The 57,671-nt window shown below is 37.9% G+C and carries 55 protein-coding genes (2 of these 55 running past the window's edge); 30 read left to right on the top strand and 25 right to left on the bottom strand.

Annotated elements, in window-relative coordinates:
• Window positions 1–854, bottom strand: partial view of an NfeD family protein gene (locus JL102_RS08730; protein ID WP_202244004.1) — the 5' portion only. It extends 532 nt beyond the left edge of the window; the window shows 854 of its 1,386 coding nt (coding positions 1–854); its start codon is at window positions 852–854; its stop codon lies beyond the left edge, outside the window.
• Window positions 855–906: 52 nt separating this feature from the next.
• On the opposite strand from JL102_RS08730, the gene JL102_RS08725 reads away from it, so the two are divergent.
• From JL102_RS08725 to JL102_RS08715, 3 genes are read left to right on the top strand one after another with little or no spacing between them, the layout of a single operon-like run.
• Window positions 907–1,662 (top strand): DUF4905 domain-containing protein, encoded by a 756-nt coding sequence (locus JL102_RS08725; protein WP_202244003.1) that lies wholly within the window; start codon window positions 907–909, stop codon window positions 1,660–1,662.
• 50 nt (window positions 1,663–1,712) lie between these two features.
• The gene (locus tag JL102_RS08720) at window positions 1,713–2,876 is read left to right on the top strand and encodes a LysM peptidoglycan-binding domain-containing protein (protein WP_202244002.1); all 1,164 of its coding nucleotides are present in this window, start codon (window positions 1,713–1,715) and stop codon (window positions 2,874–2,876) included.
• Between the two features lie 3 nt (window positions 2,877–2,879).
• The gene (locus JL102_RS08715; RefSeq protein WP_202244001.1) at window positions 2,880–3,662 is read left to right on the top strand and encodes a TIGR02757 family protein; all 783 of its coding nucleotides are present in this window, start codon (window positions 2,880–2,882) and stop codon (window positions 3,660–3,662) included.
• Between the two features lie 4 nt (window positions 3,663–3,666).
• Here JL102_RS08715 and pyrE read toward each other — a convergent pair whose 3' ends face one another.
• The gene (gene pyrE, locus JL102_RS08710) at window positions 3,667–4,302 is read right to left on the bottom strand and encodes an orotate phosphoribosyltransferase (RefSeq protein WP_237390521.1); all 636 of its coding nucleotides are present in this window, start codon (window positions 4,300–4,302) and stop codon (window positions 3,667–3,669) included.
• Between the two features lie 102 nt (window positions 4,303–4,404).
• On the opposite strand from pyrE, the gene JL102_RS08705 reads away from it, so the two are divergent.
• Window positions 4,405–5,097: an NUDIX hydrolase gene (locus JL102_RS08705; RefSeq protein WP_202244000.1), complete on the top strand. Its 693-nt coding sequence runs from the start codon at window positions 4,405–4,407 to the stop codon at window positions 5,095–5,097.
• A gap of 14 nt (window positions 5,098–5,111) precedes the next feature.
• On the opposite strand, the gene coaD is transcribed toward JL102_RS08705, so the two are convergent.
• The 4 genes from coaD to JL102_RS08685 form a co-directional block, all read right to left on the bottom strand.
• Window positions 5,112–5,573 (bottom strand): pantetheine-phosphate adenylyltransferase, encoded by a 462-nt coding sequence (gene coaD / locus JL102_RS08700; RefSeq protein ID WP_202243999.1) that lies wholly within the window; start codon window positions 5,571–5,573, stop codon window positions 5,112–5,114.
• Between the two features lie 15 nt (window positions 5,574–5,588).
• Complete coding sequence (locus tag JL102_RS08695; protein WP_202243998.1) at window positions 5,589–6,476, bottom strand: DUF3822 family protein; 888 nt, start codon at window positions 6,474–6,476, stop codon at window positions 5,589–5,591.
• A 4-nt stretch (window positions 6,477–6,480) separates the two neighbouring features.
• Complete coding sequence (locus JL102_RS08690) at window positions 6,481–7,290, bottom strand: hypothetical protein (protein WP_202243997.1); 810 nt, start codon at window positions 7,288–7,290, stop codon at window positions 6,481–6,483.
• An 83-nt stretch (window positions 7,291–7,373) separates the two neighbouring features.
• Window positions 7,374–7,853 carry an NUDIX domain-containing protein gene (locus JL102_RS08685; protein ID WP_202243996.1) on the bottom strand — a complete coding sequence of 160 codons (480 nt, stop codon included), beginning with the start codon at window positions 7,851–7,853 and terminating at the stop codon, window positions 7,374–7,376.
• Between the two features lie 87 nt (window positions 7,854–7,940).
• On the opposite strand from JL102_RS08685, the gene JL102_RS08680 reads away from it, so the two are divergent.
• The 3 genes from JL102_RS08680 (at window position 7,941) to JL102_RS08670 (ending at window position 10,265) form a co-directional block, all read left to right on the top strand.
• Window positions 7,941–8,378, top strand: a complete 438-nt coding sequence (locus tag JL102_RS08680) for a PaaI family thioesterase (RefSeq protein ID WP_202243995.1) — start codon at window positions 7,941–7,943, stop codon at window positions 8,376–8,378.
• An 8-nt stretch (window positions 8,379–8,386) separates the two neighbouring features.
• The gene (locus JL102_RS08675; protein WP_202243994.1) at window positions 8,387–9,790 is read left to right on the top strand and encodes an ATP-dependent DNA helicase; all 1,404 of its coding nucleotides are present in this window, start codon (window positions 8,387–8,389) and stop codon (window positions 9,788–9,790) included.
• A 70-nt stretch (window positions 9,791–9,860) separates the two neighbouring features.
• Window positions 9,861–10,265, top strand: a complete 405-nt coding sequence (locus tag JL102_RS08670) for a DUF1573 domain-containing protein (protein WP_202243993.1) — start codon at window positions 9,861–9,863, stop codon at window positions 10,263–10,265.
• 35 nt (window positions 10,266–10,300) lie between these two features.
• Here JL102_RS08670 and JL102_RS08665 read toward each other — a convergent pair whose 3' ends face one another.
• Both JL102_RS08665 and JL102_RS08660 read right to left on the bottom strand, forming a co-directional pair.
• Window positions 10,301–10,696: a DUF423 domain-containing protein gene (locus JL102_RS08665; RefSeq protein WP_202243992.1), complete on the bottom strand. Its 396-nt coding sequence runs from the start codon at window positions 10,694–10,696 to the stop codon at window positions 10,301–10,303.
• Window positions 10,686–11,363 (bottom strand): YggS family pyridoxal phosphate-dependent enzyme, encoded by a 678-nt coding sequence (locus JL102_RS08660; protein WP_202244182.1) that lies wholly within the window; start codon window positions 11,361–11,363, stop codon window positions 10,686–10,688. Before JL102_RS08660 ends, JL102_RS08665 begins: the two co-directional genes overlap by 11 nt.
• Before the next feature lie 65 nt (window positions 11,364–11,428).
• Between JL102_RS08660 and JL102_RS08655 the strand changes: the two genes are divergently transcribed.
• Window positions 11,429–12,979: a GH3 family domain-containing protein gene (locus JL102_RS08655; protein ID WP_202243991.1), complete on the top strand. Its 1,551-nt coding sequence runs from the start codon at window positions 11,429–11,431 to the stop codon at window positions 12,977–12,979.
• Window positions 12,979–13,587 carry a LysE family translocator gene (locus JL102_RS08650; protein ID WP_202243990.1) on the top strand — a complete coding sequence of 203 codons (609 nt, stop codon included), beginning with the start codon at window positions 12,979–12,981 and terminating at the stop codon, window positions 13,585–13,587. The genes JL102_RS08655 and JL102_RS08650 overlap by 1 nt, the downstream gene beginning before the upstream one ends.
• Here the strand turns inward: JL102_RS08650 and JL102_RS08645 are convergent.
• Genes JL102_RS08645 through JL102_RS08635 form a run of 3 tightly spaced genes read right to left on the bottom strand, consistent with a single transcriptional unit; the run spans window position 13,584 to window position 16,405 of the window.
• The gene (locus JL102_RS08645; RefSeq protein WP_237390519.1) at window positions 13,584–14,636 is read right to left on the bottom strand and encodes a vWA domain-containing protein; all 1,053 of its coding nucleotides are present in this window, start codon (window positions 14,634–14,636) and stop codon (window positions 13,584–13,586) included. The genes JL102_RS08650 and JL102_RS08645 overlap by 4 nt on opposite strands.
• Entirely contained in the window at window positions 14,626–15,534 is a 909-nt protein-coding gene (locus JL102_RS08640) for a hypothetical protein (protein ID WP_202243989.1), read from the bottom strand. The genes JL102_RS08645 and JL102_RS08640 overlap by 11 nt, the downstream gene beginning before the upstream one ends.
• Window positions 15,527–16,405, bottom strand: a complete 879-nt coding sequence (locus JL102_RS08635) for a DUF58 domain-containing protein (RefSeq protein WP_202243988.1) — start codon at window positions 16,403–16,405, stop codon at window positions 15,527–15,529. The genes JL102_RS08640 and JL102_RS08635 overlap by 8 nt, the downstream gene beginning before the upstream one ends.
• A gap of 153 nt (window positions 16,406–16,558) precedes the next feature.
• On the opposite strand from JL102_RS08635, the gene JL102_RS08630 reads away from it, so the two are divergent.
• Together JL102_RS08630 and JL102_RS08625 are read left to right on the top strand one after the other, a co-directional pair.
• Entirely contained in the window at window positions 16,559–16,978 is a 420-nt protein-coding gene (locus tag JL102_RS08630) for a DUF4296 domain-containing protein (RefSeq protein ID WP_202243987.1), read from the top strand.
• Window positions 16,979–16,980: 2 nt separating this feature from the next.
• Window positions 16,981–19,365: an endonuclease MutS2 gene (locus JL102_RS08625; protein ID WP_202243986.1), complete on the top strand. Its 2,385-nt coding sequence runs from the start codon at window positions 16,981–16,983 to the stop codon at window positions 19,363–19,365.
• Between the two features lie 49 nt (window positions 19,366–19,414).
• Here the strand turns inward: JL102_RS08625 and JL102_RS08620 are convergent, their stop codons facing one another.
• The 6 genes from JL102_RS08620 to JL102_RS08595 all read right to left on the bottom strand — a co-directional run bounded on the left by JL102_RS08620 (window position 19,415) and on the right by JL102_RS08595 (window position 25,156).
• Complete coding sequence (locus tag JL102_RS08620; RefSeq protein ID WP_202243985.1) at window positions 19,415–19,840, bottom strand: hypothetical protein; 426 nt, start codon at window positions 19,838–19,840, stop codon at window positions 19,415–19,417.
• Window positions 19,841–19,954: 114 nt separating this feature from the next.
• Window positions 19,955–20,581, bottom strand: a complete 627-nt coding sequence (locus tag JL102_RS08615) for an ABC transporter ATP-binding protein (RefSeq protein WP_202243984.1) — start codon at window positions 20,579–20,581, stop codon at window positions 19,955–19,957.
• A gap of 4 nt (window positions 20,582–20,585) precedes the next feature.
• The gene (gene lpxA / locus JL102_RS08610) at window positions 20,586–21,365 is read right to left on the bottom strand and encodes an acyl-ACP--UDP-N-acetylglucosamine O-acyltransferase (RefSeq protein WP_202243983.1); all 780 of its coding nucleotides are present in this window, start codon (window positions 21,363–21,365) and stop codon (window positions 20,586–20,588) included.
• Between the two features lie 82 nt (window positions 21,366–21,447).
• On the bottom strand, window positions 21,448–22,842 hold the full coding sequence (locus JL102_RS08605; protein WP_202243982.1) for a bifunctional UDP-3-O-[3-hydroxymyristoyl] N-acetylglucosamine deacetylase/3-hydroxyacyl-ACP dehydratase: 1,395 nt from the start codon (window positions 22,840–22,842) through the stop codon (window positions 21,448–21,450).
• Entirely contained in the window at window positions 22,842–23,897 is a 1,056-nt protein-coding gene (gene lpxD, locus JL102_RS08600) for a UDP-3-O-(3-hydroxymyristoyl)glucosamine N-acyltransferase (protein WP_202243981.1), read from the bottom strand. Before lpxD ends, JL102_RS08605 begins: the two co-directional genes overlap by 1 nt.
• 29 nt (window positions 23,898–23,926) lie before the next feature.
• Window positions 23,927–25,156 carry an HD domain-containing protein gene (locus tag JL102_RS08595; protein WP_202243980.1) on the bottom strand — a complete coding sequence of 410 codons (1,230 nt, stop codon included), beginning with the start codon at window positions 25,154–25,156 and terminating at the stop codon, window positions 23,927–23,929.
• Window positions 25,157–25,221: 65 nt separating this feature from the next.
• Between JL102_RS08595 and porX the strand changes: the two genes are divergently transcribed.
• From porX to JL102_RS08580, 3 genes are read left to right on the top strand one after another with little or no spacing between them, the layout of a single operon-like run.
• Window positions 25,222–26,787 (top strand): T9SS response regulator signal transducer PorX, encoded by a 1,566-nt coding sequence (gene porX, locus JL102_RS08590; RefSeq protein WP_202243979.1) that lies wholly within the window; start codon window positions 25,222–25,224, stop codon window positions 26,785–26,787.
• Window positions 26,777–27,223, top strand: a complete 447-nt coding sequence (tsaE, locus tag JL102_RS08585; RefSeq protein WP_202243978.1) for a tRNA (adenosine(37)-N6)-threonylcarbamoyltransferase complex ATPase subunit type 1 TsaE — start codon at window positions 26,777–26,779, stop codon at window positions 27,221–27,223. The genes porX and tsaE overlap by 11 nt, the downstream gene beginning before the upstream one ends.
• Window positions 27,216–28,442, top strand: coding sequence for an alanine dehydrogenase (locus JL102_RS08580; protein ID WP_202243977.1), 1,227 nt, complete (start codon window positions 27,216–27,218; stop codon window positions 28,440–28,442). Before tsaE ends, JL102_RS08580 begins: the two co-directional genes overlap by 8 nt.
• A 61-nt stretch (window positions 28,443–28,503) precedes the next feature.
• On the opposite strand, the gene JL102_RS08575 is transcribed toward JL102_RS08580, so the two are convergent.
• Entirely contained in the window at window positions 28,504–31,125 is a 2,622-nt protein-coding gene (locus JL102_RS08575; RefSeq protein ID WP_202243976.1) for a valine--tRNA ligase, read from the bottom strand.
• Window positions 31,126–31,311: 186 nt separating this feature from the next.
• Between JL102_RS08575 and fahA the strand changes: the two genes are divergently transcribed.
• Window positions 31,312–32,586: a fumarylacetoacetase gene (fahA, locus tag JL102_RS08570; protein WP_202243975.1), complete on the top strand. Its 1,275-nt coding sequence runs from the start codon at window positions 31,312–31,314 to the stop codon at window positions 32,584–32,586.
• A gap of 9 nt (window positions 32,587–32,595) precedes the next feature.
• A complete protein-coding gene (locus JL102_RS08565) occupies window positions 32,596–33,459 on the top strand; it encodes a flavin reductase family protein (RefSeq protein ID WP_202243974.1) in 864 nt (287 codons plus the stop codon).
• Here JL102_RS08565 and JL102_RS23990 read toward each other — a convergent pair.
• Window positions 33,454–34,275, bottom strand: coding sequence for a universal stress protein (locus JL102_RS23990; RefSeq protein WP_202243973.1), 822 nt, complete (start codon window positions 34,273–34,275; stop codon window positions 33,454–33,456). The two genes, JL102_RS08565 and JL102_RS23990, sit on opposite strands and share 6 nt — an antisense overlap.
• Window positions 34,276–34,472: 197 nt before the next feature.
• Here JL102_RS23990 and JL102_RS08555 point away from each other — a divergent pair, with 197 nt between their 5' ends.
• The 6 genes from JL102_RS08555 to JL102_RS08530 are packed head-to-tail and all read left to right on the top strand — an operon-like array spanning window position 34,473 to window position 41,373.
• On the top strand, window positions 34,473–34,979 hold the full coding sequence (locus JL102_RS08555; RefSeq protein WP_202243972.1) for a DUF2911 domain-containing protein: 507 nt from the start codon (window positions 34,473–34,475) through the stop codon (window positions 34,977–34,979).
• A gap of 53 nt (window positions 34,980–35,032) precedes the next feature.
• Window positions 35,033–35,488 (top strand): ATP-dependent zinc protease family protein, encoded by a 456-nt coding sequence (locus JL102_RS08550; RefSeq protein WP_202243971.1) that lies wholly within the window; start codon window positions 35,033–35,035, stop codon window positions 35,486–35,488.
• A 43-nt stretch (window positions 35,489–35,531) separates the two neighbouring features.
• The gene (rimK, locus tag JL102_RS08545; RefSeq protein ID WP_202243970.1) at window positions 35,532–36,443 is read left to right on the top strand and encodes a 30S ribosomal protein S6--L-glutamate ligase; all 912 of its coding nucleotides are present in this window, start codon (window positions 35,532–35,534) and stop codon (window positions 36,441–36,443) included.
• Window positions 36,436–37,377, top strand: a complete 942-nt coding sequence (locus tag JL102_RS08540) for a succinylglutamate desuccinylase/aspartoacylase family protein (RefSeq protein ID WP_202243969.1) — start codon at window positions 36,436–36,438, stop codon at window positions 37,375–37,377. The genes rimK and JL102_RS08540 overlap by 8 nt, the downstream gene beginning before the upstream one ends.
• Before the next feature lie 22 nt (window positions 37,378–37,399).
• Complete coding sequence (locus JL102_RS08535) at window positions 37,400–40,402, top strand: ATP-binding protein (RefSeq protein WP_202243968.1); 3,003 nt, start codon at window positions 37,400–37,402, stop codon at window positions 40,400–40,402.
• Window positions 40,402–41,373, top strand: coding sequence for a mechanosensitive ion channel family protein (locus JL102_RS08530; RefSeq protein WP_317191626.1), 972 nt, complete (start codon window positions 40,402–40,404; stop codon window positions 41,371–41,373). The genes JL102_RS08535 and JL102_RS08530 overlap by 1 nt, the downstream gene beginning before the upstream one ends.
• Here JL102_RS08530 and JL102_RS08525 read toward each other — a convergent pair.
• Window positions 41,365–43,119: a L,D-transpeptidase family protein gene (locus tag JL102_RS08525; RefSeq protein WP_202243967.1), complete on the bottom strand. Its 1,755-nt coding sequence runs from the start codon at window positions 43,117–43,119 to the stop codon at window positions 41,365–41,367. The genes JL102_RS08530 and JL102_RS08525 overlap by 9 nt on opposite strands.
• Before the next feature lie 221 nt (window positions 43,120–43,340).
• Here JL102_RS08525 and JL102_RS08520 point away from each other — a divergent pair, with 221 nt between their 5' ends.
• The gene (locus JL102_RS08520; RefSeq protein ID WP_202243966.1) at window positions 43,341–44,081 is read left to right on the top strand and encodes a murein L,D-transpeptidase catalytic domain family protein; all 741 of its coding nucleotides are present in this window, start codon (window positions 43,341–43,343) and stop codon (window positions 44,079–44,081) included.
• A 4-nt stretch (window positions 44,082–44,085) separates the two neighbouring features.
• Here the strand turns inward: JL102_RS08520 and JL102_RS08515 are convergent, their stop codons facing one another.
• From JL102_RS08515 to JL102_RS08505, 3 genes are all read right to left on the bottom strand, one after another.
• Window positions 44,086–45,678, bottom strand: a complete 1,593-nt coding sequence (locus JL102_RS08515; RefSeq protein WP_202243965.1) for a L,D-transpeptidase family protein — start codon at window positions 45,676–45,678, stop codon at window positions 44,086–44,088.
• Window positions 45,675–46,796, bottom strand: a complete 1,122-nt coding sequence (gene corA, locus JL102_RS08510; protein ID WP_202243964.1) for a magnesium/cobalt transporter CorA — start codon at window positions 46,794–46,796, stop codon at window positions 45,675–45,677. The genes JL102_RS08515 and corA overlap by 4 nt, the downstream gene beginning before the upstream one ends.
• A 72-nt stretch (window positions 46,797–46,868) precedes the next feature.
• Window positions 46,869–47,756, bottom strand: a complete 888-nt coding sequence (locus tag JL102_RS08505; protein ID WP_202243963.1) for an alpha/beta hydrolase family protein — start codon at window positions 47,754–47,756, stop codon at window positions 46,869–46,871.
• 54 nt (window positions 47,757–47,810) lie between these two features.
• Between JL102_RS08505 and JL102_RS08500 the strand changes: the two genes are divergently transcribed.
• Entirely contained in the window at window positions 47,811–48,785 is a 975-nt protein-coding gene (locus JL102_RS08500) for a polyprenyl synthetase family protein (RefSeq protein ID WP_202243962.1), read from the top strand.
• Between the two features lie 71 nt (window positions 48,786–48,856).
• Complete coding sequence (locus JL102_RS08495; protein WP_202243961.1) at window positions 48,857–50,227, top strand: FAD-containing oxidoreductase; 1,371 nt, start codon at window positions 48,857–48,859, stop codon at window positions 50,225–50,227.
• A 10-nt stretch (window positions 50,228–50,237) separates the two neighbouring features.
• On the opposite strand, the gene JL102_RS08490 is transcribed toward JL102_RS08495, so the two are convergent.
• Window positions 50,238–51,662, bottom strand: coding sequence for a thioredoxin-like domain-containing protein (locus JL102_RS08490; protein WP_202243960.1), 1,425 nt, complete (start codon window positions 51,660–51,662; stop codon window positions 50,238–50,240).
• Window positions 51,663–51,835: 173 nt separating this feature from the next.
• Here JL102_RS08490 and gldA point away from each other — a divergent pair, with 173 nt between their 5' ends.
• The 5 genes from gldA (at window position 51,836) to dnaN (ending at window position 57,335) form a co-directional block, all read left to right on the top strand.
• Window positions 51,836–52,762, top strand: coding sequence for a gliding motility-associated ABC transporter ATP-binding subunit GldA (gene gldA / locus JL102_RS08485; RefSeq protein ID WP_202243959.1), 927 nt, complete (start codon window positions 51,836–51,838; stop codon window positions 52,760–52,762).
• Window positions 52,759–53,487, top strand: a complete 729-nt coding sequence (gene gldF / locus JL102_RS08480) for a gliding motility-associated ABC transporter permease subunit GldF (RefSeq protein ID WP_202243958.1) — start codon at window positions 52,759–52,761, stop codon at window positions 53,485–53,487. The genes gldA and gldF overlap by 4 nt, the downstream gene beginning before the upstream one ends.
• Window positions 53,481–55,169 (top strand): gliding motility-associated ABC transporter substrate-binding protein GldG, encoded by a 1,689-nt coding sequence (gldG, locus tag JL102_RS08475; protein WP_202243957.1) that lies wholly within the window; start codon window positions 53,481–53,483, stop codon window positions 55,167–55,169. Before gldF ends, gldG begins: the two co-directional genes overlap by 7 nt.
• 7 nt (window positions 55,170–55,176) lie before the next feature.
• Entirely contained in the window at window positions 55,177–56,130 is a 954-nt protein-coding gene (locus tag JL102_RS08470) for a DUF4340 domain-containing protein (RefSeq protein WP_202243956.1), read from the top strand.
• Between the two features lie 80 nt (window positions 56,131–56,210).
• Entirely contained in the window at window positions 56,211–57,335 is a 1,125-nt protein-coding gene (gene dnaN / locus JL102_RS08465) for a DNA polymerase III subunit beta (RefSeq protein WP_202243955.1), read from the top strand.
• A 74-nt stretch (window positions 57,336–57,409) separates the two neighbouring features.
• On the opposite strand, the gene JL102_RS08460 is transcribed toward dnaN, so the two are convergent.
• On the bottom strand, window positions 57,410–57,671 hold the end of the coding sequence (locus JL102_RS08460; RefSeq protein ID WP_202243954.1) for an XRE family transcriptional regulator. 503 nt of this gene lie beyond the right edge of the window; the window shows 262 of its 765 coding nt (coding positions 504–765); the start codon falls outside the window, past its right edge; its stop codon occupies window positions 57,410–57,412.

Here is a 57,671-nt window from a genome sequence, read left to right as displayed (position 1 = left end):
TAAGGCACAAAATATAGAATAGAAGCAAGTATGGCTGCCGCAATAGGAAAGCCTACTCCCGGAGTTTGTAGTTCAAACCAAATGCCTCCTATAATTACGAGAATAAGGATTCCGCTGATAAAAGGATTTAAGAAAATGGCTATAACCTTCTCTGTAGTTCCAAGCTCATATTCGTCTATGGTGTAGTTTGTAACCCCATTTTTTTCTAAAATTTCATTTATGCTATTCACTTTACCTTCACAGAAACCATATTTTATAGCTTCTGTAGTGGAAAATGTGATTACCTGGCCGGCTTTTGACACGCTATCTACTTCCAGAGATTGATCTACCATGGCTTCAGCTATTTGTGGGTTTCTGCCATTTTCTTCTGCAATAGAACGCATAGTACTGCGCATGTAGGATTGATACTTGTCAGGGGCAGCAGCACCGTCTGAAGTAACTACTGTCGCAGCCCCAATATTAGCTCCTGGGGCCATGTAAATGCTGTCGCAACTAATAGAAATCAGGGCGCCAGCCGAAGCTGCATCTTTATTGATAAAAACCCATACTGGTTTTTTAAAATTCATGATATTTTCAACTATATCTTTGGCGTCTGTTACAGCCCCACCGTAGGTATCCATATCTACAATCACATAGTCAGCCTCAGTTTCGGTAGCATGCTCCAAGGCTAGCTCCACGTACCTGTTCATACGTGGGTCAATTTCTGCTCTTATTTTCATTACCATCACTTTTGAGGGTTCTGCTTCTTGGGCTGATGAAAGTAGCGGAGCTGTAGTTAGTGCTATGAAAGCAGCCAGTATATATATCTTTTTTAATATCACTTTTTTAGACTTATTAATGCCGTAGTTTTGCATAAAATAACAAATAAATCAGCATGTGAGAAAGCTCAATCTTAATTTTTCATATTTGTTTAAAGGTAAAGTTTGGAATATCATTTCATCCTCTGAGCAGTCTTTGCTAATAGAGGTGCGTTATCCTGATCAGTTTTTGGTAGAATATAGCTTGTTAGATATAAATAGAGGTGACTTTATATTTGAAGGGTTGAGTTTTGAAGAAAATTGGTGGATAAGTGCAGCACACATTTACAATGATAATGCTTTGTTTTATACCTACGGAGGCAAGGATAATCCAGATTATAAGGATTTTTTTTCATATTCTGTTAGTGCAGAAAAGGTGATTTGGACTAAGGAAGATGTAAGGTTACTTAAGGCGGTCGATGAAGTCCTGCTCTTCGAAATGAAAGGGAAGGAAGAACAACTTGCGCTTAGTCTGGTTTCTGGTAATGAAGTGAGTCAAATAGTTGAGGATGAGTATCGAAATAAATCAATAATTCAACCGTTTTACTATCAGCAAAACTCGGAGCATTTTGAAACTGTACACAAATTCATTAGGAAAAAGTGGCAAATAGAAGCTGAGAAAGGAGTTCACTATTTTGAGAATGAAAATTTTGTGATAATTTCTTATTATTATGCTGAAAATAAGGGGTTAACGAATAATTTGGTGGTTATGGATAGGCGAGGAAATCCTCTTATGCAAGAGGTTATTGGTAAAGATCTGCCAGGGATAGCAGATGACACTTTCTTCATTCATGATGACAACCTTATCTTTGTAAAAGAAAGTTCGGAGCTTTTTATATATCAATTATTGATGACTAACGTATAATATATTAGGTCTCAAATTGTTATTTACCTATTTAAAAGAATTAGATATAAATGAAGTTTATTTTATTAGTTGCGCTTATCGGTTATAGTTTTATTTCTAGTGCGGAAGTTCTATATCTTAAAGATTCTGTGGGGGTGGAAAAATCGAATGGCAAGACCTTAATTCTTCATAAAGTGGAGAATAGCGAAACATTATATTCTCTATCCAGAAGGTATAATGTTTCCATCTATAATATTATTAAACAAAACCCTCCTGTAGAGTTTGGGCTGGAAGTAGGGCAGATAGTGAAGATCCCTTATGAAAAGACTCAACCTAAGCCCGTGGCATCAAAACCCAAAGGAAATACTACTGCACCCGCAGCTACCACTAAAACCGAATCTCCGGTATTGGTCAACAATGACCCTGGCAAGAAGACAGGTCAGATTATACATGTGGTGAAGCCTAAAGAAACGGTTTACTCAATTTCCCGACAATATGGAGTGAGTATAGCCGACCTGAAGAGCTGGAATAACTTAGAGGGTAATATATTAGACATTGGCCAGGAGTTAATTATAAAACAAGCGGCACCTAATGAGGAGAGGGAGAGGTTGGTTACTCAACCTTCATCAAAGGAAGTAGAAGAAAATATTCACGTGGTACAGGCAGGAGAAACACTTTATTCCTTGTCTAGGCAGTACGATGTGTCGTTGCAAGACCTTTCAGACTGGAATGATCTTAAAGATAATACTATAAGTGTTGGTCAGCGATTAATTGTAGGTAAGATATCTGCCCGTGCTGTTACGCAAGATGTGGTAGAGCAATCACCAAACTTAGTTATAGCAGATCAGGTAGTAGTAGATGAGCCTGTAACCACAACCACCAATGAATTTCCTTCTGGGAACCGTAAAAAGGACAGCACAGACGTTAACACCTCTACATCGGAGAGAGATCATATATTTAAAAAGGAAGTCTTGGAGTCAGGCAATGCTCAGCTGATAGAAGGCTCTGAAAATACCCGGAAATATCTGGCCCTGCACAGAACAGCCAAGATAGGTACCATTATGAAGGTAAGGAATGAAATGAACGGACAGGAGGTTTTCGTGAGGGTAATGGGTAAATTACCTGATACCGGAGTGAATGAACATGTTCTCATTAAAATTTCTAAGTCAGCGTATGATCGACTGGGAGCTATAGATCCTAAATTTAGAGTTTCTGTTTCATACATTCCTCAATAAGTTTTGAATATAGCCGACAGTGAAAAACTCAAGCAGTTTTTAGATGTGAAAGTGCAGGAGTATAATGAGACTGGTTTTATTGCTAATGACCCAGTTTCTATTCCTCACTTATATACAAAAAGGCAAGATATTGAAATTGCGGGCTTCATAGCAGCAGTGCTTGCTTGGGGGCAGCGTGTTACTATCATCAATAAATGTAAGGAGCTATTTTCTTTAATGGATAATGCTCCCTATGACTTTATTGTCAATCATGAGGAGAATGACCTGAAAAGGTTTCTTTCTTTTAAACACCGTACTTTTAATGCCACTGACACTTTGTATTTCATAGAGTATTTTAAAAACTTCTATGAAAGCCATCAGTCGTTAGAAGAAGCCTTTTTAATAGGTATGAAACGCAATAGCGACAATGTGGAAGTTGGGTTAAAGAATTTCCATCATCAGTTTTTTAGCCTCCCAGATGCACCGCAACGTACCAAAAAGCATATAGCTACGCCAGAACGAAAGTCGGCCTGCAAGCGAATAAATATGTTTTTACGCTGGATGGTAAGGAAGGATGATAAAGGGGTTGACTTTGGTTTCTGGGAGAATATTAAACCCAGCCAACTCATTTGTCCTTGCGATTTACATGTAGACAGGGTAGCTAGGAAACTGGGCCTTATTACCAGAAAACAAACTGATTGGCAAACCGCAGTAGAACTAACGGCTCACCTGAAAACGTTTGATGCTGAAGACCCGGTTAAATATGATTTTGCCCTGTTCGGGCTAGGGGTAGAAGAAAAATTTTAAGCTATTATTGCTTCCAGCTACCAGGGTTGTTTCTCCATTCTTTCAGAGATTCGATCTGATCATCGCTTACATACCCCCTTTTTAAGGCCTCTTCTATTAGTAAACCATAATTGCTTAAGCATACTAAGGAGACATCAGCGTTTTCGAAGTTCTCGTCGGCTACATCAAACCCGTAGGTGAATATGGCGGCCATACCCAACACTTCCATTTTGGCCTCTCTAAGAGCTTCTACGGCCTTCAGGGAGCTGCCTCCTGTAGATACCAGGTCTTCTATTACTACTACTTTTTGCTCTTCAGTAATTTTACCTTCTATCATATTTTCCATTCCATGGCCTTTAGGCTTAGATCTTACGTAGATGAAAGGTACTCCTAACTCCTCAGCGACTAAGGCTCCTTGCGGGATTCCTGCTGTGGCTACGCCTGCAATGGCTTCTACGCTAGGGTAGTTCTTTTTTATGGTGCTCGCTAGGGCCTGTTTAATTAAGGTTCTTGTTTCTGGATATGACAAAGAAAGACGGTTATCACAGTAAATGGGTGATTTCCATCCGGAACTCCAAGTGAAAGGATTATCAAGGTTGAGTTTAATGGCTTCTATATCCAAAAGCTTGGCTGCTATAGTGTATCCTATATCTGTAGACATGATAAAAACTTTTGCTTGCGAAAATATGGATTAAAAAACTGAAATTCTATTGGCGTGCTGGCAAATATTTTTTTCATTTGTGATCAGACTAACTATTCTTGGATGAACCTATTCATCAATGACATTCCTGTTCAGCTTGTGAGGTCCTCAGAAAGACCAAATAAGAGTGAATTTAATAATATTATAAATGCAGAAATAGAGCCTATTACTCAGGCTAAGTTATTGCATAGAGTGTGGATAAAACATGCTAAGCGTGAGGATCTGGATCAGCTTTTTGATTTATTAGATACTACCGTGCCGCAAGGGCTTATTTCTATCACACTGACTATAGACGATTATGATGATATGAAGAAATTTCTTAAAAAGAAATTTAAAGTCATCAAAGCGGCTGGTGGGCTGGTGAGAAAGAAAGATAAGATCCTCATGATTTATCGCCTCAAAAAATGGGACTTGCCTAAAGGTAAGCTCGATAAAAATGAAGGTAACCGAGAGGCAGCCGTAAGGGAGGTGGAAGAAGAGTGCAATGTAAAAGTACAGTTGAACGAAAAGATTTGTACTACATGGCATACTTATACCATGAAGAAGCGCCGGATACTGAAGAAAACTTCATGGTATACCATGGATATAGTTAAAGACTCTAAGATGAAGCCTCAGACCGAGGAAGATATAGAAGAGGTGAGGTGGATGACTCGTAAAGAGGTTTTTCATGCCTTACAAGATTCTTACAAATCTATAGGCTTTGTGTTTGACTGCTACTTTAAGAAGGAGAAAGAAGCTGAAGAAGCCAAGCTTTAACTTTCTTTATTGTTTTATTTGGGGAGTTCGTAGGGTATAAAATCATCAACATTTCCTCCATACCTGTGAACTTCCCTAATAATGGAGCTACTAATAGCTGCTAACTCTGGAGAAGTGATTAAGAATACAGATTCCAGGTTTTCATAAAGGTATTTGTTTACCTGAGCAATGCTATTTTCATATTCAAAATCAGTGGTATTTCTTAGCCCTCTAAGAAGGTAATTAGCATTGTGCTTGCGAGCCAAGTCTGCGGTGAGTTCGTTATAAACAACCACTTTTATGTTATCATAGTTGCTGAATGTCTGCTCTATCAGCGCTACCATAACATCAATATCAAAGTATCTGTTGGTCTTTTTGCTATTATGGCCTACTGCTATAATGATCTCGTCAAAAAGTGTTAAACCACGTAATACTATGTCCTCATGCCCTCTCGTAAAAGGATCAAAGGAGCCAGGAAAAATAGCTGTTTTTTTCATGAGGAAAATAAATGATTAGTCACACAAATGGATGCTATACAGATCAAAATAATGATGATCTTGTAATTCATCAAAGAGGTAACCGAAGTTTAGGTACGAAGGTCTATCTCCAAAGGAAATATTCTTAATGAACTTATAAAATTCCTGATAGTGAGGAGATTGTTTTCCTATATAGCCCCAAAGTACTACATCGCTCTTCTGTTGGTTTTTTTGTAAACCTTTCATTACCAGCATGATGTACTTGATGTAGTCGTTAAATTGCTTTATAGTAAACTGATTATAATACTCTAGCTTATTGTTTTTCAAGGTGAGAATATGCAGCTTGAAACGGTCTATATATAAATAAAGAGTATTTTTCTTATTAGATTGTTCGAAGTTGGTTATTCCTTCTATTAATGCGCTTGATTGGTGAATAAACCCAACATCTGCGTTGGGGTATAAACCTTTAGCCCAATTATAGAGGTTCCTGTTCACTGCGAAAATACAGATTGCATCTGATTTTATGTGCTTGTAGTATAGCACCTCTTCAATGTCAGTATTTACTTTGCTGTTTAACCTTAGGTAGTCTATGGCAGCTTCTTTAACAAAGAGAGAGGAAGGTACAAGGGAAAATTTACTGTTCTTTAGGCTTATTCTTACATTTTTCCAAAAACCAGCCATGAGTAGGTGGTGTTCTTCGAAAAGAGCCTGTAGTATATCTAAGAACTGTGAATGGGTCTTTACGCTTGCGAGAACATAATCTTCAAGCAATAGCGTACGGTTACTGGTAGAATCTACTACAGCCACCTGTAAGTCTCTGATTCCTATTTGAACCATAAGATTGTAAAGATGAAGTTTGTCTACATCAAACTTTTCATCTTTTATTTTCTTTATGAGCTTATAGCTGGCTGTAGTTGTGTCCAAAATTTTATTCCCAGTTTCCTGAAGTTGTTACATCTGTTCTGCTACCAAATCTTAGAGGACGTCTGTTTTTGCTATCAGCATCTTCTGTTCTGGTTTCGTCGAATGGTTTTGGGTTTTTTACCTCAATTACATTCACTGAAGTTCCACTTTTGTCTAATTGGGCAGCGTATATTTCAAATTTTACGTCCTCATATCCAGGTACGTAAGCTAATTTACTAAGGTCAGTGTTAGGGTTGAACCTGGTTTCTTTAAGACTCATTAGGAGATCTCCTTTGCTTAGCTCTTGTCCTGGCTTCACATCTTCAATCCTAACTACCTCACCATTGTCCCTGAATTTATGAGTAGAATTTTTACCCTCTTGTTTCAGAACGTAGGCACTGCTGTTTTTTGTTACCTGATCACCTAGCTTAGCAACAAATTTAACAAAAATACCATGGTTAGCTGCGGTTACGTTATGAGTTTCGTAAAAGATTCTCTCTTTGGCAGGTATCATACCCAAGGTGTCATAGGTTACTACTGTGCTATCTGCACCGTAGGCTAGAGTGAAAATTTCTTCTTTTCTTTCAATTATAGGGAACTGGCCATTTTTAATGAAATCAGCTAATTTATCCCAGTCACTAGTATATTTTCCGTTTACTTCCTGATATGCCGTTTCAGCTTCCCTGATAAGTTGTAGTTTATAAATAACAGCTGCTTCTTGGCTAGCTATTCTTTCTTTTGCGTCAATTTCAGTTTTGATGTCCCTAGTTAAGTAGACAGCTAAACTAACACTGCAAATGAATAATATTAAAGAAACAATTTTGGTGACATTCATTTTCTAGGTTTTTTTTGGTGCAATAATAAAACTTTTGGATTGCAATACATAATATATTAAACCGCTATTTTATGCAATTATGATCAAAATTTAAAATAGCCGTGCATATTTAATAGCGATTTTTTGTCGGTCACTCCATGAAGTGTATTATGTATTGTTTTTGGATCCATAATTTTTAATTCTGAAAAAGTCACAAATTTTATAGCTTTCATCACCTGATTTTCTTTACTCAGCTCAGGATCAGAGCCTAAGCATAATGTTCCGGAAGTAATTTCTACTAAGAAAAACAATTCCACAGCATGCAAAGGCGGTGTAATGACTTCATTGGCGAATAGAAATTCTTTGATTGCCACTTTTAGGCCTGTTTCCTCTTCAAATTCGCGTTTTAGAGCTTCTTCTGCACTTTCTCCAAACTCTACACCACCACCAGGAGGAGTCCACAGGATTCCTTTAGCGCCTACACCTTTATGTTTAACAAGCAAGAGCTCATCCTGTTTAAAGCATAGGCCACAAACTCTTAATCTTATTTTGTTGCCAAATGATTGTTCAACGATGTTTTTCATTTTTAATTGTTGAGGTTTGTTCCCTGCATTGTTATATAAGCAAACTCACTTTAGCAGATTTTATATTTGATTGTTAAACTACTAAATATGATTAAAACTTATAATCCTAACTACAAAAGTCGCGTAGAGAAGTTTTTGGAGCGTCAGTTTTTTATGAAACATATTCATTTTTCTCTATCAGAAATAGGGGAAGGGAGCACTGAAGGTTGGCTGCCGCTAGAGGAGGTACACCTACAGCAAAAGGGAGTGGTACACGGAGGTGTGATTGCCACGCTCGCAGATAGTACCATGGGGTTTGCAGCCTACACACTTTTAGCAGATGATCAGCATGTGGTGACCGGTGAGTTGAAGGTTTCCTATCTTAATCCCGGTATAGGAGATAGGCTGTGGGTGAAGGGCTGGGTTTTAAAACAAGGTAAAAAAGTGAATTTTTGTGAATCGGAAGTGTATGCTTATAATGGTGAGGAACGAAAGTTGATCGCTAAAGCCAGCGCCACTATGATTACTATCTTTCCAGAGAAATAGAATTTTATATGCCAAAACCATCTCAGATATTAAAAAATAAATTTCCTTTTGAACCTACTCCAGGACAGTTACGACTGTTTGATAAGGTGGACCACTTTTTGGAAGAAAAGCAAGAGAAGTCTGTTTTGATTATTAAAGGGTATGCTGGGACAGGTAAAACCACTGTGGTAAGTACTTTAACTCAGGTCTTGCCACTCTTCAATTCTAAGTTTGTGCTCATGGCACCTACCGGAAGGGCGGCTAAAGTAATGTCTCAATATGCGCACAAAGTAGCTTTTACCATTCATAAAAGAATATATAAACAGGTAGGTAATGAGACGGAAGGCCCTTCTTTTAAGAGGCAGAAGAACTACTCTAAAAACACCGTGTTTATCGTAGATGAGGCTTCTATGATTAATGAAGATAGAAGTTATGGCAGTAGAGGGCTTTTGAGTGATCTGTTTGATTTTGTTTTTTCAGAGGAGAGTAATAAACTCGTGTTAATAGGAGATGATGCACAGCTACCACCAGTTGGTCAGCTTATTAGTCCGGCCCTTGATAAGGATTACCTCCAGGCCTCCTATGCAGCTTCGGTGCATGATGCTATGCTTACAGAGGTGATGCGGCAGGAGGGAGATTCAGGTATTTTGATGAATGCAACAGGGTTGAGGAATTTGCTTTCTGCCGAAAAACCACAGATCCAGTTTAGTACTAAGGGGTATCAGGATATATTTAAAATGACCGGCGAAAAGATGGAAGATGGTCTAAGGTATGCATATGATAATTTTGGGATGGAAAACACCATTATCATTTGTAGGTCAAACAAGCTGGCCAATAATTACAATCAGTACATTAGAAACAGAATTCATTTTTATGAGTCAGAGCTAGAGGTAGGTGAAATGTTAATGATAGTAAAGAATAACTATTTATTTACTCCAGATGATGTTCCGGGTAGTTTCTTGGCTAACGGAGACTTTGTGGAGGTAATGAAAATTGTTTCTTTTGAGGAAATGTATGGATATCGCTATGCAACGCTTCATTTGCGTATGGTAGATTATCCTACAGAAAATACCTTTGAGGCAAAGGTGATTTTGGATACGCTTCATTCTGAGACTCCTTCTCTTACTTCAGAACAAAATAGGGAATTGTATGAAGCGGTAAACAAAGACTATGAGGATTTGGCTTCTGTAAGAGAGAGGCGAGAAGCAATAAAAAAAGATCCATATATGAATGCCTTGCAAGTGAAATTTGCTTATGCACTTACTTGTCATAAATCTCAGGGAGGACAATGGAATGCTGTTTTTGTAGATCAGGGATATCTTAAAGAAGATGGTATAGATGCGGAGTATGTGAGGTGGTTGTATACTGCAGTAACTCGGGCTACAGATCAGCTATTTTTAGTGAATTTTAATAAAAAAATGTTTGTTAGTTAATATAATTTACGGCAGGATTGTTGTTCTTTATTCTTAAATTTGAATTATAATCAATAAAAACGATCTTAATATGAAAACCTTTGTAGCATTTATTTTTGGTATTTTCGTGATAGGCAGTGCTTTAGCACAGGAAGGCACTGAATCCAAGAATGGCCCAGTGATGACATTTGAGGAAGTGAAGCATGAATTTGGAGATATTCATCAAGGAGATAAGGTGGAATACACCTTCAATTTTGAGAATACAGGTACTGAGCCTTTAGTGATAAGCAATGTTCAGGTTACTTGCGGTTGCACAGCTTCAGATTGGCCAAGAGATCCTATAGCACCAGGCCAGGCATCTAAAATGACTATCAAATTTAATAGTGCAGGAAAAATGGGCGCTCAGAATAAAGTAATAACTATTGTGAGTAATGCAGTGAATGAAAACAACAGACTAGTTATTACAGCTAATGTACTTCCTAAAGAGAGTAACTAATAGCTGATAAATAATATTAAAGAAAAGGCTGCTTCTTATGAGACAGCCTTTTTTATTTTCATTATTCCTAATAAAAAGAGTATCCAACCTAATATCAGAAGCACTCCTCCAAATGGCGTGATTGCTCCTAATATGGGTGTATTTGTAATGCACAAGATGTATAGGGATCCACTGAAAATAATAGTACCTATAAAAATGCTGTAGGCGGCATAGCTTAATAGCTTAATATCCCATTTGGTATGAATGATACCAACAGCTAATAGAGCCATTGTATGATAAAACTGGTATTTAACGCCTATTTCAAAAGTATCTAATCGGCCATTTTCCATTAATAGAGGCTTGAGGCCGTGAGAGCCAAAGGCGCCTATCATTACAGATAATGCACCTAGAGCGCAGGCCGTAACCAGTATATTCTTACTTTTACTTGTCATAATTTCTTGCTCCAAAAATGGCACTACCTACTCTAATAAGAGTACTTCCTTCTTCTACTGCTAACGAATAATCCCCACTCATACCCATAGATAGCTCTTGCATCTCTATATTTTCAGGTAATGCTAAGCTGGCTGTTTTATCAAACAAATTTTTAAGATATTGGAATTCTTTCCTTATCTGATCTTTATTATCAGTAAAAGTAGCCATTCCCATGAGGCCTACAATCTTAATGTTTTCAAAAGCTTTTGTTTCTTCAGAATTGATGATTTCTGATAACTCTTCTTCAGAAAGGCCAAATTTGGTTTCTTCTTTTGCGATATGTATTTGCAACAGGCAAGAGATTACTCGTTCGCTTTTCGCACCCTGCTTGTTAATTTCTTTTAGCAACTTAAAGGTGTCTACAGAGTGAATGAGGCTCACAAAAGGAGCGATGTACTTCACTTTGTTGCGCTGTAAATGACCTATCATATGCCATTCTATGTCTTTAGGCAGTGCTTCATATTTATCTGTGAGCTCTTGAACCTTATTTTCTCCGAAAATCCTAACCCCTTCATTATAAGCTTCTTGCAGTAATTCTGTGGGTTTAGTTTTACTTACGGCAACTAATCTACACGATTTGTCCGACAAATAATTTTGAAATTCTTTAATATTGTTTTTTATATCCATCATATAATTTTAAATATCTATACAAAAATTATATGGACAAAGTAAGAAATTTTAACTGAGAGCTTATGCCTATTTTAGGTACTTTATTAAAGAAAGGAATTCGAATCAGAGAGAGTCTTGATCAGGAATATTCGAATCCTTACGATTTACAGAAACAAGAACTCAAGAAGTTGTTAATCACAGCTAGTCAGACCAAGTTTGGTAAGCACTATAACTTCGATAGAATATTAGAGTCATATAAGGAATTAGATACAAAGGCCTTTTTTAAACTTTTTAAAGGGCTGATCCCCATTCATAATTACAATAAAATGTATGAAGACTGGTGGAAAATGGCTCAAGATGGAAATTCTGATGTATGTTGGCCTGGCAATGTCAAATACTTTGCTTTGAGTTCGGGCACATCAGAGGCTTCTTCTAAATATATCCCTATCACTAGAGATATGAAAAAAGCGATACAGAAGACAAGTATCAGACAAATCTTATCTCTTTCTAAGTATGATCTTCCTTCTGAAATTTTTCAAGGAGGCATCTTAATGCTGGGAGGTAGCACACATCTTAATAATAGAGGTAGCTACTTCGAAGGTGATTTGAGTGGTATTCAGGCAGCCCAACTGCCTTTTTGGTTTCAGCATTTTTATAAGCCTGGTAAGCGTATTGCCCAAAAGCGAGATTGGGATGAAAAGCTCAATGAAATAGCTAAGAAGGCTAAAGACTGGAATATTAGTATCATTGTGGGTGTGCCGGCGTGGATACAAATACTCATGGAGAAAATACTGGAATATAACCAGCTGAACAATATTCATGAAATATGGCCTAATCTATCGGTTTATGTGCATGGTGGCGTTTCTTTTGATCCTTATAGAAAAGGATTTAGAAGGCTCTTAGGTAGAGATATTCATTACATAGAGACTTATCTTGCTTCGGAAGGCTTTATTGCTTTTCAGGGTAAGCCAGATACTCGTAACATGAAAATGGTGCTTAATAACGGCTCATTCTATGAGTTTGTGCCTTTTGAAGAGCAGAATTTTGATGAGGATGGTGAAATATTACCTACAGCACAGACTTGTATGATAGATGAGGTAGAAGAGGGTAAGGAGTATGCTTTATTACTTTCATCATGTGCGGGAGCTTGGAGATACATGATTGGTGATGTAGTTAAAATAGTTTCTAAAGAGGAAGCAGAAATAGTAATTACAGGTAGAACTAAGCACTTTCTTAGTTTATGTGGTGAGCATATGTCTGTAGATAATATGAATAAAGCTATTGAAATGCTGGCTGATGATTTGAACATTACTATACCTGAATTTACGGTAGCAGGTATTCCTCATGGTACCTTGTTCGCTCATCACTGGTATATAGGCACTGATGATACTGTGAAAATAAGTGCTGATGAGGTGAGAGATAAGCTCGATGGATACTTGAAAGAGTTGAATGATGATTATAAAGTGGAAAGAAGTGCTGCTCTTAGAGACGTGTTTGTAGATGTACTTCCGGTAAGTACCTTTTACAGGTGGATGGAATCAAAAGGAAAAGTGGGAGGGCAAAACAAGTTCCCTCGTGTTATTAAAAGTCATCAGTATGATGATTGGAAAGAGTTTATCAAGGCAGATTTGTAATGTATATTGTAAATGGAGCCTTGTTTGGCCTTGTACTAATGGTACTGGTAGGTCCGGTGTTTTTCACTCTGATACAGACCAGCTTAGAAAAAGGTTTTAACAAGGCAATTTTAGTGGCGATAGGTATTTTTTTTAGTGATGCCATGTTTATCGGGTTAGCTTATTTAGGGGTATCACAGTTTGTAAATAAGTCGGGTTATAATGTTTGGATAGGATATGCCGGTGGTATAATACTCTCCATTTTTGGAGTCTATTATTTGTTGAAATTTAAAAAACCGATGAATATGTCGGCTAAGTCGGTTTCAGTAAAAGGCACCTTCAGGTTTATATTCAAAGGTTTTCTAATTAATGGAATAAGCCCTTTTGTGCTATTGTTTTGGGTAGGAGCCATGAGCTTGGCCACGGTAAGGTATGATTACCATGGTCCTCAGTTGTTCGGCTTTTTTATTACCATTATGATTATAGCACTCTCTAGCGACATTTTGAAAGCATATTTAGCTGGTAAATTAAGGCGCTTATTTACTCCTAAACTATTTAAAATATTGAATTTGGTAGTAGGCTTGGCCATGATTGGGTTTGGCATACATATGTTTATATTCAGTATTTAATCTTGGAGCACATTAGAGATAAAAGTAGATTTTAGTAAAAGCCAAAGTAGAAAGAAGCAAATAGCCCATATAAGGTAATTTCTGTAAAAATCAGTGGTATCCTTATATCTAGATTCTTTTATTTCGGCTTTTTCATATTTGTCTATCAGGTCAAACACCTGCTGTAGAGCTTCATTATCTGATACTCTGTAAAACTGCCCTTCGCCTATTTTGGCTATTTCGCGCAAGGTGGTTTCATCCATGGTGTTTTCTATCATTCTAGGTCTTCCAAAGAAGTCTTTGCCGAAAGGCACTTTCCCTTCTTTACCTATAGCAATAGAGTATATCTTAATGTCATAAGCTGCTGCAAGCTTTGCTGCAGTAAGGGGGTCTATGTTTCCTGCAGTATTGTCACCATCACTCAGGAGTATCACTACTTTAGATTTAGAGTCAGACTCACGCATGCGGTTAGTGGCTACGGCCAGTGCACTACCAATGGCAGTACCTCTGTTTTCAATCATATCAAAGTTGATATCCTCAATGTAGGACTTAAGCAAATCGTAGTCAGTAGTAAGTGGCGACAAGGAGTAAGCATCTCCAGAAAATATTACCATACCTATTCTGTCCTGAAAGCGACCATCAATAAAATCCTCCGCCACATTTTTAGCGGCTTCCAATCTATTGGGTTTAAAGTCTTCTATTTGCATGGATTGAGAGATGTCCACCACCAGCATAATGTCAATACCTTCAGTCCATTGCTCCACTTTTTCATTAGTCTTCTGAGGCCTGGCCAGAGCTAATATTATTAAAGCGATAAAGGCTATAAAAAGTATATCAGGTATAAACCTGACCAGGTTAGTGAGGTCTGACTTTATTTGACTCTTAGTGAGCGCTACAGGCAGCTTCTGGTTGAGGTAATGCCTTATTACCCATCTGAGAATGATAAAAATAGGAATAGCGAGTAAGGCATATAAAACCAGAGGGTTTTCCCAGGTGAAGTTTTTAAAAGTAGTAGAAGAAAACCACTCTAACGAATACCATGGCATTTCCAGATTCACATTACTTGTCATTTTTCACCTCCTCTACTTTAGCTGTGTATCTTTGGTTAGCATATTTTTTCAGACTTGTATATGCCTGCATAAGTTCAGCACTTGCTTTCGGGTTATAAATAGCCATATCTAACTGTGCCAGAGAGCTTTCTATGCCCTTAGGCTGATATCTTTTAATAATTTCTTTAGTAGTTAGTTTGGTGTAGGGTTGTTTTTCTAATTGCTCTAGGTACCTTTTCCAGGTTACCAGTGCCTTTTCTGCTTGCTTGCTTACTGACACAGACTGATCAGTAACAATATTATCATATTGACTTACGAAATTTTCATACGCTGTTGTAAGTCTCTTTATTTTGAAGTATGTCTTTATTTTTCCTCCAAATGCAATAAATGAAACTATTGCCACTACCATAAATATTCCTAACCCTATTAACAGGTAGGGATAGTTAAAGGCAAAATCTACAGGCTTATAGGTAGTGTTCTCTTTCAGCGGGAGAGCTTCTACTCCTACTGAGTCGGGTACTTCTTTTACTAATTGCTGAAGTATCACAGAGTCTGTATTGGAATAGATCGGTGTGCTGTCATTCCTATGCAAAGCAAATACAGGTAGCTTTAGCGTTTGTATGCTGTCTATCTCAAAGGAGGAGAGGTAGTATACTGCGCTATCATAGCTTACCAAGCTATCAGACTGGGTAGGGAAATAAAGCTTATGATCTATCTCGTAAGGAGAAAAATCATACAAAGAATCAGGAAAAACCACGTCAATGGATCTGGGGTGTTTCACTGATAGGGAGAAGCCTATGGGAGATCCAATCTTTATGGTATCTTCAAGAAATTGCCCTTTTGGGGTGATATCTTGTGCCTTTGTGGCTTGGCTTACAAAAAATAAAACTAATGTCAGACTTAAAATTCCTTTAAACACTCTTTACGGTTTTATTTCTTATTCTAAATAATTTAAGAAGTTTAGGAACATAATCTTCTTCAGTATCTACAGATATGAAATTAATTTGATGCTTTTTAGCAAAAATAGATAGCTCCTCTTCATTGTCAGCGTAATTCTGCTTTATTCTGGATCTAAAATTACCAAAAGAGGTGTTTACCCAAATAGTTTTGCGGCTTTCTTTCTCAAAAACAGGTACAATACCCAATTTGGGTAGTCGGGTTTCTCTTTTGTCTGTAACCCTGATCATCACTACATCATGCTTTTTAGCTAAACCTTTAAGGTTATGTTGATAACCTTCATCTATAAAATCTGAGATAAAAATCACAACACTTCTTTTTTTAACTGCATTGAGCGTCCATAATATAGCTTTGCTCAGATCAGTAAGGTATGAAGTAGGCTTTAGGTGGCTTAGGCTACTGATTATTTCGTAAGCCTGTTTGGGACCTTTAGCAGGTCTTACATACTTTTCTTTCTGGTCAGAAAAGCAGATTAGGCCTACTTGGCTGGCTTGCTTTATGGCTGCCAGAGAAAGTACTCCGCAGAGCTCTTTGCTAATATCTACTTTTTGTTTTCCCGGGCTACCTATTTCCTGAGACCCGCTCACATCAAGTATGAAAAAGACAGTCTGTTCTTTTTCTTCCTTAAAGGTTTTTACAAAGGTACCATGCCCCTTAGCGCTTACATTCCAGTCAATAGTTCTGATGTCATCACCATACTGATAGGTTCTTACATCATCATATTCTAACCCTGATCCTTTAAATATAGAATGAAAATCACCTTGCATCTGGCTATTAATAGCCTTTCTAATTTGGATTTCGTACTTTCGTAGTTTTTTTATAAGGTGTTTCATTGGCCTAATTTTCGCTGTAAAACTGTTACAAATTTCACTAATATCTGCAATTTGCAAAAGCGTGAATTATTTAGCAGGGAAAAATATTGTATTAATGGATTTTTGCGGAGTTAAGATCACTTTTGCACACTACGCAAAATCAAAACTATTGACATGAAAACGAAAATTTTTATTATATGTTATCTTTTTTTGGTGGGTTGTTCATCTAGTGATGATGTGCCGGAGGGAATTCTTCATAAAGATGAGATGATATCAATTATGTTAGATATGTATCTTGCTGAGGGTAAGGTGAATAACCTGAGAATTACCAGAGACTCTTCTCTCGCCATTTTTAATGCTTATGAAAAAGCGCTTTATGACAAACATAAGGTGTCGGATAGTGTATACCGAGAAAGCTTAACATATTACTATGATCATCCTATACAGCTAGAGATGGTGTATGAGTCTGTGCTGGATAGTCTTAACCTTAAGCAGGAACGACTCAAGCAGAAGAAAGAAGAGGGGGATAAGCCTAAAGAGAAAGAAGGTGAAGCCGTTGAAAAGGATGAAGAAAAAGATAAAAACAAGGAGTAAAGATGCTATATCCTAAGGAAATAGAGCAAAAAATAGGATTTGATAAAATAAGAGATTTCTTAAAAGAGAGATGCCTTTCTGATTTAGGAATTTCAATAGTAAATAAAATTGGGTATTCTACTGAGATAGATCAGGTGGAGAAATTATTATTTCAGACGTCAGAGTTTCTAAGTATTTTGACATCTGATGAGCCTTTTCCTACCAATTATTTTTATGATGTATCTTCATCGTTAAAGGGAATAAGAGCCGAGGGTACATTTTTAACCGAAGATGAGTTTTTAAGAGTGAATAATTCTCTTAAGACCATTGTGGCGTGTATTAGATTCTTCAGAAAAAGAGAGGAATCGTACCCGTATTTATCATCTATGAATGGGCTGGTGAAATTTGATGAGTCTATTATAGATGCCATTAGTCAAAAGATTGATGATGGTGGATTTGTGAAAGATTCAGCTAGTGAAGGCCTTGCTGAGGTGAGAAGAAGTTTGAAAGGTAAACATGCTCAGGTAAGAAGGGCCCTTGATTCTATATATAAGAATGCAGTAAAGGATGGTTATGTGCCGGAAGGGGCTTCACTCACTGTAAGAGATGGCCGAATGGTTATACCTATTACAGCGGAGTATAAGCGCAGAATAAAGGGTTTTGTACATGATGAATCCGCTACTGGCCAAACTGTGTATCTGGAGCCCTCAGAAGTGTTGGAAGGTAATAATGAGATCCGAGAGCTTGAAAATGCAGAGAAAAGAGAAGTGATAAAGGTACTCACTCGGCTTACAGATAGGCTGAGGGTTGATCTTCAAAATATTAAACGAGGGTATCACTATCTATCATTAATAGATTTTATTAGGGCAAAGGCTAAATTGGCTTATGATATGCAGGCAGTACGTCCTGAAATTATTAACAAGCCATTTTTTGATTGGAGAGAGGCACGGCATCCTATTTTGCTCATGGCCTATCAGGCTAGTGGCAGAAAGGTAGAGCCTTTAAGTATTGTTATTAGTGAAGATCAGCATTTTATTGTTATTAGTGGGCCTAATGCCGGAGGTAAATCCGTCTGTCTTAAAACGGTGGCGCTTACGCAGTATATGTTGCAGTGTGGTCTTTTGGTGCCTGTGCGAGAAGATTCCAAAGCGGGAATTTATCAGGATATATTTATTGATATAGGTGATGAACAGTCTATTGAGAATGACCTGAGTACTTACAGTTCCCACCTTTCCAATATGAAGTACTTTCTTCAGCATGCTGACGATACTTCACTTTGCTTAATAGATGAATTTGGAACTGGTACTGATCCTCATTATGGAGGAGCTATTGCTGAGGGTATACTTGATGAACTGGTAGGTAAAAGGGCCAAGGGCGTAATTACCACTCACTATAGTAACATTAAGCACTATGCCGAAAATAAGGAGACAGTGGTGAATGGTGCTATGAAATATGATTTAGAAAACCTTGAGCCTTTGTATCAACTAGAAATAGGTAAGCCTGGTAGTTCTTTTTCTCTTGAAATAGCCCGAAAAATTGGCTTAGCCAATACGGTTACTAAGTATGCACGAGAGGTGATCGGCAGAAAAGGGGTGGATGTGGATGATCTTATTTTGAAGCTGGAAAAGCAAACTCAAGAGATACAAAGAAGGGAGCAGGAAGCTTTTGATTTAGATAAAGAAGTGAAAAGCTTAAAGAGGAAATACGATAAGCTTTATCAAGAGCTGGAAGATAATAAGAGAGATATCATCAATAAGGCTAAAAGAGATGCGGCTTCATTACTAGCTACTACTAATAAGGAGATAGAAAAGACTATTCGTCATATTAAGGAGAACAAGGCAGAGAAGAAAGAAACCATTAAAATGAGAAATCGCCTGGCTAACTTAAAGGAGCAGGTAGATGTAAAGCCAACGGTGTCTAAACCCAAAATAGAGGTGGTGCCAGGCGAAATAGGAGTAGGAGATACTGTAAGGTTTATAGATAATCAAGTAACTGGCGAGGTGATTGATGTAAGGGGCAAGGACGTAGAGGTGAAGGTAGGTGACCTTAAGACGGTAGTGAAAAAGAAGCGATTGGAGAAAATTTCTAAAACCAAAGCTCGTGAAATTACCCGTAGCTATGGTAAGCCAGGTTCAGGTATGAATCTCAATCAAAAAGTAGCAGACTTTACCGGCACTCTTGATGTAAGAGGTAAGAGGGGAGAAGAAGTGTTGGGTATGGTAGATAAGTTTATAGATGATGCCATGATAGCCAATAGCTCAGAAGTGAAAATCCTCCATGGCAAAGGCAACGGCATATTAAAAGATTTGATCAGGAATCACTTGAAGGGCTCTAATATAATCGAAAGCATTCAAGATGAACACGTAGAGCGTGGTGGAGCTGGAATAAGTATAGTGATCTTAAAATAAAAAAAGAGACCGAATAGGTCTCTTTTTTTATTTTCATTATAATATAATATTATCTACTAAATTCAAATACCCAGCTTCCTTCCACTTCTTCTGTTCTGGCATTATTGAAACCTTCACCTGTGTAAGAAAAGCTTAGGATTAATTTATTGTTAGTAACAGTGTAAGTCATGGGTTGAGCTCCCAAGCTAATACTAGATGTTACAGGAGAACCAAAGCTCCATGAGTCGCTATTTTTGAATGGTAATAAATCAGGACCACCACTTGTAGTATAAGTATCATCAGTGAATGTTATGGTGAAGCCGCTGTAGTCTGTTCTTGCTTCTCCGTCTGTTACACTAGTAACAGTCCAAGTGCCCTTCAAAAGCGCTGTTTGAGTATCTTCTTCAGAAGGACCTCCATCATCGCTTCCACATCCTATTATAGTTAAAAGTACAAAAAGGAGTCCTGTTGATAGTAAATAAGATAATTTTTTCATTTAAACTTCGATGTTTATTATTTTACTGGGGTGAAATATAGTAATAATTATTCTTTAATACATTAAAATATTAGGAAAGTGACCGCTAAACCTTAAAAAGGTATAACAAAGTTCTTATGGTTTGAAATTGGTAAGCGATATTTCGTAAGGACAAAAAGCCTTATATTCTTCTGGTTGGTTACTCGCTATGATCACTGATCTATTAGTAGCTATTACCTTTTTCATTTCTTCCTGGTACCAATCAGATCCTTGAGCATCAAGGTTTGAAGTAGGTTCATCCAGCAATATGTAGTCACTTTTTGTGTAGAATGCCAGTGCTAGTTTTAGCCTTTGCTTCATTCCAGAAGAGAAATTCTGAACATATTTATTAGCAGATTTTTCAAGTAGTGCCACTTCCATTATCTCTTGTGGTGTTATTCCTTTTTGGATATCTCTGAATTTGAAATGGAAGTCAAGATGTTCTATAAGAGTAAAGCCTTCTATAAGCTCCATATAAGGAGTAGCTACAGTAAAGTAAGAAAAGGCTTTTTCGGCATCGATAATTTTACCCTCATTCTGGTAAGTTATTTTACCTTCTGAAGGCAGATGGTAGCCGCTTAAGATGGTGAGAAGAGTAGACTTACCACTGCCATTATGGCCAGTAAGTGCGTACCCTTTTCCATGCTCAAAAGTATAATTGAAGTCTTTAAATATCCATTCGTTGATATAACGTTTGCCCAGCTTTTCAACGGATATTTGCATACAATTAGTAACTATAGCCTTTCATTACCCCACGGTCAGAGTTTCTGATGAAGTTAATGATTTCATCTCTTTCTTTTGATGGAGGTAGCTCTAGCTCTACCAAGTCTAAAGCTTTTGAATTATTAAGGCCTTTCAAGAATACATATCTGTATATTTCCTGAATCTCATTAATTTTTTCTGAAGTAAACTCTCTTCTTCTCAGTCCTATAGAGTTGATACCGCAGTAGGTTAGAGGTTCGCGAGCTGCTTTAGTGTACGGAGGAACATCTTTTCTTACCAAAGAGCCTCCACCTATATAAGCGTGTGATCCTATTCTTGTAAACTGCTGTACTGCGCAAGAGCCGCCGAAGATAACATAGTCATCAATAATCACATGACCTGCTAGCTGAGTAGAGTTACCTAGTATGCACTGGTCGCCGATAATGCAATCATGCCCAATATGCACATAAGCCATTATAAGGCAGTTTGCACCTACTTCTGTTTTATATTTATCTATAGTTCCTCTATTTATGGTAGCACACTCTCTTATGGTAGTGTTGTCTCCAATAATAGTTACAGTATCTTCTCCGGCAAATTTCAAATCCTGAGGGATAGCAGAAATTACAGCTCCGGGATATATTTTAACGTTCTTTCCTATCCTCGCCCCTTCAAAAATAGTAACGTTAGGGCCTATCCATGAACCCTCTTCAATTACTACATTTTTATGTATGGTAGAAAAAGGTTCAATTACTACGTTTCGGGCTATTTTAGCCTGAGGATCTATATACGATAAAGGTTGGTTCATATACTAAAAATCATTTAACCATGGTTTTTCAACCTGTTGAGTTATATGAAAAGCAATTATTAAATACCTATAAAGGTATTATTTAACTGTCCTTTCTTACTATACTGGCAGTCATTGTGCCTTCACACACAAGGGTGTTTCCTACGTATGCCCTTCCAGACATTTTAGCTATTCCTCTTTTTATAGGGGCCAGTAGGTCACATTTAATTACCAGTGTATCTCCCGGTAATACCATCTTTCTGAAACGGAAATTTTCTATTCCTAAGAAGTAAGTCCAGTAATTTTCTGGATCCGGAACAGTATTGAGAACTAAAATACCACCTATCTGAGCCATAGCTTCTACTTGAAGAACTCCTGGCATAACCGGGTTTCCTGGGAAGTGACCTAAGAAATAATTTTCGTTAGTGGTGATGTTTTTTACTCCAGATACACTCTCGTCATCCAAATGAATAATCTTATCGATTAATAAAAATGGGAACCTGTGAGGTAAGATATTAGTGATTTGATTAATATCTAATACTGGAGGTAAGTTCGGATTATATTTTGGGACATTGTTTTTGCTTGAGCTTTGCATGGCTTTCTTAAGCTTTTTAGCAAAGGCTACGTTAGCAGCATGTCCTGGTCGGGCAGCAAGTATTTGAGCTTTAATAGGTCTTCCTGCTAATGCCAAGTCACCCATTATATCAAGCAATTTGTGTCTGGCAGGCTCATTTTTGTATCTAAGCTCTACGTTGTTTAAAATGCCTTCTTTTTTCACCTCTACCTTGGGCTTGTTGAATAGGCTGGCAATACTTTCCAGTTCTTCGTCTTTAACCACGCGGTCTACTACAACAATGGCATTGTTTAAATCACCCCCTTTAATAAGGTTGTGTTTATGCAACATTTCCAGCTCATGAAGAAAACAGAATGTTCTACAAGAAGCAATTTCTTTTTCAAACTGGTTAATGTTGGTTAGAGAAGCATGTTGGCTACCTAGTACAGGAGAGTTGTAATCTATCATTACAGTTACTCTGTAGTCATCTAGCGGTAATGCTGCTATTTCCACATCTCTTGAAGCATCTCTGTAGAATAAACTGTCTTGCACTTCATAGAAATCTCTTAAGGCATTTTGCTCTTCTGTTCCAGCTTCGTTAAGTATATCTACAAATTGCTTAGAGCTACCATCCATAATAGGAGGCTCAGGGCCATCTAACTGAATGAGTACATTATCAATTTCCAGACCTACAAGTGCGGCTAGGGTGTGTTCCACAGTGTTAACTCTGGCACCACTTTGCTCTATGGTAGTTCCGCGAGATAAATCTACTACATTATCCACATCGGCATCTACTATAGGAGAACCTTCAAGGTCTACTCTTTGAAACTTTATTCCATGACCTGGCTTAGCGGGAAGGAAAGTCATGTTGGCCTGTACACCGGTATGTAAGCCAACGCCAGATAATGTTACTGATTTCTTAATTGTTTGCTGCTTGATATTCATTACTTTTCTTGAAATGTCGGCAAATTTAGTACTTTTTCTTCAAGTTGCTTTAATCTGACATTTAAATCCGGTAGATTTTTGAAAATAGCGTAGGTTTTGTAATAGTCTTTGTAATTAAAAGCGGGGCTTCCCATCAGCTGAGCGCCTTCTTCTTTAATATTTTTTCCTAAGCCTGCTTGTGCTCCAATAGAGGTTTTATTAGCTAATGTAATATGTCCTGCTATTCCTACCTGTCCTGCTATTACACAGTTTTCTCCTAATTTAGTAGATCCACTAACTCCTGTTTGAGCTGCAATTACTGTATTATTACCTATTTCTACGTTGTGAGCAATTTGGATAAGGTTATCTAATTTTACTCCATCACCTATTTTAGTAGCATCTCCATAGAAAGTAGCGCAATCAATTACTGTGTTAGCTCCAATGTCTACATTGTTGCCTATGATCACATTACCCATCTGAGGGATGGTCTTATAAGTACCATCTTTTTGAGGAGCAAAGCCAAATCCATCGCTGCCTATGACAGTACCGGAATGTATAACGCAGTTAGAACCTACCTGAGTGTTAGCATATAGCTTAGCTCCTGCATTAATAATAGAATTGTCTCCAATTACTACATTATCACCTAAGTAAGCATTAGGGTAAATTTTTACATTGTTACCTATTTTTACGTTATTTCCAATGTAGGAAAAGGCACCTCTATATATATCATCTCCTACAGTACTATTTTCGCCTATAAAAGAAGGTTGTTCTATGCCAGTTTTTTGAAAACTGATGAACTTATGATATTCTTCTAAAAGGACGGTAAAGCAACTGTATGGATCGTCTACCAGAATGAGGGTAGATTTAATTTCTTTTTTTGGTTCAAAACCTTTCTTTAAGATTACTGCACTAGCGTTTGTAGAGTAGAGAAAGTGTTCGTATTTAGGATTAGAAATAAAAGATATTTCTCCTTCTTTAGCATTTTCAATTTTGGCCAGCATGCTTATTTCCACACTGCCATCTCCTACCACTTCGCCCTCTAAAAGTGACGCAATCTGATCGACCGTAAACTTCATTTAAATGAGATAGAATGGTTAATTTCTTTTTACAAAGATACATTTTTAGGGCAGCATAGATAGTATTTTTTGACAATTTTACTCATTGCCTTAATATTAGGTAGATCAGCTGCCTCTGCTATATCTATAACCTTACCTTTTTTTGTTAAAATATTAATGGTTTGTCCTCCGGCTATGTATGCTTTATTGGTTACTTCACCATGCGCAAAGAAGTATCTGCTGTCTGTTCTAAGTACATTATATTCCTCTGCTATATGGGTTCGAAGTGATTTTAGTTCTTCTTTACTCAAAGGATCATTAGTAAGTTTTATTTTAAAAAGTTTTCTGCCTAATAGAAATTGACTTAGAGTGCTAAGTATTTTGTCATCATGATTTTGCCATACCTTTATAGCTCCCCAGATGTCATAATCATCAAGCTGACCGAAGGTAGTTAGAAGGTTTTCATTATTCTGAAAATCTTCTAGTGTATATTCATTAAGAAGAAAGTGCTTGAGAGCTGGTGTAGCAAATACTTCCTGATCACTCATGGCCAGGTCTTTAGCTCTTATAATCATGTTAATGAGCATTTTTTCAGCACTCACCGAGGCTTTATGCAGGTATACCTGCCAGTACATCAGTCTTCTGGCATTAAGGAAGTTTTCTATACTATAAATCCCCTTTTCTTCTACCACTATCTGGTCATCTACCACGGTGAGCATGCTTATTATGCGCTCCAGACCAATGGCTCCTTCAGAAACGCCGGTAAAAAAGCTGTCTCGCTTTAAATAATCCAATCTATCCATGTCTAGTTGGCTGCTCACTAGCTGATGCAGAAACTTTCTATGGTAAGTGTTTTGAAAAATTTTAATGGCTAGTGATAGTTTATTATCAAAGACCTCGTTTAAATATTTCATAAATAAAAATGAAATACTCTCATGCTGAATTCCTGATAACAAGCTAAATTCTAAGGCATGAGAAAACGGCCCATGACCCATATCGTGTAGTAGGATGGCTATTAGGGCAGCTTCGTGTTCTTCATCTGATATTTGAACGCCCTTACTTTTAAGGGTTTCTAATGTGCGAGACATAAGATGCATGGCTCCTATGGCATGATGAAACCTGGTATGAAGTGCACCTGGGTATACCAGGCCGGTAAGTCCTAATTGCTTAATCCTTCTTAATCTTTGAAAAACAGGATGTTCTATAATATCGAACACCAATTCACATTGTATGTTAATAAATCCGTAAACAGGATCATTGAAAATTTTCTTTTTATTCAATCTAATCTGATTTTATTGCGTTACGATTGTATAAGAAGTTTTTAATTAGAGTAAAAAACCAATATATGCAAAGATATAATATTTTGTGGGCTGATGACGAGATCGATTTATTAAAGCCACACATACTTTTTTTAGAGAATAAAGGGTACGATATTACACCTGTAAACAGTGGGGCTGATGCCATTGAAAAATGTGAGGAAAGCCACTATGATGTAGTGTTTCTGGATGAGAATATGCCCGGAATGACTGGGCTGGAAACATTGACCCAAATAAAAAGTATGCGTCCTAACTTGCCTGTGGTTATGATAACCAAAAGCGAAGAGGAATTGATTATGGAAGAGGCAATTGGGGCTAAAATAGCTGACTATCTCATTAAACCATTAAACCCAAGCCAAATACTTATATCGGTTAAAAGAATTTTAGATAATAAAAGGTTAATCACAGAAAAGACCAACCTGACCTACCAGCAAGAGTTTAGGAATATAAGTATGGCTTTTGGTGATGATCTTAACCATGCAGAGTGGGCTGAGATATATAAAAAACTTATTTATTGGGAGTTAGAAATAGATAAGACTGAAAATAAAAGCATGGCAGAAGTGCTTTTTGCTCAAAAGGATGAAGCCAATAATCAGTTTACCCGTTTTATTAAGGAAGAATACGAGTCATGGCTTAATGATCCTGAATCGGATAAACCACTTCTCTCTCATTTATTGATGAAAAAGAAGGTTTTTCCTCAGTTAGAAGATGGTAAACCCTTATTCTTTTTGGTTATAGATAACCTAAGGTATGATCAATGGAAGGTTATAGAGCCTGCTATTCATGAGCATTTCACTATTGAGGAAGAAGATACTTACTATTCTATTTTACCTACTACTACTGCTTATTCCAGGAATGCTATTTTTTCGGGAATGTTGCCGGCAGAAATGGCTCAGAAACATAAGGATCTTTGGGTCGGTGAAGATGTAGAGGAAGGGAAGAATAATTATGAAGATCAGTTTTTAGAAAGACAGCTGAGGAGAAATAATCTGGATATTAAATTTAGCTACCATAAAATAAAGCAGATCAGTGAAGGAAAGCAGCTGGTAGATAATATCAGAAACTTGATGAATAATCAGCTGAACGTGATTGTTTATAATTTTGTAGATATGCTCTCTCATGCTCGTACTGACATGGCTATGATCAGAGAACTGGCACCTGATGAATCTGCCTATAGATCTATCACGAAATCATGGATAGAACATTCTCCTCTTATAGAAGCAATTAAAAATATTGCTGAAGCCGGTGGCAGACTTATGATTACTACCGACCATGGTACCATTAGAGTAAAAAGGCCTTTTAAAATAGTGGGTGATCGTAATACAAATACTAATTTAAGGTATAAACAGGGTAAAAATTTAGGCTATGATAGTGGTGATAAAATAATGGAAGCCTTTAAGCCTGAGCAACTTCACTTGCCGAAAATTAATGTTTCCTCTACATATGTGTTTGCAACGGAGGATCAGTTTTTTGCATACCCCAACAATTATAATTATTATGTGAATTACTATAGAGATACCTTTCAGCATGGTGGAGTATCGATGGAGGAAATGATTATTCCAATTATTTCACTAAATTCGAAGTATGGTTCATAAGATCTCGCCAGAACTAAGCATAACTTACTCAAGTCTGGCAGAAATAGAAGTAGTGGCAAAGCAGATAATCGACTTTTCCGGAGAGGATAAGGTTTGGATTTTTGATGGAGAAATGGGAGCAGGCAAAACCACTATAATAAAGGCTATTTGTAATCAGCTGGGTGTTGAAGATGTGGTAAATAGCCCTACTTATGCTATAGTTAATGAATATAATAATGGTGAAGGTGAGAGCCTTTATCATTTTGATTTTTATCGTTTGGATGATCAGGAAGAGGCTATGGAAATAGGAGCCACAGAATATTTTTACTCTGGAGATTACTGCTTTATAGAATGGCCTTCTAAAGTAAGAGATCTCTTACCTGATAAGTTGTTAAAAATAGATATAAGCATTACTGAAGATAATAGCAGGTTAATTGAAGTAACCAGGTATGAGTAAGAAAGAACATATGGGTTTTGCTGAGCTGGTAAAGGAGTCTAGCTTATCCCCCGAGGAAAAATTAATGCCCGTAAAGAAAAACATGCATTCCTTTTTTTTAGGTCTGCCTAATGAGATATCTCTACAGGAAAGGCGCATAACCTTAACTCCTGATTCGGTAGCTCTTTTGGTTAACAATGGTCATGAGATATGGGTGGAGACCAAGGCCGGATTAGGCTCTAAGTTTTCTGATAAGGACTATAGCGATGCCGGAGCTAAAATAGTTTATTCTGCCGAAGAGGTTTACAAGGCAGAGGCTATTCTTAAAATAGAACCCCCCACACTGGAAGAGATAGAGTTGATGAAACCCCGGCAGGTACTTATTTCAGCTATTCAGATGGGGAGCCAGTCAGTTGAATATATAAAAGCTCTTAATGCGAAACAGATTACCGCGATAGCTTTTGAGTTTATAGAAGATAAGGTGGGCGGTATGCCTATTATAAGAGCTATGAGTGAGATAGCAGGAAATACTGTTATGTCAATAGCCGCGGAATACCTCAGTAGCAGCAGTGGTGGAAAAGGCGTAATTATGGGTGGGGTTACCGGAGTACCTCCTACAAAGGTAGTAATACTAGGAGCGGGTACCGTAGCTGAATATGCTGCCCGTGCTACCATAGGCTTGGGAGCTGATGTTGAAATATTTGATAATCATATATATAAGCTAAGAAGAATAAAGCAGGCCTTAGGCAGGCAGGTATATACTTCAACCATAGATTCAGCTACACTTTCTCGTAGCTTAAGACAGGCTGATGTAGTGATAGGAGCATTGAGGCCTGAAAAAGGAAGAAATAGATATGTGGTAACTGAAGAAATGGTGGCTGAAATGAAGGCTGATTCAGTGATTATAGATTTGTCTATAGATCAAGGAGGATGTTTTGAGACGTCAGAACAAACCAGCTTGAAGAACCCTATATTCAAGAAATATGATGTTATCCATTATTGTGTTCCAAATATTGCATCCAGAGTGGCTTTTACGGCTACTACGGCATTAAGTAATATTTTTACTCCTACTATTTTGAGGGCTGCAGAAGAGGGGGGAATGGAAGATATGATTTTTGCTCATAAATGGTTTATGAGAGGAGTCTACACTTATAAAGGAGCTCTGACTAATGAGCATATCGCTCGTAAATTTCATATGAAACATAAAGATCTGGGGTTGCTTATGGCAGCCAGATTTTAAATTATAAAAAAAGCCTGATTCAATTGAATCAGGCTTTTTTGTGTCTATTGCTAGTATTTTTCTAACCGAGATTAGCCAAACTCTCTTCCAAAACTTTAATCTTGGCTTCAGCATCGGCTTTTTTCTTCTGCTCCATAGCTACTACTTGTTCTGGGGCATTGTTAACAAATCTTTCATTGCTGAGCTTTTTATCTACAGATTTTAAGAAGCCTTTGGTATATTCCAGTTCTTTCTGAAGCTCTTCTTTCTCTTTTTCTACATCTATAGATCCTGATACTGGTATAAAGAATTCATCGGCCTTTACTACAAAAGTTAGAGCCCCTTCTACACTATCAGTTACTTGTGCTACACTGCTAACATTAGCCAGTTTTTGAATGATGAACTGGTAATTTTCAAACTTAGCAAAGTCTCCAGATTTTATTTTAAGCTCCAGCGCTTCTTTTGGCGATATTTGCTTAGTGTTTCTAATGTTTCTGACGTTAGTAACTACTTCAAAAGCTAAAGCCGCATCACTTAACAGTTGCTCATCAATAGCTTCTGCTTTTGGCCAATCTGCTACAATAAGGCAATCCTTTTCATCTCTTTCTCTTAACTCATGCCATAGCTCTTCAGAAAGGAATGGCATAAACGGATGAATCAGTTTCATCAATTGCTCATTAAAGATGATGGTTTGCTCTAAAGTTTTAGCGTCTATAGGTTGACCAAACTCAGGTTTAATCATTTCCAAGTACCAAGCACAGTAGTCATCCCAAATCAGTTTATAGATGCTCATTAGTGCATCAGAAATACGGAATTTTGTGAAATGGTCTTCCACCTCAGCTAGTGTTTGGTTAAATCTTGATTTAAACCAGGCAATAGCAGTGGCATTATGACTTCCATCTAAGTTTTTATCTACTTCCCAGCCCTGAACCAAACGGAAGGCATTCCATATTTTATTAGAGAAATTTCTACCTTGTTCACAAAGCTTTTCATCAAACAATAAGTCGTTTCCGGCTGGTGAGCTGAAAAGCATTCCAGTTCTCACACCGTCCGCACCATATTGTTTTATCAGGTCAAGCGGGTCAGGTGAGTTGCCTAATGATTTAGACATTTTCCTTCTTTGCTTATCTCTAACTATACCAGTGAGGTATACGTTTTTGAAAGGCTTTTCTCCTCTATATTCATATCCTGCTATGATCATTCTGGCTACCCAGAAGAACAAGATCTCAGGCGCTGTTACCAGATCATTAGTAGGATAGTAATATTTAATATCTTCGTTATCAGGATTCTTTAATCCATCAAAAACAGACATAGGCCATAGCCATGAAGAAAACCAGGTGTCTAGCACGTCTTCATCTTGCGTGAGCTGATCTATAGTTATGCTGCTGTCTTTTTCTTGTGCTTTTGCTAGTGCTTCCTCTTTAGTTTTGGCTACTACATAACTTCCATTAGGTAAGTAGAAAGCCGGAATTTGATGCCCCCACCATAGCTGTCTTGAAATACACCAGTCATGAACGTTCTCCATCCAGTGCCTGTAAGTGTTTTTGAACTTAGGCGGTATCAGCTGGATCTCATCATTCATCACATTTTCTAAAGCAGGCTTAGTGATATCTTCCATTTTTAAGAACCACTGAGTAGAGAGCTTAGGCTCAATAACTGCATCAGTTCTTTCAGAAAAACCTACGCTATTGGTATAGTCTTCTATTTTATTGAGCTGACCAATGGCATCAAGTTCTTTTGCTATTTTCTTTCTTACCACAAAGCGATCTTCGCCAACGAACATCTGAGCGGCTTCATTGAGTGTGCCATCATCATTAAGTATGTCGATAGACTCTAAATTATGCTTTAGGCCCAACTCATAGTCATTAATATCATGAGCTGGCGTTACCTTTAAGCATCCTGTACCAAACTCAACTGATACATATTCGTCTTCAATAATCGGAATAGATCTATTTATTAAAGGAACTAATGCTCTTTTTCCTTTCAAATGAGCATATCTTTCATCATTAGGGTTTATACAGATGGCAGAGTCTCCTAAAATGGTCTCAGGTCTGGTGGTAGCGATAGTTACAAAAGTATCTTCGCCTTCAATTTTATAGTTTACATAGTACAGTTTTGATTGTACTTCCTTGTGTATTACCTCGTCATCGGATAGCGCTGTTTTTCCTTGCGGGTCCCAGTTTACCATGCGAACACCTCTGTATATAAGGCCTTTGTTATGAAGGTCAATAAATACGTCTATTACGGACTCAGAAAGAGATTCCTCCATGGTGAATCTGGTTCTATCCCAGTCGCAAGAAGCTCCCAGTTTTTTAAGTTGCTCCAGAATGATGCCCCCATATTTCTCAGTCCATTCCCAGGCATGCTTAAGAAACTCTTCACGCGTAAGGTCCTTTTTATTGATGCCTTTTTCTTTCAACATGGCTACCACCTTCGCTTCGGTGGCTATAGAAGCGTGGTCCGTACCAGGTACCCAGCATGCTTCTTTGCCTTCCATTCTGGCCTTTCTTATCAAAACATCCTGAATGGTATTGTTTAGCATGTGCCCCATGTGCAATACACCTGTGACGTTAGGAGGAGGTATTACTATGGTGTAAGGCTCCTTGTCAGGGTTGGGCTCTGAGTGGAAAAAACCATGGTCCATCCAATACTGGTACCATTTTTCTTCTACTGCCGATGGATCATACTTTGTTGAAAGCGACATTCTAAATTCTAGATTTTTGGTTAAGAACGCAAAAATAGGAAAATGCCTCGCATTTTTTAACATAAAATGAAAGGTTAAACATACAGTGACTTTTCAGGTTAGTTCAGTGGTTTTGTAAATACATTTTTGAAGCACTATATTGTTTCCTTTATTGAAAAAACGCTTCTGATTACAAACGCTAATGAAATGAAAATAAAAGCTAATAATCCTTCTTTGAAGAGTTGGGTAGCTGTTTCTCCCGAATCTGATTTTCCGATTCAAAACTTGCCGTTTGGTATTTTTAAAACGGATTACCTTACGGAAGGTGCGGGCGTGGCTATTGGAGAATATATACTAGATCTTACCTATCTGCATGAAAATGGTTTTTTAGATGGGCTGGGGTTGCCGGCAGGGATTTTTAATCAGCTATACCTAAACAGTTTTATTGGATTAGGAAAAAAGCTGACAAGAAGAGTTAGAAACAGAATTTCGGAATTACTTAATATAAATAATGAAGAACTTCGAGATAATAAACCTGCCAGAGAGTTGGCGCTGATTCCTATGAAGGAAGCCGTGATGTTGATGCCTGTAAATATTCCCAACTATACGGATTTTTATAGCAATGAGAATCATGCGGCTAATGTGGGGGCTATGTTTAGGGATAAAGATAATGCACTTATGCCTAATTGGAAGCATTTGCCGGTGGGCTATCATGGTCGAGCTTCTTCTATAGTACCATCTGGAGCAAATATTCACAGGCCAAAAGGTCAGTTGATGCCTCAGGGAGCAGAGAAACCCATCTTTGGAGCTTCTAAAAGACTGGATTTTGAGCTGGAAATGGCTTTTATCACCTGTAAGGAAAATGGGATGGGAAATCCCGTAAGCACAGTAGAGGCTGATGAGTATATATTTGGCTTTGTATTATTTAATGACTGGTCGGCCCGTGATATTCAATTTTGGGAGTATGTGCCATTAGGTCCTTTTTTGGCTAAAAGTTTTGCCTCTTCCATATCTCCTTGGATAGTAACTGCTGATGCTTTGGAGCCGTATAGAACCAAAGGACCAGAACAAGAGCCCGCAGTACTTCCTTATTTGCAGTATGAAGGGCATAAAAATTATGATATAGATCTTGAAGTTCATCTTCAGCCAGAGGGCAGTGAAGAAAACCTTATTTGTTCTACTAATTTTAAATACATGTATTGGAACGTAAACCAGCAGCTTGCCCACCAAACGATCAATGGCTGTAATTTAAAGATTGGAGATATGTACGCCTCAGGCACTATCAGTGGACCTGATCCGGGGAGCTATGGTTCTATGTTGGAGCTTTCTTGGAAAGGTACAAAGCCAGTAAAGTTGACCAATGGTGCCGAAAGAAAGTTCTTAGAAGATGGAGATACTATTATAATGAAAGGCCGCTGCCAAAAGAATGGTGTTCGGCTAGGGTTTGGAGCGCTGAGAAATACAATTTTACCAAGTAAATAACATTGAATTATGATCATAGATCCGAATAAAGAAGAATTAAGTAAGTTACATGCGGCATTAGTAGGGGCAGTAGCTCCAAGACCAATTGCTTTTGCCAGCACAGTGGATAAGAAGGGGAATGTGAACTTAAGCCCTTTTAGCTACTTTAATATATTCAGTGTAAACCCTCCTATATTAATTTTTGCTCCGGCCAGAAGAGGTAGAGATAATACTACTAAAGATACACATGAAAATTTGCTAGAGGTGCCAGAGGTGGTTATCAGTACTGTAAACTACCCTATAGTAGAGCAGATGTCACTGTCTAGTACAGAATATGATAAAGGGGTGAATGAATTTATAAAATCAGGTCTTACCCCTGTGCCTTCAGAAAAAGTGAAGCCTCCCCGGGTGGCAGAGTCACCAGTGGCATTTGAGTGTAAAGTAAATAAAGTAGAGCCCATGGGAGATCAGGGCGGCGCTGGTATTCTGGTAATCTGCGAAGTATTACTGGTGCATATTGATGATGCTATTTTAGATAAAAATCAGGTGATAGATCCTTATAAGCTAGACGCCGTGGCTCGGATGGGTGCCAACTGGTATGCGAGGGCTCAGGGTGATGCTATTTTTGAAATACCTAAACCCCTGCGTAAGTTAGGTATAGGCGTAGATCAAATTCCTGAATCAATAAGAAATAGTGATGTGCTTACAGGTAATAATTTGGGCAGGCTGGGTAATGTGGAAGAGCTGCCAACAGCTGATGAGGTGCAGAGCTATGCTAAAGAACAAAAACTAAAAGGTGAAAAGGTAGAGCTACACCAGCAAGCTAAGCAGCACCTCGAAAATGGTGAGGTACTGGAAGCTTGGAAAATACTCTTATTTGCTGATAGTTTATAAAACTATTACAGGCATAGAAGCATGAGATACGATTTTTTTTGCTACACTACTATGAAAAAGTGAGGCAAAGAAATTTCGATCTTTATGCACTACAAATAGAACATCAATATCATTTGTAGTTGAAAAATCCAGCAAGGCATCATCTATGTCTCCCTGTAGCCAGTGAACGGGAGTGTTTAATTCTATAGACTCAGCAAAAGTATTTATAGATTCTGTCTTTTTATCGGCCACATAAATGACTGATACCTCAGCTGAAAACAGTGTACTTACCTCTTTTAGAAAAGTTATCTTCTCAGCAGCAGGTGTATTATCCGGATCTACTGCTATGGCTATGTTCTTAGGGGGCTCATAGCTTTTCACTGTATGAGGCACTACCCAAAGCGGAGTAGAGGCCGTATTGCCTACCATATTAGCGGTAGTAGAGCCTCCAATGAATTCATCCCAGCCGTTAGCGCCATCCGTACCCATAATGATCATATCAGTGGGGTTGTCTTCGGTATAGATCTCAATAGCTGTAATAATTATTCCGGGAGAGCTAACAGTTGTGTATTGAACTTCATCTAACTCCTTAAACTCAGAGTTGAGCTCGCTCAGTTCATCTTCTGTTATTTCTCTGAAATCAGTCAGAGCAATAGGGTATATGCTTGTAGTAGCATCGGCTGTGGTAGTTTCCATTGCTACATTATAGCTTTTTAAAATAGTGAGATGTCCACTCACTAGTTTAGTAAGTGAGATGGCATACCAGAGTGCATTTTTAGCCTGAGGAGAGCCGTCATAGGGTGTTAATATGTTTTTTATTGGAGTTACAGTATTCACAGCGTTAATGTTTAAGTTAGTAAATCGTTAAAAGGGACTATTAATTCATAACCTTTTCTTTCATAAACCGTTAATTATACTGGTTTACAGGTTTAAATAATGAAAGTTAAAAGAGGTTGGTGTCTTCGGACTCCAACCTTTTTTTTATTTTTAACAATACATAGAATCCTTCTGTTAATTTTTTAAAAGAATTTTATATGAAAAGAGTTGTTACAGTTTTTATTATAATGATGCTCTTCAGTGCTTCTGCATTGATGGCCCAGAAAAAGATGAAGAGCCCGGCAGCCACGGCTAAGGGACAAGTAGATGGTGTAAATATTGAGGTGAAATATCATCAGCCATCAGCCAAAGGTAGGAAAGTAATGGGCGGGCTGGTGCCTTACGGTGAAATATGGAGAACGGGAGCTAATAATGCTACCACTATCTCATTTGATCAGGATGTAAAAGTAGAAGGAAAAAGTTTGAGTAAAGGCACTTATTCATTGTTTACTATCCCGGGAGAAAGTGAGTGGACAGTTATTTTTAATGGTAACGCTAATCAATGGGGAGCCTATAATTATGATAAGTCTCAGGATGTACTTCGCATAACGGTAAAGCCAGTGGCAATAAGCTCTAACGTAGAAGCTTTCACTATAGAGGTAGAACCATCTGATGTAGCCCTTAGCTGGGAAAATACTAAGGTGAAGTTCAAAGTGAGCAAATAGTAGTTTTTTATCATAACTTTTTATTTCTTCGAAAGAAATTTTACTGTATATCAATGGCTGAAAAAATATTAATCGGCAGAAACGATAAAATTGATTTGCCAAAGCTAGATTTGTACGATCTGGATGCTAAAATAGATACTGGAGCTTTCACCTCCGCTATTCACTATCATCATGCTGAAATAGTGGAAAAAGACGGCCGCCGTATTTTACATTTTACATTACTGGATCCTACACACCCTGACTACAATGGAAAAAGTTTTTACTTCGACCAGTTTGAGGAAAGAGAAATAAAAAACTCATTCGGAGACTCTGAGACAAGATTTATAATAATCACTGTAATTCACTTGTTTGGAAAGGACTTTGAAACGGAATTTTCTTTGAGTAACAGAGGAAATTTAAAGTTTCCTATTCTTTTAGGGCGTAAATTATTAAAAAAAGGCTTTGTTGTAGATGTGGCTCATCACAACTTGTCATTTAAAAGTAAACAAAAGAAAAATAAAATAAGCTAAGGCTGAATCTTCAAAATTTAAAAATCGGCAAATAAAACTAACCATGAAAATAGGCATTCTTTCCAGAAACTCAGAGCTGTATTCAACCCACCGTTTGGTGGAAGCGTGTCAAGGCAGAGGGCATGACGCTGAGGTGATAGATCATCTAAAATGTACCATAGTGATGGAGCAAAACAAACCATCTATTATGTATAAAGGACGAAATTTAGAAGATTTTGACGCTATTATTCCGAGAATAGGAGCATCTGTTACTTTTTATGGTTCTGCTGTGGTGAGGCAGTTTGAGATGATGAAAGTCTTTACCGCAGTTGAATCTCAGGCCCTGATACGGTCTAGAGATAAGCTTAGAAGCCTTCAGATTTTATCCAGAGCTGGTTTAGGACTTCCTAAAACGGTTTTTACTAACTACTCTAGAGAAACGGACGATATTCTTAACGCAGTAGGAGGGGCTCCCGTTATCATCAAGCTATTAGAAGGTACACAAGGGCTTGGGGTAGTATTAGCGGAAAATAGAAAGGCGGCAGCTTCAGTGATAGAGGCTTTTCATGGGCTCAAAGCTAGGGTGATAGTGCAAGAGTTTATAAAAGAAGCCGGGGGCGCTGATATACGTGCCTTTGTGGTAGATGGAGAAGTGGTTGGAGCTATGAAGAGACAGGCCAAAGAAGGTGAGTTTCGCTCTAATTTGCACAGAGGAGGTACTTCTCAGGTCATTAAATTATCTCGAAAAGAAAAGACCGCAGCAGTAACGGCAGCTAAGAAAATGGGCCTAGGCGTGGCAGGTGTTGATATGTTACAATCATCTCGCGGGCCACTTATTTTAGAAGTGAACTCATCTCCAGGGCTAGAAGGTATAGAAAATGCTACTGGCCTTGATATAGCAGGTAAAATCATTGAATATTTAGAAAGAAACAGCCAAAAAAAGAGGAAGATACAAAAGGATAAGGTGAATGCATGATATAGTAATCGATGGTCATAAAGTGGCTCCAGGGCAGGAATTGCAGATCAATGCTCTTATAGCAAGACTGCCAACCAGAACGCCTATTAATATACCTGTGTTTGTGAGCAGGTCTACTAAGCCAGGGCCTACTTTATTAGTGATGGCAGGGGTGCATGGTGATGAAACCAATGGTATTGAAATTATGCGCAGGGTAATCATGAATCATTATCACAGGCCTACAAAGGGAAGTGTGATAGCGATTCCGGTTTTTAATGTGTATGGTTTTATCAACCAGTCAAGAGGTTTGCCTGATGGAAAAGATCTTAACAGGTCATTTCCAGGGTCTAAGAATGGATCTTTGGCAAGCAGGGTGGCACATTTTATGACCAGTGAAATATTACCTCAGGTAGATTTCGGAATAGATTTTCATACAGGAGGGGCAAGTCATAATAACTTCCCTCAAGTGAGAGGAGTCTTTAATACAGTTAAAGAAATGGATCTGGCCAAAGCCTTTGGAGCTCCCTTTATTATAGAATCTCCGTTTAGGGATAAATCTTTAAGAAAAACAGCTGCCAAAGCAGGTAAATCAATTTTAGTTTTTGAAGGAGGGGAAACCTTGCGCCTCAGAAAGCAGGTGATAGATATGGGAGTGAGCGGTCTGCTTAGGGTAATGAAATACCTGGGCATGAGAGAAGATGCTCCAGCTATAGATAAGCCTTCTGTATTTTTGAAAACGTCTACCTGGGTAAGAGCCAAACATGCCGGTTTGCACCATGCTAACGTACGCAATGGAAGCAAAGTGGAAAGAAATCAGCCCCTTGGCCTTATTACTGATCCTTATGGTCAGTTCGAAAAGATCATAAAGTCACCAGTAAGTGGATATATCATCGGTATTAATAATTATCCTGTGGTGAATATGGGTGATGCGCTGCTGCACATAGGTACTGAGTAAATATTTTTTTTATCTTGCATGAATGAATTCCGAGCTTCAAGAGCAATACCATAAGACCAAAGGAATTGTACAAAAACAATTTCTGGTGGTTTTACATCGCGATATTGATTTTCAGATTACCTTCCTGAAACAAGTACGAGAATTACAGCAAAATATTCTTGATGGAAATATTGGGTCTGATAATTTTGAATCATCACTGCTACTAATCAAAGATTATAAATCTAGCTTGGTTAAGCTGGTAGAAAGAAGATTTGCTGAGCCGGAAATGATCAATTTTGATGTAGACTTTCTACGTTTTAATCAGCAAATGGATGATTTCATAGCTGATTTGGAAGATGATCTAGCCCGGCCTCAGGATCATGAACGCTTTTATAAGACCCATGGAGATTCCAATTTTTTAAGAGTAAGAAAGTGGTTTAAAAGGCGCTTATATGCAGTTTCCAAATCTCCTGAGAGATTTCTTAACTTATTTAGGAAGCTGTTTAAAAAAACGGTCAAACCCTTAAGGCCTTGGGTTCATCATATTCGCTTAAAGAACCTGGTGAGTTACTATTTCGCAGGATCATTGCCAATACAATTACTGCCTGTAATAGCCAAGAAAGATAGAAGGGTAAGTCATTCTACCAGAGTGGCCTGGCAAATAGATGAAAAGATTGAAGAGGCCTGTAAGCACTATGTGCAATCTAAGGAGCATGTTTTTGAAGTAGAAGAAAATAATCTGCATCCTTTAGACAGGGCCATAAAAAACCTGGAGGAGTTTAAAAAAGAAATTGGAGATTATGCTACTGAGGCTTTTGAAAAGCTCTTTAGTGACTATGGAAAGGCTTATGTACGAGTGGGTACAATGGAGCTCTCTAATTCTCAATTTAGCAATAAGAAGATTGAGGCGCTTCATGACAGGCTCCAGAAACAGTATAAAGCTGATCAGCAGGGCTGGTTGAATACTTTTATTGCCTTGTCTGACGATTGGGAAATAGACCTTGAACTATACTTCATTCAATATGCAGGAACAGCGGAATATCATCAGGCTTTTAATAAGCTGAAGCACCGGGTAGATAATGTTATTGGAGGGCAGCTAAATAAGGTAACGGCCTATCTTGAGGAAGTGAAAGAAAGAATTGCTGCTACTACTGAAGATGGGGATCATTTAAAAGTATTAATTAATAAAGAGATAAAGGCGCTTCGCGAACAGCTTTCAGAAAAAATACTGCTAGAAACCAACGAACTTATACTTAAGCAAGACTTACCATCACTAGTAAATAGTGTAGAGTCTCGAATTGATAAGTTAATATCTTCAGTATCAGAAAAACGCGCAATAGTAAAGGGGGCTGACTACGATCAGCCCATCAAAGCGTCTTCTATCAACTATATTTCTCCTTTTGAGCTAATTCATTTTGAATCATGGCCACAACTTTTAAAGGTGATAAGAACGGTAAAAGTAAAGCTTACCGAGCAGCTGAGTCAAACTCAAAATGAAATCATTGGGTTAGGTCAGATTGCGGAGTTTAACATGGAGTCGGCATTATCATTATTTGAGGCTAAGGATAAGGATAATAAGCCTAAAGCTATAGCCATCCAAGGTGTGGAGCGCACTATTGAAAAGGTGAAATCATTAGCAGAAACCTTAAAAACATTTGAGGAGGAGGTTGATAAACAGCTCTATGAAGGTTTAAATAAATTCAATGAAGGCCTAACTCGCTTTACCAATAATGAGAATATTTATGATATAAGAGTAAGGATTGCGAAAGGCAAGGCACTTCAAAAGAGTAAAGCGCTAAAGGATGAGCTTTTTACTAGAATAAAGAATTTAGTTCCTGCAGTAATATCTTTTGTAAGGCTTAAATATGAGGGTCTTCATCTTTTAATTAACAAAACTTACAAGAGATATGGCTTGTCTAATCAAGATGCTATATCTGCAGAGCTGGCCGATTTCTTAGCCGAAACCAGAAACGCCATAGAAAAACTGCCTTTTGTTTATCAAAGGCTTTTTAAGCTGGAACCCTTGGCTGATATCAATTTTTTCGAGGGACGTGTTGAGGAAATGAGGACACTGAATACGGCTTATAATAATTGGATGAAAGGTCGTTTCGCTTCGTCAGTACTGATTGGGGAGAAGGGGAGTGGAGCAACCACTTTGCTTAATTTCTACCTGAAAGATTTAGGAACCAGTAGTATGGTCTACCGTATTGGTCCCTCAGATACTATCTATGGTTTTGATGGATTAATCAATTGTTTATCAGAGTCTTTCAACGAGAAATTCAATACTATGGAGGAGCTCATCACATTCTTAAATGGAACGAAGAAGATTATGGTGCTAGAGAATATTCAAAATCTTTATCTTAAGAAGGTGGGCGGATTTGAAACGCTTCGAAAGCTGATGGAGGTAATAGCCATGACCAATGAAAAAGTGTTCTGGGTTTGTTCCTGCACCAAATATTCTTGGAATTATTTAGATAAAACCATTAACCTCTCAGATCATTTTAGTTATCACATTTCATTAAATGATATGAGTGATGCTTCTATCATTAGTTTGATAGATAAGAGGCACCGGGTAAGTGGGTATAATTTGAAATATGAGCCTTCAGGAAGTGAGCTAAACAGTAAGAGGTTTAAGAGACTTCCGGAAGATGAACAACAACAGTTTTTGAGAGAAAGGTATTTCCATTCATTAAATAATATTGCTAAGAGTAATGTGAGCTTGGCACTCGTATACTGGTTGCGTTCCACCAGGCAAATTGAGGGAAACACTATATTCATTGGCACATTAAATGAAAATGATTTTTCATTTATGAAAAGCCTTTCTTTGGATAAAACCTTTGCCCTGGCCAATATTATTTTACACGATGGAATAACGGAAGAGGAATACAGTGCCATAAGTCATGCATCTGTCAGCAAAGTGAAATCAGTACTTTATCCACTATATGAAGATGGCGTGCTTATGAGAGAAGAGAAAAAGTATTTTATAAATCCATTATTGTATAGGCATACCCTGGATTTATTGAAATCCAAAAATATTATTCATTAGTGAAAAAGATTGTAGGCATATTACTTTTACTACTGTTCGTTGTGACTCTTAGTTATGCGCAGACGGACTCCTTGGCAGATACGATAGTGGTGCTGCAAGTAGATTCTATGGCTCAAGGAGAGACCAAAATAGATACATTATCTCAAAAGGAAGGTGAGAACCTCATTGATGGCCTCAAAGATCATGTTCCTTCTTTATCTGAAATTGTATCTGTAGGCAAGGTGTTTTGGGCTGTAGTTTTTCTGATTGTGGGCTATTTTGTTACACGCTTTTTAGGATCTGTACTGGAAAGAATGGCGGAGAAGAGTGCTAACTATCGCATTACCATCAAAGGTCTTATTCCTGTAATAAAGATTTCCACATGGATTATAGTACTTCTAGTGATCATAGTGGGTATTTTCCATCCTCCTGTTGATGGTCTTATTGCTGCCACGGCATCTATAGGTATAGCCGTTGGTTTTGCCGCCCAAGATATTTTAAAGAATATTTTTGGAGGAGTAATGATTTTGTTTGATAGACCCTTTCAGGTGGGAGATAAAATAGAAATTGGCGAATATTATGGAGAAGTACTGGAGATAGGCCTCAGATCTACCAGAATAGTAACTCCTGATGACTCTTTGGTGAGTGTTCCTAATGGAGAGCTGATGAATAAGTCTGTATCTAACTCTAATAGTGGTGAAGCCAATTGCCAGGTGGTGGCAGAAATATATCTACCTATTACAGTGAATACCGATGAAGTGAGGAAAATAGCCATGGAGGCTGCTCAGACTTCCAAGTTTGTATTCCTCAACAAACCGGTGTCAGTATTATTTTTTAATGAGGTGAAAGAGCGTAGGTCATATCTGAAAATGAGGCTTAAGGCCTATGTAGCTGATATTAGGCATGAGTTTGCCTTCAAAAGTGATATGACTGAGATAGTAATGAGAGAATTATTAAGTCAAAAGGTGATCTCACCTGATGACTTAAAATAGGCTCACCAGCTTTTGCTTTTGCATGTCCCTTAGTTTTATTAGCTGGATATCATCTATATCATAAATGTCTTTTCTGAAATTAACCAGACCTGTTTTGTCTACCCAGCAAGTTCTATATACTAAGAATACTGGTATTTCTTCACTTAATGATATGGTTGCTGGTTTGCCCTTTTCCATGTATTCTCTTACTTTTTTATTATCCCAATTTTGATCTTTCAATAAATACTGGGCTAGTACATCCGGTTGCTCTAGCCTAACACAACCATGGCTAAACGCTCTTTTGTCTCGTGTAAAGAGGTAATCAGAAGGTGTATCATGCAAGTATATGCTTCTATCGTTAGTTAATGGAAACTTTACTAACCCGAGGGCATTAGATCTTCCTGGTTTTTGTACCACTCTTAAGTTATTTACATTTACTTCTTCCCAATTGACGGTGGTAGGGTCTATGGGGGCTGTAGATTCCCATCCTTCATAAAGCTGATAACCATTTCTTGTCAGGTAAGTAGAATCCGTTTTCATGCGATAAAGCATTTCATTCTTTATGATTTTTTTAGGGATAGTCCAAGTGGGGCTGAATACCAGATGGTTTAAACGATCGGTTAAAACAGGAGTAGCATGATCAGTCTCTCCAGTGATTACTCTCATGTGCACCGGGGTCTCCCCATTGTCAAATACGTATAATTCATAGGCGGGAATATTTACATAAATAAATTTATGGCCCATATCACTCGGCATCCAACGCATTCTTTCTAGGTTAAGCTTTATTTGATCTATCCTCGTTTGTAAGGAAATATTCATTACCTGTACTGTGCCTTTACCTACTATTCCGTCTGAGGTAAGGCCATTTCTGCTTTGGAATCTTTTTACAGCTGATGCCAAAGCCTCATTAAAATAAATGCTATCCTTCTTTAGTTCTTTCTCTGCCAGGTCATTAGTGAGTATCAGTCTTTGCTTAAGCTGAGGTATTAAAGTACTACTATCACCTAATCTAAGGTTAGTGTTTTCAGGGAGCTTATGCCAATCACCATTTACCTGTATTGCTTTATAAAACGACAGTGCCTTTTGTAATGACTCGTAATTTTCATTTTGAGGTACTAATGCTTTTAAAGCCTTTTGTATATCATCTGTATGCAAGTGATGCGCTACTGCTTCTGCCTCATATTCCGAACTCCACAACTTGTCTATTTGTATTGGCTTTATTCTACCATTTCTTAAATGATAGCCATAAGATAGGTAGGCTATAGTTAAGCGAATATCCAGTTGCATCATTTCAAAAACATTCACCGTTTGCTTTGAGAAAACCTGTTGCTCATAATTAATGAGTTTGGAAATGTTGTAGTCTTCAGCGTTTAACCCATGAGCCGAGGCATTAAGTAGTTCGGCTTGCATTATTTTTATTTTTGGAGATGGGCCATCGTAGGATAACCAAAATAGCTTATGGTCATTGAGCTGATAAAAACTATCTATTTCCTGTTTTAACTCTTCTCTATGTATATTGTCAGGAATGTAGTGAGACGTTGTTAAAGTATCTAAAAACAGTTGTAGGTAAGATTTTAGCTGTGAATCGGGTAGTTTAGTCAGGTTACCTTCAGCCGGCTCTACTGTATACTTGAACGTGTCATTAGGATCATGATTTATGAGGTCTTTTGATTCAATAGGGGAAGTGCTTTGCATGGTGTTGTTACACTGAGTAAATAGCACTGGTAATAACAATAAAAATAAGAGCTTGAAGTATTTGTGGGACATAACTTATATATCAGTTTTATAACCTTATATAAGGAAATGTTATGCCAGACTACCATATGGGAGTTATTTAGGTGTAAAAACGGTTGTGAGGCGGGCTTCGTGTGCAACTTTTTTCCCGACTTGAGAATTTTTTTTACAAGTCGGAAATTATTTTGCATGCTTGTTCGTTCCTCATCTGGACATCAAAGAAGTATCAGTTTTAACCTTTTAAAAATTACTTAATGATAAGAAGAACTATCCTCTCTTTTTTAATAGTTGCGCTTGTTCCTTATTCTAGTCTTTTCGCTAATATTCCGGTATCTGAAAAAAGTAAAGCTCTTTCAAGCTATATCGAGAATAATTATGCGCTTCTCAAAAGCGCAGGCCCTAAACCTGAGTATGAACTCTTCAAAAAGGGTGTGATCGGTTATCTTAATCTTAAAAAACAAAATAAACTTGCTGAAAATGGTTTATTAACACTCATCGACTTCCGTATGTCATCTAATAAAAAGCGTCTGTGGATTATTGATCTTAAAACACATGAAGTGCTGTATCATACGCTAGTGGCTCACGGTAGAAACAGTGGAAATGAGTTTGCTGAGAAGTTTTCTAATGTACCTAATTCTAATACCAGCAGTTTAGGTTTTTATGTTACAGGGGAGACATATTCCGGCAAGCATGGTCTGTCTCTAAGGTTAGATGGTGTAGAATCTGGTTTTAATAATAATGCCAGAGACAGAGCCATTGTGATGCACGGAGCCGATTATGTGGATAAATCTTTCACTAAGAACTATGGCAGATTAGGTAGAAGCTTTGGCTGTCCTTCTATCCCAATGGGGCTGAGAGAAGAAATTATTCCTTTAATTGCAGAGAAAAGCTGTCTTTTTATTTATTATCCTGACAGTGAATACCTTCAAAACTCAAGTTTAATTAATGAAGAAGTAGCTTACGAAGAAATTCACTCAGTAAGCTACCTTTTATAAGATCTTATAATGATGGAGGGTCTTGCAATAAGGCCTTCCATACTGCATCATCCCTGTCGTAAATATCTGTCCTGAAATTTACCACTCCATTATCATCAACAAAGGCCGTCCAGTATAGTAGATGCACCATGATATCTCTTTTTATCATAACGGTGTAGTTCTTTGAGGTTTTTATAATGTTATCCACTCGTTTTTCATCCCATTCGTCCTTGGTATTATTCAATATATACACTGCCATGTCTTTAGGCCTGGAAAGACGAATACAGCCCGAGCTTAAGGCACGATCAGTATTAGCAAAAAGCTCTCGGTGATTGGTGTCATGCATGTAAACGTTGTATGGATTAGGGAATATAAATTTTACTATTCCTAAGGCATTATTAGGTCCAGGGTCCTGCCTAAGCTGATAGGGAAAATTTGAAGCTGTAGTGGTGGCCCAATTAATAGTGCTTGGATCAATGACGGTTTCTCCACTCACCACTTTTATATTTAAGTTGTTAAGATAATTGCTGTTTTTTCTTACCGATGGTAATATGTCTTTAGATAAGATGGTTGGCGGCACAGTCCAGTAAGGGTTAAAAACCAAGTACCTGAGTTTCTCGCTAAAAACAGGCGTTTTTCGATAAGGCTTCCCCACCACTACATTCATGGTAAGCATAGTTTTTCCATCCTTTACCGCATGGAGCTGGAAGCTGGCAATATTTACAATGAGATGTTCTTTGCCGAGGTCTGTTGGTAGCCAGCGGCAACGCTCCAAGTTGATGGTTGTTTTTTTGATTTTGTTATCTAATGTCTCGTTTAAGGCTCCTATAGTGCCCTTTCCTAAGGCTCCATCTGGCGCCAGTCCATTTCTCTTTTGAAATTCTTTTACAGCTGAAGCTAGTGCCTCATCATATATTCTTAGAGTAGAGTCTGGTGCTTCCGGAGTCTCGTAGTAATTAGTAAATGACAAACGAGCTCTCAATTGTAATATGCGGTCATCGTTGTCTCCGGGCTTTAAAGTTTCGCCTGAATTAATTAAAGGCCAAGGCTCTTTTGATTTCATCTGTTCATATTCTGCCAGGGCTTGTTTTAGTTTTAGGTAGGTTTCATATTTAGGCTTTACATTATTGATAGATTTGGCTACTTCCACTTCTTCCAGCGCATGTGTAAGCGTCTTTTTTAACTCTATTTCCTTATTGCTACTTTTCCATTCAGGGTCTATGGTGGAGGCATTTACCTTCCCCATCAGTAGATGAGTAGTGAGTAAGAAATAGGCATCAGTAAGCATAATGTCAAGCATTGGCGTCACAGAAGAAACATTTTTAACATGCTCTAGTAGGTAAGTCAGGTGATAGTCTTCAGGGTTTAAACCATCCTGATGCACTAGTTTTATTTGCTCTAATAGCTCCGCAATGCTGTCATCATTATCCCAGGCGGGTTCAAAACCACGATCTAAGTAAAAATCCGGAATAGATTTTTTGCTGAATATGGTCTCTCCGTCTATAGTGAAAGACTTGTCTTCTATCCATCTTCTTATTTCTTCGCTGGGCTCTATTGTCTCTGCCAAGAGATTATTAACTGCTGCAAATACAAACAGTAGAATAAACATGTTTTTCATATCCAGTCTTTGCGCTTGAAATAAATAATCATGGCTATGAAAATGGCTATCATCAATCCCCAGGTATAGAAGTAGCCATATTTGAGGTGAAGCTCAGGCATATTGTCGAAATTCATTCCGTAGATACCGGCAATAAAAGTAAGTGGAATGAAGATGGTAGCTATGATAGTAAGCACCTTCATTACTTCGTTCATTTTATTACTAATGCTCGTCATGTACATGTCCATTAAGCTAGCGGTAAGATCACGATAGGTTTCTATCGTTTCTATAACATGTATGGTGTGATCGTATACATCAGAGAAAAATGTAATAGTATCAGGGGCTATCAGTGGATATTCACCTTTGATTACTTTGCTTAAAGATTCTCTGAGGGGATAAACTGATTTTCTCAGGAATATCAACTCCTTTTTAAGCCTTTGAATTTGCTTTAAGGTATCATTTGATGGTTCCAGGTATACTTCGTCTTCTAGCTCTTCTATTTTTTCGCCTACTTGCTCCAGTACTATGTAGTAGCTGTCTACTACAGTGTCTATAAGTCTGTAAAACAGGTAGTCAGCTCCTTTTTTTCGGGCTCGGGTAGCACTGGAATGGTTGTCTTGCCTTAACCTTTCACGTAGTCCATCAAACAGATCTCCTTCTTTTTCCTGAAAAGACAGTAGATAGTGCTTGCCGAGAACAAAGCTTATTTGTTCGTAGTTAACCACACTCCCTTCATCATTTTCTTCTTCTTGAATAGAGTGTAAGGTCTTCAATGTGAAAAACAGATGATTTTCATAGTCATCGGTTTTTGGCCTTTGATCTGGGTTGAGTATATCTTCTAATAGTAATGGATGCAGGTTAAAATGTCCTCCTACACTCTCTATCAGGTCAATGTTATGAAGCCCATCGATATTGAGCCAGTTCACTCTGTTTTCATCAGTATGAGGCAATACATTATTAATGTCTTTGCCGGTATATTCTTTTATATCTTTTTCATTATAAGAAATAAGGTCTATGTCTGATTTATTGGTCAGCTTGTTACCAGTGTATATAAGCGTGCCAGGAGGTAAACCTGCTTTTTGCTTAGAGTTTCTTATGCCTATGAGTTTAGACAATTTTGAAATACGTGTTAAGTTCATGCTTTTTCAGCTTATGCTTTAATAATGAAAACTGTAGTATAAAGGTTTAGCACTAGTTTTCGTGTAATACTTTTAGTTGTGTTCCAGTTCTGAGTTCTTAATGGCTTGGAGAAACTCCAGGGTTTTGATAAAAGCTTTTTCCGCATCTTGAGGCAGGTCATCGCCGGAGTAGGGGTGTGATCCTCCTAATACATGGTCTGCATCCTCTATGAGAAACAATTCACTTTGAGGGTTAAACTCATGTAGCATGAGCGCTTCTCTGTGTTCTACCGTTTCATCGTTAGTACCATGAACTATGAGCTGGGGAATGGTTAATTTTCTGGCCGCATTGGCTATGGTGAATCTCTCTTCATGAGAAAAGAAATCCTCTACTATTTGGTAGTCCATAGGCATTTGTTGATTAGTGCGGCTGTTAGTAATGTGAAGTACCTGATCTTTTTTCCATTGATCGAGCACTTGCTGCGGCCAGCGCATTTTTAAATCAGCAATCGAGGCCCAGGTTACAAGGGCAGTTATTCTATCATCTTCAGCCGCTTTTAAGATGGATACACCACCACCACGACTATGTCCTATTAAATAAATAGCATTTAAATCTATTTCACTTGCAGGCACTTCACACGCATCAGAATGGAAATAATCTATTACACTTTTGATGTCATCCATTTCAATACTAAAATTGTTCTGAGAGAAGGCTTGCAAATCCTCAAATTCGGTAGGGTTTTCAGCAGTAGTGCCATTATGTGAAAAATTAAATTTGGCGAAAATAAATTCTTTTTTTGAAAATTTTTCTGATAAAATATTGAAATAGCCCCAATCTTTGAAACCTTTGAAGCCGTGAATAAATATTATTAAAGGTTTTTTACTGTTATTTGATATATATCTGACATCAACTAATATTTTTGCAGCATTGTGTTCGCCAGATATTAGAATATTATCTTTCAATTTTAGAGAGTTGGTCATATTATATTTTGATTAGGTGTTTTGTGTCATTAATATTGTAGCTCAATAGTCCGCATGGCTTTAAAACTACGTGATATCCAGTCCCCAATAGCTTCAGAGATGGAGGAATTTGAAAAAAAATTCCGAGCATCTATGAAGACCAAAGTGTTGTTGCTCGACAAAATAATGAGTTACATCGTAAAGCGCAAAGGTAAGCAGATGCGACCTATGTTTGTGTTTCTTACGGCAGGCACTTGCGGAAATATCGATGAGGCCACTTATAGAGGAGCATCGCTCATTGAATTATTACACACCGCCACACTTGTGCACGATGATGTAGTGGATGATGCGAACTACCGTCGTGGTTTTTTCTCTGTTAATGCTTTATGGAAAAACAAGATAGCTGTGCTGGTAGGGGATTACTTGCTGAGTAGGGGGTTGTTGCTCTCCATAGATAATGGAGATTATCAATTGTTGAAAATTGTGTCTCAGGCAGTGAAACTGATGAGTGAGGGAGAGCTATTGCAAATGGAAAAGGCTCGTAAGTTAGATATCACTGAAGATGTTTACTATGAGATTATCAGACAAAAAACAGCATCCCTTATAGCTTCTTGCTGTGCAGTGGGGGCAGCCTCAGTGCAGGAGAACTCTGAAGTAGTGGAGAAAATGCATGCTTTTGGAGAAAAGGTAGGAATGGCTTTTCAAATAAAAGATGATCTTTTTGACTATGGTGAAGATGAGGTAGGGAAGCCATTAGGAATTGATATCCGTGAGAAAAAAATGACCCTTCCATTAATTCATGCTTTGCAAAAATCTTCATGGATGGAAAGAAAACGGGTTATCAATCTTGTAAGGAATCATAATGATAACAGCAAAAAGATCAATCAGATTATCGATTTTGTGAAGAACTCTGGCGGGCTAGAGTATGCTCAGACTGTTATGATGAGATATTATGATGAAGCAGTAGCTATCCTTGATGATTTTGCAGACACTCCTTATAAAACCTCGCTGAAAAATCTCGTTCAGTTTACTATTGAGCGTAATAAATAAGCTAAGTCCTTTTTAGGTTTTAAACAAAACCGCTTTGTATGTGTCATATTCTATAATTTGAATAGAATATTATGACTCACTTTGATGCAATTATTATTGGAGCAGGCCAGGCAGGTCCTCCATTAGCCTCCAGGTTAGCATCTGAAGATTATAAAGTAGCTATTGTAGAAAGAAAATTCTTTGGGGGTACCTGTGTCAATACAGGGTGTACACCCACTAAGGCAATGGTTGCCAGCGCTAAGGTAGCTCATACCGTAAAACATGCTTCAGCTCATGGAGTAATAGGCGCTTCTAATTTTAAGATAGATTTTGATCAGGTAAAGAAAAGACGTGACGAGATTGTAATGCAGTCTAGAGAAGGTTTAGAAACCTGGATGGAGGATGATGAGAATATCACTGTTTTTAAGGGGCAAGCTCGTTTTATTAATAATAAGGCACTTCAAGTTGATGGCAATCAAATACAGGCAGAAAAAATTTTCATTAATGTTGGAGGAAGAGCACGTATTGCTAATCATGAGGAGGGGCTTGAATACCTTACTAATTCCAGTATTTTGAATCTGGATGAACTGCCAGAGCATTTAGTAATTATAGGAGGTAGTTATGTGGGTGTAGAATTTGCTCAGATGTTTAGAAGGTTTGGATGCAAAGTAACCATTATAGAAAAAGGTGAATATCTTTTGAGTAAAGAAGATCATGATGTTTCTGAAAATGTAAAGGATATTTTGGAGAAAGAAGGTATTCATATTCGCACGAAGGCAGAATGTATTTACGCTAAAACTTCTGAGGAAGAAGGAGTGGAAGTAGAAATTAATTGTGATGATGGTGATCCGGCAGTATCAGGAAGTCACTTGCTGTATGCTGTAGGTAGAGTGCCTAATACTGATGATTTAGGTTTAGAAAATACAGACATTGAAGTAGATGGGCATGGTTATATTAAAATTGACGATTATCTCAATACTACGGTAGAGGGAGTCTGGGCATTGGGAGACTGCAATGGCAAAGGAGCATTTACGCATACTGCTTATAATGATTTTGAAATAGTGGAGAATGGCTTGTTTGGTAATGGTGGCAAAAAGGTTTCTGATAGAATTTCCTGTTATGCTTTATATATGGACCCTCCATTGGCTCGAGTAGGCATGACAGCGGAAGAGGTGATAAAAAAGGGGATCAGGGCTCTGAAAGCTGAAATGCTAATGAGTAAGGTAGCTAGGGCAAATGAAAAGGGTGAGACAGAAGGTTTTATGAAGGTGATCGTAGATGCTGAATCGCACTTAATTCTTGGGGCGTCTATTCTGGGAGTGGGGGCAGATGAAATTATCCACTCTATTATTGACGTGATGTACGCTAAGCAACCATATACTGTGATGAAAAATGCAGTTCATATTCACCCTACTGTGTCCGAACTTATCCCTACTATGCTGTCTAACCTCAAAGAAATATAAAAAAAGGGAGCTATTGCTGCTCCCTGTTTTCTATTGCTTCATATCTTGTTAAAAATTCTTCCAATCGTTCTGCAGGAAGCTTTTTAGCGATAATTTTCTTATTACTGTTCAGTACATAAATAGTAGGAGTAGTCATGGCATCATAAAGATCTCTGTACGACTCAGTGTAGGTTCTGGGGCCGTTCACGGTGGTCCACTCTTCCATATGCATGGTTTTAATGTAATCTTTCATCTTTACCATAGAGGTGTCTGCAGATACGGCGAAGATGCCTACATCATAGGCGGAGTTATCATAAAATTCTTTAAGCTTTGGCGTTTCTTTTTTACAGTGGCCACAGTCAGGATCATAAAAGTAAATCACTGTGTACTTATTCTTCATGTCATAAAGCGCCCGAGACTTTAAGTCTTCGTTTTGCATGATTAGGTTGGGCGCTTTTAATCCTATAAGGCTGTTTCTTAGTTGCTTAGCTCTGTCTTCCAGGTTTTTCTTGAGTTTGGCGTTAGCCCAGAAGTCCATCTCTCCCGAAGCGAAATATTCGTCATACAGGTGCACAAAAACCTCGTCTAAGCCCATGATTTCAGGCTGTTGGTATTTTATAGTTACTATCCAGATCAAGTACTTATAGGTGTCTTGATCTTTTTTAGCGACTTTGGCTAATTCATCAATAGCATTACTGATGGTATCAGGGTGCTGTAGCAGCATTTTATCTAAATAGTCTTCCACCTTTTTCTTGTAAAGAGGTTCGTTTAACCTGATCATGGCAGGATCACCTAAGTTGAAATTATCCCAATAATGCGATTTGTAGTAACGGTAGCTGAAGGTAGAGTCTATAGCTCCATTGTCTAATTTTGGAGGTTCTGGTACCTCAATCTTTTTGTTAGCTTTAAGTATTTTGGCAAATAGAGTGGTTGGGTATTTTTCAATCACCTCATCCTGATGCTTCATTACTTTTTCGTTAAGCTTATTCAGGAATGCTCTGGCTGCTTCTTTTTCAGCAGTTGTGCTGGTGCTGTCTTTCAGCATTTCTACTTGCGGTTTAGCTTCAGCATTTCGAGCTTCATTATAAAGCATGTTTTTAAAGAAAACGTCATTATCAACATCTCCGGTGACCTTGGCTGTCTCTACAAACTCCGGTCTGGTAGTTTCTATTTTGAACGTCTGATCTTCATTAATGATAATATCAAATAATTTAGACTTGTTCAGTACGAGGAAATAGACCCCTTTGCTCAATGGTTTTTTCCCGTCAAAGGTAAATTTTCCTTCACTATCTACCTGTGCGGTGTCTGTTAGGTAAGTGCTTTCGCCAAAGAAATAGCCAAGATAAATAGTGGTGTCAGCTAAGCCATGAATCTGGAAATCAAGCTTATAGCCATTTTGTGCGTGGCTGCTTAAAAAAGTGATTGATAATAAAAAAGTAAATAAGAATTTCTGCATAACTAAATCGTACAGGATACATTGAAATCATGAAACATTCATGAAGAAAACAAAGTTTCTGAATGATGCCACGCAATTTTAGTTAATTTAGGTTAAAAATTATCACAATTAGTAATAAGGATATTTTTTTGCATAAACACGTCAACTTAATACTTTTGTCGTTCATTTGTATTATGTCGATATCTGTCAGAAATCTCACGAAAGTATACGGGCAACAGAAGGCAATAGATAGCATCTCTTTTGAAGTGAAAAAGGGAGAGATTCTTGGTTTTCTAGGGCCTAATGGTGCAGGCAAGTCCACTACTATGAAAATAGCTACCTGTTATTTGCCTCCTACAGAAGGCACTGTGCAGGTGTGTGGCCTTGATGTAATAGAAGAATCAGTGGAGGTGAGAAAGCATATTGGCTATCTGCCTGAGCACAATCCGCTTTATCTGGAAATGTATGTACGGGAGTATTTGCAGTTCATAGGCAAAGTGTATGGGGTGTCTGGTAAAATTCTTAAAACTCGTATAGGTGAAATTATAAGTCTTTGTGGGCTTGTAAAAGAGCAGAATAAAAAGATAGAGGCTCTATCTAAAGGCTATAGGCAGCGTGTGGGCTTGGCGCAGGCGCTAATTCATGACCCTGAAGTGCTAATACTTGATGAGCCTACTACAGGGCTCGATCCTAATCAAATAGTGGAAATCCGTAATCTGATCAAAAGCATAAGTCAGGATAAAACGGTTATTTTTTCTACTCACATTATGCAGGAGGTGCAAGCACTGTGTGATCGTGTTGTGGTAATTAATAATGGTAAAATAGTGGCTAATGATGCCATTGACCAGCTTAAAAATACCCAAAGAAAGGTAGCAGTTATTACTGTTGAGTTTGCTGAGGCAATAGATGAAGAAAGCCTAAAATTCATAGAAGGGGTGTTAGAGGTAGAGAAAGGAGATGGACATAAGTATAAAGTTACTGCTTCAGTAGAAAAGGATATGAGGCCAGAAATCTTCAATTATGCAACCAAAGAGAATATTACTTTGCTGGGCTTGCAACAAGAAGAAGTGACTATAGAAAATGTATTCCAGGAATTGACAAAAGGAGGTAAAGCAGAATGATTCAGATCTTTTTGAAAGAGTTTAATAGCTTTCTCAATTCTTTAATCGCCTATATAGTTATTAGTGTGTTTCTTACCGGAATAGGCCTTTTGATGTGGGTCTTTCCTGATACTTCTGTGCTAGAGTATGGCTATGCTGATATGGAAACCCTTTTTGTTTTAGGGCCATATGTTTTTATGTTCTTAATACCGGCTATAACTATGCGTATGTTTGCTGAAGAGAAGCGTGGTGGTACTATTGAATTATTGCTTACCAAGCCTCTTACCGATTGGCAGATTATATTTGGTAAATACTTGTCTGGTTTGGTGCTAGTAGTTTTCGCAATCATACCTACCCTGGTGTACTATTGGTCTATTTATAAGCTGGGCAGTCCGGAGGGTAATATTGACACTGCCGGGGTAATGGGATCTTATGTGGGGCTGGTGCTTCTGGGCGCGGTTTTTACTGCCATCGGAATATTCTCGTCAGTAATTAGCTCTAACCAAATCATCTCTTTTATAGTAGCAGTGTTTTTCTGCTTCATAGTGTATTCAGGGTTTGAGTCAATCGCTTCTATTAATGATTGGGGGCGGTTTTCAGGTATGTTAGAGCAGTTGGGTATTCTATATCATTACGATGCCCTGAGCAAAGGCCTGATAGATAGCCGTGATGTAATATATTTTCTTAGTGTGATAGCAGTAGTCCTATTAGCCACTAAACTCGTTTTAAGTAGTAGGAAATGGTAGCTTTGAATAGTAGAAAATTAGAGTCCTTTTTAAGGTTTTTTATAGGTGTGGTGGCTGTGGTACTTATTAATATTATAGCCTCATCTCAATTTTTTCGTCTTGATCTTACTGAAGAAGGAAGATATACCATAAAGGAACCCACCAAAGAAATGCTACGAGATCTGGATGATGTAGTATATGTGGAAGTTTATCTGGATGGAGAGCTCAATTCTGGTTTCAAACGCCTGCAAAGATCGATAAGAGAAACGCTGGAAGAGTTTAGAGTGTATTCAGGTGATAATATTCAATATACCTTTAATGATCCCACTGCTGCTATGAGTGAAAAAGCTCGCGGTGAATTTATGAGGAGTTTGATGGCTAAGGGAATTCAGCCTACTAACATTATTGATGAACAAAATGGCAACAGGGTTGAAAAGTTGATATTTCCAGGGGCACTGATCTCTTATGGAGGTGTAGAGAGGGGTGTAATGCTGCTAAAGGGAAATAAAGCCTCCAGCGCTGAAGAAAAATTAAATCAATCTATTGAAGGAATAGAATATGAAATGGCATCAGCTATTCGTGGGCTAACTACCTTGTCAAGAAAGAAGGTGGCTGTAATACGAGGTCATGATGAGCTAGATTCGCTGGAAATGGCTAGCTATACCGCTGCTCTAGCTAACCTTTATGATTTAGGTAAAGAAAAGTTAGATAGAGATTTAAGTGATTACGATGCTATGATAGTGGCTAAGCCTAAGAAGAACTTTAGCGAAACAGAAAAGTATTACTTAGATCAATACCTGATGAAGGGAGGGAAAGTAATGCTGCTGCTTGATAAAATGCATGCGAATATGGACAGTGCATCAGCGTCAATGAATTTTGCTTTTCCTTATGATCTTAACTTAGATGATCAACTCTTTAAGTATGGAATCAGGTTAAATAATGATCTGATTCAGGATCAGATGGCAGCTAAATATCCAATAGTAGTAGGTAATATGGGTGATCAGCCACAGCTTAGCCTTGAAAACTGGCCTTTTTTCCCTATCATTAATAAATTTGCTAATCATCCTATTACCAGAAATATGGATGCAGTGCTGCTTAAATTTGCCTCTACCATCGACAGTATTCGTGTGGATGGCGTAAAAAAAACGCCTTTGTTATTTAGTTCTCAATATGCTCGATCAGTTACCGCGCCTGTAAATGTTTCAGTTCAGGATCTAAGGAAAAACTTAACTCCAGAAATGCTCAATAAGCCGTTTTTACCTGTGGCTTACCTGTTAGAGGGTAATTTTAGTTCATTATATAAAAACAGGTTTAAGCCTGAGAATGTATCTGATGAAGATTTTTTCGGTACAGCAGCGGAAGGTGCCAAGTTGTTGGTGGTAAGTGATGGAGATATTGCTAAAAATGAAATCAATAATCGAAGTGGTGACCCTCAGCCTCTCGGCTTTTACCCTTTTGCGCAGACTGAATTCGCCAATCAGGGGTTTCTCCTCAATTCGCTGGCTTACATGCTAGATGATCAAGGTTTAATTACGGCTAGAAATAAAGAATTTAAAATAAGGCCTTTGGATAAAGTTCAGGTGAGCAGAGAGAAAACTAAGTGGCAAATTATTAATATGGTTTTGCCGGTATTGCTCATTATTATTTATGGGATCATAAGATTTTACTTAAGGAAAAAGAAATATACTGGATTTACCAAGTAAGTAGTTCATGCAAAGAAAAAGAAATATAAAGCTGATAGTGGTGCTGGTACTTCTGATGATAGCTACCGTGGTGGCTTATTATGTGACTAGGCCCGCCGATAAGCTGGAGGTAGATAGGACTATTTTTGCTTATGAAGATCCTTCGGCTATTGGTCAAGTAGTTTTTGAACAAGGTGAAGAAAAAAACAACCTTACTTTTAATGGTGCCCAGTGGCAGTTGAATAATGCTTATGATGCTGATCCACAGCGTGTGAGTGTTGTTTTTGCTCTACTTAAGCAGCAGAGGGTACGTAGAATGGCCGCTAGGCAGCAGCAAGACTCATTGCAGCAGGCCTTTGAAGAGAAAGGTGTCCATGTGACTTATTTTGAAGGGGCTAATGCTGTGAAAGATTTCTATGTATTGGGTGATAATGAAAATAAAATCACCTATATGGCTGAAAGTCCTGGATCTCAGGCGTATATTGTGGAAATACCCGGATATAGAAGTTATTTGGCTGGTATTTATGAATTAGATCAGAATGGATGGAGAAATCCACGAATTTTCGATTTTAATTGGGCGAATCTAAAAGGAGTAGAAGTAGCCTATAGCGAACATCCTGATAATGGTTTTTCCGTGGGCTTTGACTCTAGCTTTTATGAGGTAAGGGGGCTTGTTGAAACAGACTCCTCGAGGCTTACCGATTTTCTTGATGATGTATCGTTGCTCTATGCTAATGACTTCCTTAATCAAAAGGAAGTAGCAGAGTATCAGGAGTTAGTAGATCAAGAGCCTCAAGCTATAATCATGGTACACGATGTAGCGGATAAGATTTATACACTGGAAGTGTATCAGGCATTGGAAAATAATCGAGAGATAATTGGTAGAAAAGATTCTACTGATTATGCTATATTTGATCTTTCCAAGATGCGTAAAATTTTGCGTCCTAAAGGTTTTTTTAAGAAAAAGAAACAGCCGATTTAAAAATATAACGTTTCTTGTGAATGATTTTATTTTTAACTTTACCGAGTTTTAAACTTAACTATACGTAATCGACATCAGTAATGAAATTTATAGTCTCGTCATCATCACTTTTAAAGCAGCTAGCTAGTATCAATGGTGTAATTACTACCAATCCGGTAGTGCCTATTCTTGAAAATTTCCTTTTTGAAATTGAAGAAGGTAAGCTTACAGTTACGGCATCAGACTTGCAGACGTCTATGATCACTGAGATAGAGGTGGAATCCAAAGAGAACGGTAACATAGCTGTGCCAGCTAAGATATTATTGGAGACCTTGAAAAACCTGCCGGAGCAGCCGGTAACTTTTTCAATTGATGAAGATACGTACAGTGTGGAAATTAGCAGTGATAATGGTCGATATAAGCTTGCTGGTGAAAATGCTACTGATTTCCCTAAGGTGCCTACCGTTTCTGATGATTTTTCTGTAGATATGTCTACTGAAGTGCTGAGCAGCGCTATTAACAATACTATATTCGCTACCAGTAATGATGAGTTAAGGCCAGCTATGACAGGTGTGTATATGAATCTTACTGATACTAACACTACCTTTGTTTCTACGGATGGTCATAGGTTGATAAGATATAGAAGGGTGGATGTGGCTTCTGAAAATGGTAATGCTATCATCATTCCAAGAAAGGCGCTTAACTTGCTTAAATCTACATTACCATCTGAAAATACCAATGTTTCGGTAGAGTTTAACGTGTCGAATGCTTTCTTCCGATTCAATAATATCAGAATGATATGTAGGCTGATAGATGAGCGTTTCCCTGATTATGAAAACGTAATTCCAGTAGATAATACTAATACCATGTTTATCGATCGCTCAGAGTTGTTGAGCTCTTTGAAGAGGATCGCTATTTACGCCAATAAAACCACACACCAGGTAAGGCTTAAGATCACTGGTAGTGAACTTCAGATTTCTGCGGAAGATTTGGACTTTGCTAATGAGGCAAATGAGAGATTATCATGTGAGCATGATGGAGAAGATATAGAAATAGGCTTCAATGCTAAATTCCTTATCGAAATGCTTAATAATGTAGATTCTGATAAAGTAGAGTTGAGACTTTCTGAGCCGAATAAAGCTGGGCTTTTAATACCTACCGATAAAAGTGATAATGAAGACATTCTTATGTTGGTGATGCCTGTAATGCTTAACAATTACGTATAAGACATTAAATTAAAATATTATATATACTAAGGCCGATTGCAATCAATCGGCCTTTTTTTGTGATTAGAAATCTCTTATCCTAATTCAGTAAGTAGCTTCTTTACCTGTTCTTCCAGAGTGCTTACCCTTTCTTCGAGCCTGGAAGGAGATTCCAGATTTTTACTAAAAATAGCATCTGCTTTCCAAATTTCTAGTATTTCGTTGGCTTGAACTCTCAAAGAATCAAAGGCAGGGTTGTCGGCTTTGAAAACATATGACGTGTTGTGTCTGGAAAAACGCCTCACCAGAATGTCATTCTTAGTGATGATAACATATAAAAGGCCTTTCTCTACATCT

Origin of the sequence: Fulvivirga sediminis, assembly GCF_016757215.1 — a bacterium.
Lineage (GTDB): Bacteria > Bacteroidota > Bacteroidia > Cytophagales > Cyclobacteriaceae > Fulvivirga > Fulvivirga sediminis.
The sequence above is the reverse complement of the archived record's forward strand: the minus strand, read 5'-3'. Positions and strand labels throughout refer to the sequence as shown.

Excerpts from the sequence above, each read along its gene's own strand:
- JL102_RS08490 (WP_202243960.1), bottom strand. The coding sequence starts at position 51,662 with ATGCAGAAATTCTTATTTACTTTTTTATTATCAATCACTTTTTTAAGC.
- lpxA (WP_202243983.1), bottom strand. The coding sequence starts at position 21,365 with ATGAACCAACCTTTATCGTATATAGATCCTCAGGCTAAAATAGCCCGA.
- JL102_RS08670 (WP_202243993.1), top strand. The coding sequence starts at position 9,861 with ATGAAAACCTTTGTAGCATTTATTTTTGGTATTTTCGTGATAGGCAGT.
- gldA (WP_202243959.1), top strand. The coding sequence starts at position 51,836 with ATGTCGATATCTGTCAGAAATCTCACGAAAGTATACGGGCAACAGAAG.
- JL102_RS08470 (WP_202243956.1), top strand. The coding sequence starts at position 55,177 with ATGCAAAGAAAAAGAAATATAAAGCTGATAGTGGTGCTGGTACTTCTG.
- JL102_RS08720 (WP_202244002.1), top strand. The coding sequence starts at position 1,713 with ATGAAGTTTATTTTATTAGTTGCGCTTATCGGTTATAGTTTTATTTCT.
- JL102_RS08655 (WP_202243991.1), top strand. The coding sequence starts at position 11,429 with ATGCCTATTTTAGGTACTTTATTAAAGAAAGGAATTCGAATCAGAGAG.
- coaD (WP_202243999.1), bottom strand. The coding sequence starts at position 5,573 with ATGAAAAAAACAGCTATTTTTCCTGGCTCCTTTGATCCTTTTACGAGA.
- JL102_RS08620 (WP_202243985.1), bottom strand. The coding sequence starts at position 19,840 with ATGAAAAAATTATCTTATTTACTATCAACAGGACTCCTTTTTGTACTT.
- fahA (WP_202243975.1), top strand. The coding sequence starts at position 31,312 with ATGAAAATAAAAGCTAATAATCCTTCTTTGAAGAGTTGGGTAGCTGTT.
- JL102_RS08540 (WP_202243969.1), top strand. The coding sequence starts at position 36,436 with ATGCATGATATAGTAATCGATGGTCATAAAGTGGCTCCAGGGCAGGAA.
- dnaN (WP_202243955.1), top strand. The coding sequence starts at position 56,211 with ATGAAATTTATAGTCTCGTCATCATCACTTTTAAAGCAGCTAGCTAGT.
- pyrE (WP_237390521.1), bottom strand. The coding sequence starts at position 4,302 with ATGTCTACAGATATAGGATACACTATAGCAGCCAAGCTTTTGGATATA.
- JL102_RS08645 (WP_237390519.1), bottom strand. The coding sequence starts at position 14,636 with ATGACAAGTAATGTGAATCTGGAAATGCCATGGTATTCGTTAGAGTGG.
- JL102_RS08580 (WP_202243977.1), top strand. The coding sequence starts at position 27,216 with ATGAGTAAGAAAGAACATATGGGTTTTGCTGAGCTGGTAAAGGAGTCT.
- rimK (WP_202243970.1), top strand. The coding sequence starts at position 35,532 with ATGAAAATAGGCATTCTTTCCAGAAACTCAGAGCTGTATTCAACCCAC.
- JL102_RS08575 (WP_202243976.1), bottom strand. The coding sequence starts at position 31,125 with ATGTCGCTTTCAACAAAGTATGATCCATCGGCAGTAGAAGAAAAATGG.
- JL102_RS08635 (WP_202243988.1), bottom strand. The coding sequence starts at position 16,405 with ATGAAACACCTTATAAAAAAACTACGAAAGTACGAAATCCAAATTAGA.
- JL102_RS08675 (WP_202243994.1), top strand. The coding sequence starts at position 8,387 with ATGCCAAAACCATCTCAGATATTAAAAAATAAATTTCCTTTTGAACCT.
- JL102_RS08660 (WP_202244182.1), bottom strand. The coding sequence starts at position 11,363 with ATGGATATAAAAAACAATATTAAAGAATTTCAAAATTATTTGTCGGAC.
- JL102_RS08520 (WP_202243966.1), top strand. The coding sequence starts at position 43,341 with ATGATAAGAAGAACTATCCTCTCTTTTTTAATAGTTGCGCTTGTTCCT.
- JL102_RS08625 (WP_202243986.1), top strand. The coding sequence starts at position 16,981 with ATGCTATATCCTAAGGAAATAGAGCAAAAAATAGGATTTGATAAAATA.
- JL102_RS08680 (WP_202243995.1), top strand. The coding sequence starts at position 7,941 with ATGATTAAAACTTATAATCCTAACTACAAAAGTCGCGTAGAGAAGTTT.
- JL102_RS08555 (WP_202243972.1), top strand. The coding sequence starts at position 34,473 with ATGAAAAGAGTTGTTACAGTTTTTATTATAATGATGCTCTTCAGTGCT.
- JL102_RS08630 (WP_202243987.1), top strand. The coding sequence starts at position 16,559 with ATGAAAACGAAAATTTTTATTATATGTTATCTTTTTTTGGTGGGTTGT.
- lpxD (WP_202243981.1), bottom strand. The coding sequence starts at position 23,897 with ATGAAGTTTACGGTCGATCAGATTGCGTCACTTTTAGAGGGCGAAGTG.
- JL102_RS08495 (WP_202243961.1), top strand. The coding sequence starts at position 48,857 with ATGACTCACTTTGATGCAATTATTATTGGAGCAGGCCAGGCAGGTCCT.
- porX (WP_202243979.1), top strand. The coding sequence starts at position 25,222 with ATGCAAAGATATAATATTTTGTGGGCTGATGACGAGATCGATTTATTA.
- tsaE (WP_202243978.1), top strand. The coding sequence starts at position 26,777 with ATGGTTCATAAGATCTCGCCAGAACTAAGCATAACTTACTCAAGTCTG.
- JL102_RS08535 (WP_202243968.1), top strand. The coding sequence starts at position 37,400 with ATGAATTCCGAGCTTCAAGAGCAATACCATAAGACCAAAGGAATTGTA.
- gldF (WP_202243958.1), top strand. The coding sequence starts at position 52,759 with ATGATTCAGATCTTTTTGAAAGAGTTTAATAGCTTTCTCAATTCTTTA.
- gldG (WP_202243957.1), top strand. The coding sequence starts at position 53,481 with ATGGTAGCTTTGAATAGTAGAAAATTAGAGTCCTTTTTAAGGTTTTTT.
- JL102_RS08605 (WP_202243982.1), bottom strand. The coding sequence starts at position 22,842 with ATGAATATCAAGCAGCAAACAATTAAGAAATCAGTAACATTATCTGGC.
- JL102_RS08500 (WP_202243962.1), top strand. The coding sequence starts at position 47,811 with ATGGCTTTAAAACTACGTGATATCCAGTCCCCAATAGCTTCAGAGATG.
- JL102_RS08685 (WP_202243996.1), bottom strand. The coding sequence starts at position 7,853 with ATGAAAAACATCGTTGAACAATCATTTGGCAACAAAATAAGATTAAGA.
- JL102_RS08665 (WP_202243992.1), bottom strand. The coding sequence starts at position 10,696 with ATGACAAGTAAAAGTAAGAATATACTGGTTACGGCCTGCGCTCTAGGT.
- JL102_RS08525 (WP_202243967.1), bottom strand. The coding sequence starts at position 43,119 with ATGTCCCACAAATACTTCAAGCTCTTATTTTTATTGTTATTACCAGTG.
- corA (WP_202243964.1), bottom strand. The coding sequence starts at position 46,796 with ATGAACTTAACACGTATTTCAAAATTGTCTAAACTCATAGGCATAAGA.
- JL102_RS08650 (WP_202243990.1), top strand. The coding sequence starts at position 12,979 with ATGTATATTGTAAATGGAGCCTTGTTTGGCCTTGTACTAATGGTACTG.
- JL102_RS08690 (WP_202243997.1), bottom strand. The coding sequence starts at position 7,290 with ATGAATGTCACCAAAATTGTTTCTTTAATATTATTCATTTGCAGTGTT.
- JL102_RS08615 (WP_202243984.1), bottom strand. The coding sequence starts at position 20,581 with ATGCAAATATCCGTTGAAAAGCTGGGCAAACGTTATATCAACGAATGG.
- JL102_RS08505 (WP_202243963.1), bottom strand. The coding sequence starts at position 47,756 with ATGACCAACTCTCTAAAATTGAAAGATAATATTCTAATATCTGGCGAA.
- JL102_RS08550 (WP_202243971.1), top strand. The coding sequence starts at position 35,033 with ATGGCTGAAAAAATATTAATCGGCAGAAACGATAAAATTGATTTGCCA.
- JL102_RS08515 (WP_202243965.1), bottom strand. The coding sequence starts at position 45,678 with ATGAAAAACATGTTTATTCTACTGTTTGTATTTGCAGCAGTTAATAAT.
- JL102_RS08705 (WP_202244000.1), top strand. The coding sequence starts at position 4,405 with ATGAACCTATTCATCAATGACATTCCTGTTCAGCTTGTGAGGTCCTCA.
- JL102_RS08565 (WP_202243974.1), top strand. The coding sequence starts at position 32,596 with ATGATCATAGATCCGAATAAAGAAGAATTAAGTAAGTTACATGCGGCA.